Source organism: Coprococcus aceti, from assembly GCF_025567285.1.
Taxonomy (GTDB): Bacteria; Bacillota; Clostridia; order Lachnospirales; family Lachnospiraceae; genus Coprococcus; species Coprococcus aceti.
In genome coordinates, this window is record NZ_JAOQJT010000002.1 from 1 (window position 1) to 57,671 (window position 57,671).

The 57,671-nt window shown below is 42.4% G+C and carries 36 protein-coding genes, 2 tRNA genes and 1 riboswitch (1 of these 39 running past the window's edge); of the genes, 37 read left to right on the plus strand and 1 reads right to left on the minus strand.

Features of this window, described 5'->3' with window-relative positions:
- Nucleotides 1–249: 249 nt before the first annotated feature.
- From OCV54_RS02485 to OCV54_RS02495, 3 genes are all read left to right on the plus strand, one after another.
- Nucleotides 250–819: a hypothetical protein gene (locus OCV54_RS02485; RefSeq protein WP_055222490.1), complete on the plus strand. Its 570-nt coding sequence runs from the start codon at nucleotides 250–252 to the stop codon at nucleotides 817–819.
- A gap of 252 nt (nucleotides 820–1,071) precedes the next feature.
- Nucleotides 1,072–1,143, plus strand: a tRNA-Glu gene (locus OCV54_RS02490).
- Nucleotides 1,144–1,183: 40 nt separating this feature from the next.
- Nucleotides 1,184–1,255, plus strand: a tRNA-Glu gene (locus OCV54_RS02495).
- Nucleotides 1,256–1,368: 113 nt separating this feature from the next.
- Here the strand turns inward: OCV54_RS02495 and OCV54_RS02500 are convergent.
- Nucleotides 1,369–2,601, minus strand: coding sequence for a peptidoglycan-binding domain-containing protein (locus OCV54_RS02500; protein WP_055222491.1), 1,233 nt, complete (start codon nucleotides 2,599–2,601; stop codon nucleotides 1,369–1,371).
- A gap of 99 nt (nucleotides 2,602–2,700) precedes the next feature.
- On the opposite strand from OCV54_RS02500, the gene OCV54_RS02505 reads away from it, so the two are divergent.
- The 34 genes from OCV54_RS02505 to OCV54_RS02670 form a co-directional block, all read left to right on the plus strand.
- On the plus strand, nucleotides 2,701–3,339 hold the full coding sequence (locus OCV54_RS02505; protein WP_015534836.1) for a precorrin-2 dehydrogenase/sirohydrochlorin ferrochelatase family protein: 639 nt from the start codon (nucleotides 2,701–2,703) through the stop codon (nucleotides 3,337–3,339).
- 184 nt (nucleotides 3,340–3,523) lie between these two features.
- A complete protein-coding gene (locus OCV54_RS02510; protein WP_055144996.1) occupies nucleotides 3,524–3,946 on the plus strand; it encodes a ribosome maturation factor RimP in 423 nt (140 codons plus the stop codon).
- Nucleotides 3,947–3,958: 12 nt separating this feature from the next.
- Nucleotides 3,959–5,140, plus strand: coding sequence for a transcription termination factor NusA (gene nusA / locus OCV54_RS02515; RefSeq protein ID WP_055222492.1), 1,182 nt, complete (start codon nucleotides 3,959–3,961; stop codon nucleotides 5,138–5,140).
- Nucleotides 5,141–5,189: 49 nt separating this feature from the next.
- Nucleotides 5,190–5,459 (plus strand): RNase P modulator RnpM, encoded by a 270-nt coding sequence (gene rnpM, locus OCV54_RS02520; RefSeq protein WP_015534837.1) that lies wholly within the window; start codon nucleotides 5,190–5,192, stop codon nucleotides 5,457–5,459.
- Complete coding sequence (locus tag OCV54_RS02525) at nucleotides 5,443–5,772, plus strand: L7Ae/L30e/S12e/Gadd45 family ribosomal protein (protein ID WP_082418050.1); 330 nt, start codon at nucleotides 5,443–5,445, stop codon at nucleotides 5,770–5,772. Before rnpM ends, OCV54_RS02525 begins: the two co-directional genes overlap by 17 nt.
- A gap of 3 nt (nucleotides 5,773–5,775) precedes the next feature.
- The gene (infB, locus tag OCV54_RS02530) at nucleotides 5,776–8,661 is read left to right on the plus strand and encodes a translation initiation factor IF-2 (RefSeq protein WP_055222493.1); all 2,886 of its coding nucleotides are present in this window, start codon (nucleotides 5,776–5,778) and stop codon (nucleotides 8,659–8,661) included.
- 8 nt (nucleotides 8,662–8,669) lie between these two features.
- On the plus strand, nucleotides 8,670–9,083 hold the full coding sequence (gene rbfA, locus OCV54_RS02535) for a 30S ribosome-binding factor RbfA (protein WP_015534838.1): 414 nt from the start codon (nucleotides 8,670–8,672) through the stop codon (nucleotides 9,081–9,083).
- Between the two features lie 33 nt (nucleotides 9,084–9,116).
- Complete coding sequence (locus tag OCV54_RS02540) at nucleotides 9,117–10,064, plus strand: DHH family phosphoesterase (RefSeq protein ID WP_015534839.1); 948 nt, start codon at nucleotides 9,117–9,119, stop codon at nucleotides 10,062–10,064.
- A gap of 84 nt (nucleotides 10,065–10,148) precedes the next feature.
- Nucleotides 10,149–11,051 (plus strand): tRNA pseudouridine(55) synthase TruB, encoded by a 903-nt coding sequence (gene truB, locus OCV54_RS02545; protein ID WP_055222494.1) that lies wholly within the window; start codon nucleotides 10,149–10,151, stop codon nucleotides 11,049–11,051.
- Between the two features lie 12 nt (nucleotides 11,052–11,063).
- Nucleotides 11,064–12,035 carry a bifunctional riboflavin kinase/FAD synthetase gene (locus OCV54_RS02550; protein ID WP_055222495.1) on the plus strand — a complete coding sequence of 324 codons (972 nt, stop codon included), beginning with the start codon at nucleotides 11,064–11,066 and terminating at the stop codon, nucleotides 12,033–12,035.
- Between the two features lie 134 nt (nucleotides 12,036–12,169).
- The gene (locus OCV54_RS02555) at nucleotides 12,170–17,500 is read left to right on the plus strand and encodes a glycoside hydrolase family 9 protein (protein ID WP_055222496.1); all 5,331 of its coding nucleotides are present in this window, start codon (nucleotides 12,170–12,172) and stop codon (nucleotides 17,498–17,500) included.
- 173 nt (nucleotides 17,501–17,673) lie between these two features.
- A complete protein-coding gene (locus OCV54_RS02560) occupies nucleotides 17,674–18,135 on the plus strand; it encodes a MarR family winged helix-turn-helix transcriptional regulator (RefSeq protein ID WP_055222497.1) in 462 nt (153 codons plus the stop codon).
- A complete protein-coding gene (locus OCV54_RS02565) occupies nucleotides 18,132–18,827 on the plus strand; it encodes a YczE/YyaS/YitT family protein (protein WP_055222498.1) in 696 nt (231 codons plus the stop codon). The genes OCV54_RS02560 and OCV54_RS02565 overlap by 4 nt, the downstream gene beginning before the upstream one ends.
- Nucleotides 18,828–18,990: 163 nt before the next feature.
- Nucleotides 18,991–20,502, plus strand: a complete 1,512-nt coding sequence (locus OCV54_RS02570) for a class I SAM-dependent DNA methyltransferase (protein WP_055222499.1) — start codon at nucleotides 18,991–18,993, stop codon at nucleotides 20,500–20,502.
- A 362-nt stretch (nucleotides 20,503–20,864) separates the two neighbouring features.
- The gene (locus OCV54_RS02575; RefSeq protein WP_055222501.1) at nucleotides 20,865–21,977 is read left to right on the plus strand and encodes a restriction endonuclease subunit S; all 1,113 of its coding nucleotides are present in this window, start codon (nucleotides 20,865–20,867) and stop codon (nucleotides 21,975–21,977) included.
- Nucleotides 21,978–22,074: 97 nt separating this feature from the next.
- Entirely contained in the window at nucleotides 22,075–23,043 is a 969-nt protein-coding gene (xerA, locus tag OCV54_RS02580) for a site-specific tyrosine recombinase/integron integrase (protein ID WP_055222503.1), read from the plus strand.
- A gap of 67 nt (nucleotides 23,044–23,110) precedes the next feature.
- Nucleotides 23,111–24,265 carry a restriction endonuclease subunit S gene (locus OCV54_RS02585; RefSeq protein ID WP_070099074.1) on the plus strand — a complete coding sequence of 385 codons (1,155 nt, stop codon included), beginning with the start codon at nucleotides 23,111–23,113 and terminating at the stop codon, nucleotides 24,263–24,265.
- Complete coding sequence (locus OCV54_RS02590; protein ID WP_055222505.1) at nucleotides 24,258–27,638, plus strand: DEAD/DEAH box helicase family protein; 3,381 nt, start codon at nucleotides 24,258–24,260, stop codon at nucleotides 27,636–27,638. Before OCV54_RS02585 ends, OCV54_RS02590 begins: the two co-directional genes overlap by 8 nt.
- A 110-nt stretch (nucleotides 27,639–27,748) precedes the next feature.
- A complete protein-coding gene (locus OCV54_RS02595) occupies nucleotides 27,749–28,162 on the plus strand; it encodes a hypothetical protein (protein WP_055222506.1) in 414 nt (137 codons plus the stop codon).
- Nucleotides 28,163–28,219: 57 nt separating this feature from the next.
- Nucleotides 28,220–33,742 carry a DUF4132 domain-containing protein gene (locus OCV54_RS02600; RefSeq protein WP_055222508.1) on the plus strand — a complete coding sequence of 1,841 codons (5,523 nt, stop codon included), beginning with the start codon at nucleotides 28,220–28,222 and terminating at the stop codon, nucleotides 33,740–33,742.
- A gap of 78 nt (nucleotides 33,743–33,820) precedes the next feature.
- The gene (locus OCV54_RS02605) at nucleotides 33,821–34,066 is read left to right on the plus strand and encodes a hypothetical protein (protein ID WP_055222510.1); all 246 of its coding nucleotides are present in this window, start codon (nucleotides 33,821–33,823) and stop codon (nucleotides 34,064–34,066) included.
- 84 nt (nucleotides 34,067–34,150) lie between these two features.
- A riboswitch (cyclic di-GMP riboswitch) is annotated at nucleotides 34,151–34,252 on the plus strand.
- 157 nt (nucleotides 34,253–34,409) lie between these two features.
- The gene (locus OCV54_RS02610) at nucleotides 34,410–45,047 is read left to right on the plus strand and encodes a leucine-rich repeat protein (protein ID WP_055222512.1); all 10,638 of its coding nucleotides are present in this window, start codon (nucleotides 34,410–34,412) and stop codon (nucleotides 45,045–45,047) included.
- 232 nt (nucleotides 45,048–45,279) lie between these two features.
- Complete coding sequence (locus tag OCV54_RS02615; RefSeq protein WP_055222514.1) at nucleotides 45,280–46,533, plus strand: ATP-binding protein; 1,254 nt, start codon at nucleotides 45,280–45,282, stop codon at nucleotides 46,531–46,533.
- Nucleotides 46,534–46,639: 106 nt separating this feature from the next.
- A complete protein-coding gene (ylxM, locus tag OCV54_RS02620; RefSeq protein WP_022059475.1) occupies nucleotides 46,640–46,996 on the plus strand; it encodes a YlxM family DNA-binding protein in 357 nt (118 codons plus the stop codon).
- 30 nt (nucleotides 46,997–47,026) lie between these two features.
- The gene (gene ffh / locus OCV54_RS02625; protein ID WP_055222516.1) at nucleotides 47,027–48,373 is read left to right on the plus strand and encodes a signal recognition particle protein; all 1,347 of its coding nucleotides are present in this window, start codon (nucleotides 47,027–47,029) and stop codon (nucleotides 48,371–48,373) included.
- 25 nt (nucleotides 48,374–48,398) lie between these two features.
- A complete protein-coding gene (gene rpsP, locus OCV54_RS02630; protein ID WP_004851225.1) occupies nucleotides 48,399–48,644 on the plus strand; it encodes a 30S ribosomal protein S16 in 246 nt (81 codons plus the stop codon).
- A gap of 102 nt (nucleotides 48,645–48,746) precedes the next feature.
- Nucleotides 48,747–48,974 (plus strand): KH domain-containing protein, encoded by a 228-nt coding sequence (locus tag OCV54_RS02635; protein ID WP_004851223.1) that lies wholly within the window; start codon nucleotides 48,747–48,749, stop codon nucleotides 48,972–48,974.
- Between the two features lie 124 nt (nucleotides 48,975–49,098).
- The gene (gene rimM / locus OCV54_RS02640; protein WP_055222518.1) at nucleotides 49,099–49,641 is read left to right on the plus strand and encodes a ribosome maturation factor RimM; all 543 of its coding nucleotides are present in this window, start codon (nucleotides 49,099–49,101) and stop codon (nucleotides 49,639–49,641) included.
- Between the two features lie 49 nt (nucleotides 49,642–49,690).
- Nucleotides 49,691–50,416, plus strand: coding sequence for a tRNA (guanosine(37)-N1)-methyltransferase TrmD (gene trmD, locus OCV54_RS02645; RefSeq protein ID WP_015534852.1), 726 nt, complete (start codon nucleotides 49,691–49,693; stop codon nucleotides 50,414–50,416).
- A 138-nt stretch (nucleotides 50,417–50,554) separates the two neighbouring features.
- On the plus strand, nucleotides 50,555–51,199 hold the full coding sequence (locus tag OCV54_RS02650) for a hypothetical protein (protein ID WP_055144623.1): 645 nt from the start codon (nucleotides 50,555–50,557) through the stop codon (nucleotides 51,197–51,199).
- A gap of 165 nt (nucleotides 51,200–51,364) precedes the next feature.
- Nucleotides 51,365–52,042: a response regulator transcription factor gene (locus OCV54_RS02655; RefSeq protein WP_022216567.1), complete on the plus strand. Its 678-nt coding sequence runs from the start codon at nucleotides 51,365–51,367 to the stop codon at nucleotides 52,040–52,042.
- Nucleotides 52,042–53,652: a sensor histidine kinase gene (locus tag OCV54_RS02660; protein ID WP_055222520.1), complete on the plus strand. Its 1,611-nt coding sequence runs from the start codon at nucleotides 52,042–52,044 to the stop codon at nucleotides 53,650–53,652. The genes OCV54_RS02655 and OCV54_RS02660 overlap by 1 nt, the downstream gene beginning before the upstream one ends.
- Nucleotides 53,653–53,753: 101 nt before the next feature.
- Complete coding sequence (locus tag OCV54_RS02665; RefSeq protein ID WP_055222522.1) at nucleotides 53,754–55,655, plus strand: DNA gyrase/topoisomerase IV subunit B; 1,902 nt, start codon at nucleotides 53,754–53,756, stop codon at nucleotides 55,653–55,655.
- A gap of 63 nt (nucleotides 55,656–55,718) precedes the next feature.
- Nucleotides 55,719–57,671: the 5' portion of a DNA gyrase subunit A gene (locus OCV54_RS02670; protein WP_055222524.1), read on the plus strand. Its footprint extends 324 nt past the window's final position; the window shows 1,953 of its 2,277 coding nt (coding positions 1–1,953); it begins with the start codon at nucleotides 55,719–55,721; its stop codon lies beyond the right edge, outside the window.

Below are 57,671 nucleotides of genomic sequence, written 5' to 3' on the forward strand. Positions count from 1 at the left end.
TCAACACACATCATTTTAAACTCATAACTATAACGCATAAAAATACCCTCCTTACTGGTTGTCCAGTAAAGAGGGTACATATCAGAATTAAATAGACGTTTTACTTTTTTTGATTTTGAATCGGAAGATAAAATAAAATATGATAAAGAACTTTTTTATAATATTAAAGGTTATGTTGCTAGAGCTTATGATAATAATTTGAAATCGGAGATAAAAGCATTTTTATCGATGTTTAGGAGAGCAATTTGTTTGAATAAGCTAAGCTTTGATAAAGATGAAAAAATTGATTTAAAAAAGCATACTGTGGCATATATGTTGCAGTTGGCTTGTTTGGAACCTATATTTGCATCACGTTGCTATAGGGTTATCATTGCGATATTGGAATTGATAGAAGATGGTGATGAAAAAGAAGAAATAATAAATTTAATCAAAACAAAAAATGACTTTATTAATGCAACTTATCATGATTCAATTTTGCAGATATGGCATTATTATGTAATAAGTAACTATGATCCTATGGTAAATATTGATGAATTAATAACAACCTTTGGATATGATGAAATAAATCCGATTATTTTAGCTAGTTTTGTTAAGAAAAATAGTTCGGATAATAAAGCAATATTTGGCTATATTAAAAGAAAATATTCTGAAGTAGTAAATAAAGATGGAGAGGAGGCATATTGGATGAAAAGTATAATGTTTTCAAAGTGGTGGTTACCAGTGCTCGTCATACATTTAAAAGATGAAAAGGATTATTTTAAATTTTATCAGAGTAATAATTTTAATATAATTTATAAGGAAATGAAAATAGATAATTAAGAAGATATAAGGGTATATGTTGATAATATTGAGGGATTTGTTAAATTTCATTAGAAGAGGTTTGATTAATATGGTCTGAACTTAGAAGATTTTATATCTCCGATGATTGAGGGAAAGGCATCAAATCATAAGTCAAGAAATGTAATAATCTGAAAAAAGTTTGCAATTTTATAAAAAAAGTGCTTGCATTCTGCATTCGTTTCTGTTATATTAAACAGGTCGCAAGCGAAGCGGCAGGATACAAGCACTTATGGTTCGTTGGTCAAGCGGCTAAGACGTCGCCCTCTCACGGCGAAAACAGGGGTTCGATTCCCCTACGAACTGCTAGAATCGAAAGATTCAATAATTAAATAACAAGACTTATGGTTCGTTGGTCAAGCGGCTAAGACGTCGCCCTCTCACGGCGAAAACAGGGGTTCGATTCCCCTACGAACTGCTAAAAGCTGAAATCATTATGATTTCAGCTTTTTATGTTTTAAGTAATAGGTTGTTAAAATGCAGGAAGCTCTAGGCAATCTCCAGTTCAATGAATAGAAATTATATATAAATCTACACATTCTCCGCAATCTTCGTAACTCCCACATATATCTGTGAAATTTTATACCACGTTTTATAGTCGGTGACTCCGGTAACCGGAAGATTGAATATCTGCTGGAACTTTCTCACAGCATCAGCGGTGTTCTGACCATATACGCCGTCGACGGTTACGGTACCGATGGCAGGATAGTTGAGTGAGATCCTGGCGAGCTGTCTCTGGAGCTGTGAGACCTTGTCGCCGCTTGAACCGATGGTCAGCTCGTAGCCCGGATAAGAAGAAGGTATACCGGATATAGTCTCCGAGGTGTTGATGTATATTGTATCCCCGTAATAGTATCTGAGAATCTGGATGGCGGTAAGACCGTCGTCTGCCAGGGATTTTGACCCCCACTGTGTCATCCAGCCAGGACAGGATACACGTCTGCCGTCGCAGTATTGGGTGAACAGTGGCTGTGTAACGTTGGGCTTTGAGAGATAGTTGGCGAACATCTCATCGACGATCTGGGAGACATTTTCAAATATGGTTGCATTGTAGACCCACTTCTGGTCGAACGCGGTATTGCTCGTGATAGTAAAGTCGTATCCTTTTCCCCTGTACCACTCGGTATAGACCCTATTAAGGGTAAATGACTGTATCGCCAGTACATTTGCACGGATGGCTGCATCAGGCCAGGTGGAATATATCTCGTTGCAGGCAACATTCTTTATGTAATCCTTATATGGAACATAGTAGTCTCTGGCGGTGGAGTCCGCCGGGGCGCCGTCATGGACAACTATGGTCTCAGGTACAACGACGCGGCTCAACACTATGCCGCCTGATGGATTCACCGGCTTTATCATGTCCTCGGCGATCTTGGGTGGATACTGCTCCCAGAGGGTGTGGGCGTCGAGAACGGTAGGGTTCGTATCGCTTCCATCGGATGGTGTCAGCTCTATGTTCTGGATCCCGTTCTCACCGGAGAATATCTGAACCCCGGAGATGAAGCGCTCGTTGTATCCGGGAGCGTTCACAAGCACGTTGTATTCCGAGTATGGCTGGTTTTCGCCAGGCTCCAGACTGTAGGCGACATCGGGGGCGGGAAGCTCTTCGTCGATGACGATACCATTTTCATCGGTGACAAATTCCTCTGAGGTGGAATCGGGCATTCCCGTAGGGCTTATGTATACGGAAGCACCCTCGACGGGAAAGAAATTGTTGTTCGTTATCTGAATTTTTAGTGAGCCAACGTTATTTGTAATTGCCATTTCTTAATTCCTCATTTATAATTTGCTGTGAAAGTTTTTTAAGCAGCTTTCACAGTAAGTATATGACTAGATTTATAGAATATTCGGAGGAGATAAGATATGGCATACTTTCCAATGTACATCGATCTTGAGGGCAAGAAAGTAATAGTTGTAGGTGGAGGTAAGGCAGCACTTAGAAAGATCAATTCGCTGCTGTATTTCGGAGCGAAGATAGCGGTCATTGCGCCAAAGGTGTGCGATGATATAAAAGCGATAAAGGGAATAAATGTACATGAGAGCAACGTGGCACTTGACATACTGCAGAATGCAGACATTGTTGTGGCGGCAACCAGGCGCCCGGAGATCAATGCCAAGATAGGTACATATTGTAATGACAGGGGCATCATGGTAAATGTGGCTGATAACAAGGAGCTCAGCAGCTTCCTGTTTCCAGGCGTTATCGTCCGCGGAGATCTTGTGGTGGGAGTCACAACAGGCGGCAACAGCCAGGCGGTATCCAAGCAGATCAGGAATATGATAGACAGGATGCTTCCAGAGGAGTACGAGGCGCTCACAAGAAAGATGGGAGCGTACACAGAGCTTGCAAATGTCAACATCAAGAGCACGGCACTTAGGGAGGAAGCACTGGATGAACTCGTCAAGGTTGCACTGTCCAACAAATGCGTTCTTGACGACAAGAAGGCGAACAAGGTGCTTGACAAATATTACCGTGAGGACGCAGCCAGAAGAAACGCATAAATATTTGTTAATATTTGTACTTGAATTATTTGATAATTATGATACAATAAGTGAGATTGTTATAGATTACAGCATGAGAGTGGGCCTTGGCCCACTCTCAATTGTTGTGGGGATAATATTTTACAGAAAGGTGGTCGTATTTACGAAGAGAGCGGATATTGAAGCAAAGACGGAGGCACTTGTGATGCCGATCATTGAGGCGAACAATCTGGAGCTTGTTGATGTGGAGTACGTCAAGGAAGGCAGTGATTATTACCTCAGAGTGTATGCGGACAAGGAAGGTGGCATCACGATCGGTGATTGCGAGATAGTGAACAGAGCACTTGGAGACCTGCTTGACCAGGATGATTATATAGGAGATGCCTATATACTGGAGGTCAGCTCACCGGGGCTTACGAGACCACTGAAGAAAGAGAAGGATTTCAAGAGAAGCATAGGTAAGGTCGTGGAGATCAAGACATTTGCCAAGGTGAATGGTGCAAAGGAATTCGAGGGTGTGCTCAAGGCATATGATGAGAATACAGTTACCATTGAGCTTGAGGATGAGACAGAGATAACGATAACGAGAAAAGATATTTCCATGATACGATTAGCATTTATATATTAGGAGGATAAAAAGGTGTCAGAGATCATTGAAGCATTGAATCAGCTTGAGAAGGAGAGAAACATTAGCAAGGATGTTCTGCTTGAGGCTATAGAGAGATCACTCAAGACAGCCTGCAAGAAGGATTTCAATACAGACGAGAACATTACAGTTTCACTGGACAGAGAGACTGGTGAGTGCCATGTATATGCAGCCAAAGAGGTTGTTGAGGAAGTTGAGAATCCTGCATGCCAGATAACACTGGAGCAGGCCAAGATGATAAGCAGCAAGTACGAGATAGGTGATACAGTAAATATAGAGATCACAACCAAGAACTTTGGAAGAATCGCAGCACAGCGTGCGAGAAATGTCATCGTTCAGGCGATCAACGAGAACGAGAGAGCAGCTATATACGATCACTTCCATATGAAGGAGAAGGATATCGTAACAGGAATCGTTCAGAGACAGGTTGGAGACAGCGTGAATGTGAGCCTTGATGACAAGACAGAGGCACTCTTAAAGCCGTCAGAGATGATCGAGGGAGAGAGATACGAGAGAGGCGACAGAATAAAGCTTTATATCACAGAGGTCAAGAAGACAAACAGAGGACCAAGGATCACTGTATCAAGAACTCATCCAGAGCTCGTCAAGAGACTTTTTGAGAAGGAAGTAACAGAGATCGCAGACGGAACAGTTGAGATCAAGAGCTTCTGCAGAGAGGCAGGATCAAGATCTAAGATCGCAGTATGGTCAAACGATGAGAACGTCGATGCAGTTGGAGCATGCGTAGGAATCAATGGTGACAGAGTAAATGCTGTCGTTGCAGATCTGAACGGTGAAAAGATCGACATCATTCCTTGGAGTGAGAACCCTGCTGAGTTTATTTACAATGCGCTCAGTCCTTCAGATGTTGAGGACGTATCAGTTGATCTTGATGAGAAGACAGCATTTGTCGTAGTACCTGATACACAGCTTTCACTTGCAATCGGTAAGAAGGGTCAGAATGCCCGCCTTGCAGCCAAGCTGACAGGATACAAGATCGATATTAAGAGCCATTCAAAGGCCGAGGAGATGGGTTACTTTGATGAGCAGCCAGAGGATGAGAACTTTGATCCTTATAACGAAGATGAATATTATGATGAAGTAAGCGAAGATAAAGATGCCGATGCTGCTTCATTTGACATAGATGAAACAGTAGACACAAACGACGAAGAGTAATCATTTGCATTGATGTAGTGGCACATGATAGAGAATAGGGAGTGATGAGATGGCAAAGAAGGTACCTCTGAGGCAATGCCTTGGATGCCGTGAGATGATGCCGAAGAGTGAGCTGATAAGGATAGTCCGAAGCAATGACGGGCAGTTCGCAGTTGATGCAACCGGCAAGCTCAACGGAAGAGGCGCTTATATATGCAAGAGATCCGAGTGCCTTAAGAAGGCGGTTGGAAGCAAAGCACTTGAGAAGGCTTTCAAGGTCAGCATACCTGCTGAGGTGTATGAACAATTAGACAAGGAGCTGCGTGACATTGAAGAATAACAAGATCTACTCGTTAATTTCTCTGTGTGCCAGAGCCAGAAGGCTGTGCAGTGGCAATTTCTCAGTAGAGAAAGCAGTTAAGAATCAGAGCGCGTACGTGGTCATTGTGGCGAAGGACGCCTCTGACAATACGAAGAAACTTTTCGACCAGAAATGTAATTATTATGGGATTCCTTATTATGAGTACGGGACAAAGGATGAGCTTGGCAAGTACAGTGGCAATGAGATGAGAACATCCATTGCGATACTTGACGAGGGATTCGGGAATCAGATCATAAAGTACATGAATGTAAATGAAAACATGGAGGTGTAACATTTGGCTAAAATCAGAGTACACGAATTATCAAAACAGTTAAACATTTCAAATAAAGATATCATAGATACACTTGGCGCAAAGGGAATAGAGATCAAGAGTCATATGTCCAATCTGGACGATTCGATGGTTGGAATAATTAAAGCTAAGTTTGGAGCAAAGACTGCGCCAAAGGCCGAGGCTCCAAAGGCTGAGACCCCAAAGCCTGCAACACCAAAGCAGGAGGCTCCAAAGGCAGCGCCTAAGACAGAGCAGCCAAAGCCTGAGACAGCAAAGCCTGCTGCAGCGCCAAAGGCGGACGCGCAGAAGCAGAATCCTTCAAGGGATGACAATTCAGCAGCCAGACAGGGTTCTGGCAATCATGTAAGATTTGCCAGGGAGGACAGAAACGGCGGCAAGATGAATAACAACGGTAACAGAGTCAGATTTAACAACGACAGACAGGGCGGTTCAGACAGAGCCAGATTCAGCAACGACAGGAACCAGGGCGACAGAAATCAGGGTGACAGACCAAGATTCGGCAGAGATGGCCAGGGCGACAGAAATCAGAGTGACAGACCAAGAGTAGGCAGAGACGGTCAGGGCGACAGACCAAGGTTTAACAGAGATGGCGACAGAAACCAGGGTGACAGACCAAGATTTAACAGAGACGGCCAGAATGACAGACCAAGGTTTAACAGAGATGGTGATAGAAACCAGGGTGACAGACCAAGATTTAACAGGGACGGCCAGGGTGACAGACCAAGGTTTAACAGAGACGGAGACAGAAACCAGGGTGGCGGACGCTTCGGCAATGGCGATAGAAACCAGGGCGGAAGAGGCTTTAACAGAGATGGTGGCAACCGTTTCAGCAACCGTATCAATATGCCATTTGGCAAGGATGACGAGGATGACAGCCCAGCTCAGAAGAGAGCACCATTCAAGAGAGACCGCAAGGACTTCGATGCGAAGGAGATGCCGGGTAAGGATTTAAAGAGCCAGAACAGAGATAACTACAACAGAGATAAGAACAAGCCACGTAAGGGCAACAGAAGATCACCTGAGGAGGTCGAGGCTGATATCAGCAGACTTGCGAAGAATGTGAAGAACAAGCCACAGAAGAAGCAGCAGGCACCACAGGAGGATCCGGATGCAATCAGAACCATCACACTTCCTGAGGTTGTAACACTCAAGGAGCTGGCTGATGCGGTAAAGACTCCTGTAACAGCACTTATCAAGAAGTTGTTCCTCGCAGGTAAGATGGTCAATGTGAACTCAGAGCTTCCATTTGACGAGGCTTCAGAGATCGCACTTGAGTACAACTGTATAGCTGAGGAAGAGGAGAAGGTAGATGTGATCGAGGAACTCCTGAAGGAGGACGAAGAGGACGAGAAGGACATGGTTCCAAGACCTCCAGTAGTCTGCGTTATGGGACACGTTGATCACGGTAAGACATCACTCCTTGATGCGATCAGACAGACAAAGGTAACATCAGGTGAGGCTGGTGGAATCACACAGGCCATCGGTGCATCAGTTGTCGATGTAAATGGCCAGACTATAACATTCCTTGATACTCCTGGACATGAGGCGTTCACAGCAATGCGTATGCGTGGTGCACAGAGTACAGATATCGCTATCCTTGTTGTAGCTGCCGATGATGGAGTAATGCCACAGACTATCGAGGCTATCAACCATGCAAAGGCTGCCGGGATTGAGATCATAGTAGCGATCAACAAGATCGATAAGGAAAGTGCAAATATAGAGAGAGTTAAGCAGGAGCTTACAGAGTATGAGCTTATCCCAGAGGATTGGGGTGGTTCAACAATATTCTGTCCTGTATCTGCACATACTAAGGAAGGTATTGACAATCTCCTTGAGATGATCCTCCTCACAGCGGATGTGCTTGAACTTAAGGCAAATCCTAACAGAAAGGCAAGAGGTATCGTCATCGAGGCTGAGCTTGACAAGGGACGTGGACCTGTTGCAACAATGCTTGTACAGAAGGGAACACTCCATGTTGGAGATTACATCGCTGTCGGAGCGTCACATGGTAAGGTACGTGCCATGACCAACTCAAGAGGTGAGAGAGTTACAGAGGCTCTTCCATCAACACCTGTACAGATCCAGGGTCTCAACACAGTTCCTGATGCAGGCGAGATATTCATGGCAGTTGACAATGAGAAGGAAGCAAGAACCATATCAGAGACATATATCTCGCAGGGTAAGGAGAAGCTTCTTGCAGATACAAAGCAGAGAATGTCACTTGACGATCTGTACAGCCAGATCCAGGCCGGCAACCTCAAGGAGCTCAAGATCATCATCAAGGCAGATGTACAGGGTTCAGTTGAGGCCGTTAAGCAGAGTCTCTTAAAACTCTCAAATGACGAGGTCGTTATCAAGTGCATACATGCAGGTGTAGGTGCTATCAACGAGTCAGATATAATTCTTGCATCAGCATCAAATGCCATCGTAATCGGTTTCAATATCAGACCGGATGCGAGAGCAAAGGATATGGCTGACAGCGAGGGGGTAGATGTTCGTCTGTACAGAGTCATTTACAATGCAATAGAGGATATTGATTCAGCAATGAAGGGTATGCTTGATCCTATATATGAGGAGAAGGTCATCGGACACGCAGAGATCAGACAGACATACAAGGCTTCTGGTATCGGTGTCATTGCCGGTTCATATGTTCTCGACGGAACAATCAACAGAAACTGCAGCGTAAGGATTACCAGAGAGGGCAATCTTATATTTGAAGGAAAGCTTGCTTCACTCAAGAGATTCAAGGATGATGTCAAGGAAGTTAAGTCCGGCTTTGAGTGTGGTATGGTATTCGAGAACTTCCAGGACGTTGCAGAGGAAGATCAGATAGAGGCATACGAGATGGTAGAGGTGCCTAGAAAGTAGTAATAGATATGAGAAAAAACAGTGTAAAGAATAACAGGATCAACGGTGAGGTCCAGAGAGAACTCAGCAGGATCATCAGCCGTGAGATCAAGGATCCAAGAATATCACCTATGACTTCGGTCGTTGATGTGGTTGTCACACCTGATCTCAAGTTCTGCAAGGCATATATCAGTGTCCTGGGTGACCAGGATGCTGTTGATTCCACATTTGCAGGGTTGAACAGCGCAATGGGATATATCAGAAGAGAGCTTGCTCATTCTGTAAATCTGCGCAATACACCGGAGATAACATTTATCATGGACCAGTCCATAGAGTATGGTGTCAGTATGTCCCACAAGATAGATGAGGCTCTCGGAAAGCATGGCGATGCTGACGAGAGTACAGATGAAAACTCAGAGAGTGAAGATGAGTTTGAAGAGTAGGATATAATATGAGAATTTAAAAGGAGGTATATCATGAACGATCTTATAAGGGAGATAGAGAACGCAGACAGCATAGCCATAACAGGACATATTAATCCTGATGGTGACTGTATAGGTTCAACACTTGGAATGTATAACTATATTACAAGCAATTACCCTGACAAGAGGGTTCAGGTATATCTTCAGGAATTCCCAGATGTATTTATGTTCCTGAATGGTGCATCTACTGTAAAACATGAGGCAGATGACGAGACCTATGATCTGTTTATGTCGCTTGACTGCGGAGATATGGACAGATTCACACCATTTGTCAGATATTATGAGACTGCGAAGAGAACTCTTTGCATAGACCACCATGTGTCTAACAAAGGCTTTGGTGATGTGTGCTATGTGGAAAGTGATGCATGCTCCGCTGCGGAGGCTATATTCAAGCTCCTGGATGAGAAAAAGATCAACCAGCAGTGCGCAGAGTGTCTGTATACCGGTATAGTCCACGACACAGGAGTGTTTAAGCACAGCAATACCACCAGAGAGTCCATGACCATAGCGGGAATCCTGATAGAGAAGGGAGCGAGACCAAGCTTTGTCATAGATGAGACATTTTACAAGAAGACGCTCACACAGAATAAGCTTCTGGGCTATGCGCTTCTCAACATGAAGCAGTTTGCAGATGGAAAGATAACCCATACACTTCTGACAAAGGAGGACTTTGACAGATTTGGTGCCAGCAAGATGGATACGGATGGAATCGTGGATCAGCTCAGACTGACATCAGGTACTGAGGTTGCTTTCTTCATGTATCAGGCTGGTGAGGATAATTACAAGATATCCCTCAGGGCAAATGATATCGTGAACGTGAGTGAGATCGCGTGCAGCCACGGCGGTGGCGGCCATGTGAAGGCTGCGGGATGCAATATGTCAGGTGATCCGGAAAAGATAGTTGCGGAGATAGTTGCGGATATAGAGAAACAGCTTGGCTGATAAATTGCAGAAAAGATGTGATCTGGAACAGGTACTGATACAGCGGACTGATGTAAAAGACTTTGGATTGGATTTGAAATAGTTATGATAGATGGATTTATCAATATATATAAGGAGCAGGGGTTCACGTCATTTGATGTGGTGGCAAAGCTCCGTGGTATATTAAAACAGAAAAAGATAGGTCATACCGGAACTCTCGATCCCATGGCGGAGGGAGTTCTTCTTGTGTGTCTGGGAAGTGCTACGAAGATGTGCGATCTGCTCACTGAGAAGAACAAGACATACACATGTACCATGCTTCTCGGAAAGACCAGCGACACCGAAGATGTGACAGGAGTCATGACAGACGTGACAGATGTATATCCTGATGAGAAGACAGTCAGGGCTGCGGTGATGAGTTTTGTAGGCGATTACATGCAGATCCCGCCTATGTATTCAGCCATCAAGGTGAATGGTAAGAAGCTCTATGAACTGGCAAGAGCCGGACAGGTCATTGAGAGGGATCCGAGACCGGTCACGATACATGGGATTACTTTACAGTCAGTAGAACTCCCGAGAGTGACATTTGATGTGAGCTGTTCCAAGGGAACATACATCAGAAGCCTGTGCAGGGATATAGGAGAAAAGCTTGGCTGCGGTGCGGTGATGGAGAAGCTTGTCAGAACCGAGGTGAAGGGCTTTACTATAGAAGAAAGTCTGACGCTTGATGAGGTGGAGAAGGCAAGGGATGACGGGACACTCATGCAGCATGTGCTCACAACAGACAAGCTTATGCCGGATATTCCAGAACTCCATATATCAGCAAAGGGTGAGAAACTTCTTGCAAATGGAAATAAGCTCAGTGCGGATGCATTTGCCGAGAATAAGATACACAGGGATACCTATGTCAAGGTGTTCGATGAGAATGGAAGATTTGCGGCACTGTATGAATACAGCGATGAGAAGAGGCAGTATGTGCCGTTCAAGATGTTTCCGGTGAGCAATTAAGGACAGACAGTTATGATTCATATAAAGGACACGAAGAAGGTAAAACTGAATAGCACAGAGCGCACGGCGGTTGCCCTGGGCAAGTTTGATGGTATCCATCAGGGACACATGCTGTTGATAGAGCAGGTGTTGAAGCTTCAGAGACAGGGATATATGGGCGTTGTGTTCACATTTGACATGAGGGAGAATCATGTGTTTGATGTGAGCAATATGAAGACCATATACACATCTGACGAGAAGGCACAGGTGGTATCGGATACCGGAGTTGACGTCCTGGTTGAATATCCGTTTGACGATGCATTTGCGGCTACAGAGCCGAAGGCGTTCATCAGAGATGTTTTGGTGGACATGATGCGGGCCGGATATGTCGTGGTTGGAAGCGATTACAGATTCGGCAGAGACAGAAAGGGCGATGTGGATACCCTCAGAAGCTATGCGGACGAGTATGGATATAAGGTCATAGTCATAGACAAGCTGGAACAGGATGACGAGGTGGTCAGCTCAACTGTCATCAGGAAGAATATTTCTGAGGGAGATGTGAGGTCGGTCATTCCGATGCTCGGCAGACCGTACAGTATGACAGGTGAAGTGGTGTCCGGTAAACAGCTTGGAAGGACAATAGGAATACCGACTGCGAATATGCTGCCGGAGGAGCGCAAGCTGTACCCGCCGGCTGGTGTGTATGCTTCAAGGATCAGTATAATCCGGGGGAAGCATACGGGACATGAGGATCCTTTCAGAGTCTATATGGGAATCACCAACATAGGAGACAATCCTACAGTCAACGACAAGGGAAATATCACCATAGAGACGAATATCTTCGACTTTGACAGGAACATATATGGACAGGTCATCAAGGTGGAGCTTATCGAGCAGATCCGAGGTGAGAAGAAATTTGGAAGCCTGGATGAGCTCAAGGCCCAGATGGCAAATGACATAGAAACTTCAAAAAGAATACTTGCTAATAAAGTATTGGTAAAATAGCACAGAAAACATTGGTAATTATGCGCATAAATAATGACGGATTATTGGGTCGCATGAAGATGTTTTCTGTGCTATATTTTTAATAATAGGGTATTTTTTAGGAGGAAAAAGGAAGTACAAGGAGGAAAAGTAAAATGAGAAAGAAAGCAGCGAGCAGGATCCTGGCATATGTTCTCACCTTATGCATGATCATCGGCAGTATAACCTGGCCGGAGATCACAGCTAAGGCGGAGAGCATCACGCTGGATCTGAAACCGGACACCGGCTGGAAGACGGTGACTGCAAAGTCGGATACTTATAGTAAGAAGCCTAAGGCAGAGATGAGGTTTTCTCCACCGAGTGAACTCGGCTCTATGAAAGCGATTGCTGATGCCGGGTATAAGACACTCAAGATCACATATGCGGTGGAGGATTTCACTGAACTAAGTGGGGAAAGTTCAGGAGTTATGCCATTTGTATCATATGGGCCATCGTGGTCCAATAATGATGTATGGATTAATCTGGAAAAAGCCGGACAGTTTGAGGCTACACTTGATCTGGCATCGATCAATACTACCAGCACAGAGAGCGTGGCATTTGGTATACAGATTGCAAATCTCCAGGAGAACAGCACGATCAAATTCAGGATCGTGTCAGCGGTGCTCTCAGGAACAAAGAGCACCTCGGGCGGTTCGTCAGGGGAGTCAGGCGGTTCAGGCGACAGCGGATCAGGCAGTGCAGATCTTGATTCAATTGGAAACACAAGTTCAAGCGTAACTGCAAGCCTTGCCGATGGAGATGGAACAGCCAAGGGAGATGGCTACTACGAGACAGAGATAACGATAAATAACAAGAGCAATTCATACATAGCTGACTGGATAGCGGTAGCTGATGTGAATGGTTCGGTAACTGCAGTTAAGGATTACAGCAGCTGGTCAGCTATCAAGGGTGTATTCAGTGATGGAAAGCTGTACATATATCCAAACACATCCAAGAAGTCAGGTGCAGTAAATGCCGGTTCGAGCGTGAGATATTCAAAGCTTGGCTACACAGGTACGGCAAACGGTGTGTCTATAACAGGTGTCAAGGTGTACTACAGCTCACAGTCAGGTGCATTTGACTCATTTATCGGTTCGCTTTCATCATCATCTGGCGGAGCCGGGGACAACACAGGTGAGATCAATACGGATGTTGAGTACAATTATGCAAAGCTTCTTCAGGAGTCACTGTATCTTTATGATGCGAATATGTGCGGAAGTGATGTATCTGCAAAGAGTGAGTTCTCTTGGAGATCAAACTGTCATACTGAGGATGCAAAAACAACATATAATGGAAAGACTGTGGATGTCAGCGGTGGATACCATGATGCGGGAGATCATGCCAAGTTTGGTCTGCCACAGGCATATTCGGCTACAGTTCTAGGACTTGCGCACATGGAGTTTGCTGAGGCATTTGCGGATACTGCTACAGAGGCACACTACAAGAGGATCATGGACAGATTCGTTGATTATTTCAAGAGATGCACAGTCCTTGGAAGCGATGGTTCGGTTCAGGCTTTCTGTTATCAGGTCGGTGATGGAAATGTAGATCATGGATACTGGGGAGCTCCGGAAAAGCAGTCATCAAGAAGTGGACAGGCAACATTCACATCTGATTCGGATACGTGTACAGATATCGTTTCAGAGACAGCGGCGGCACTTGCGGCATATTATATAAATTACAAGGATAAGAAAGCGCTTTCCTATGCGGAGAAGCTTTTCACATATGCGGATACTAAGGCTAAGAAGAACAGCTCGGGTCCGGCATCAGGTTTCTATAACTCAGATTCATGGGAAGATGACTATGCCCTTGCGGCGGCTCTTCTGTACAAGGCTACAGGAAAATCAGCATATGCAACAAAATACAATAATGTATATGGTGGCAGAACAAATCCTAACTGGGCTCTTTGCTGGAATAACGTGGCTCAGGCGGCTCTGCTCTACAGTCCTAATTCATCCAAGAAGAGCGTGTTCGTGGAGAACCAGTCAGGACTTATAGCAAGCAAGACACAGTCAGGAGATAACAATTTCTGCCTGATAGACAGCTGGGGATCGGCGAGATATAACACTGCTCATCAGATGACAGGTCTTCTGTATGATACTATATATGGAAAGAATGATTATTCATCATGGGCAAATGGTCAGATGAAGTACATACTTGGCAACAATGCAGGTTCAAAGTGTTTTGTTGTCGGTTACAACAAGTATTCATCAAAGTACCCTCATCACAGAGCCTCAAGCGGATATCAGGGTTCTGTAACTGGAAATGCATATACAAAGCAGGCACATGTACTAGTCGGCGCTTTGGTTGGCGGTCCGGCGGGTTCGAGTACATCCTATGTAGATAGCTCAGAAGATTATAACCAGAACGAGGTTGCACTGGACTATAATGCAAGCCTTGTGGGTGCAGCAGCTGGACTTTATCTGTATGTAAAGAACAGCGGAACAGATGAGGAGAAGGCAGCACAGAAGGTAGTTCCAAAGAGCGAGGTGTCGTCAGAGCTTAGGACGATAAGCGGTGAATCTGGTGGAGGCATGACAACAGAGGACGATACGAAGGATCCTTCAACTGGCTCAACTGGCTCAACCGGATCAACCGGATCAACAACGGGTTCAACGTCTGAGAAAGACACAGAGGCTCCGTCAGAGACACCAGCCGTAAAGGTTACAGGAATCTCATTTGACAAGACATACATAACACTTAATGTGGGTGACAGTGATGAGATCAAGGCAACGATAACACCTGCTGATGCAAAAGATACATCCCTTGTGTGGTCAAGTTCAGATAAGGCTAAGGTATCCGTACAGAATGGCAAGATTACAGCCCTCGCAGCCGGAACGGCAACCATCACAGCTACGGCTAAGGATGGCTCGGAAATAAAATCGGAGTGTGTTGTCAAGGTACTCACTCCTGGAAAGCTGTCATGTAGCAGTGATGCCAAGGCATGGACAGATCTCGTATATGGCTATACAAATGCGAATCATGCAGCTATTGAACTGTCAAACTCCGGGGAGACAACCCTTACAGATGTAAAGGCTGAGCTTAAGGATGGAACGGCATTCCAGATCGTTTCATCACCAGCAGGGCAGATTTCTGCAGGAAATAAAACAACAGTGTCGGTGAAACCGGTAAATGGTCTTGGCGCCGGAATCTACAGTGATACACTGGTTATATCAACAGCAAATGGCTCAGCGAACGTAACACTCAAGGCGACAGTGGCAAAGGGAGAAAATACCGCTGTTGTTACTTTGACAAAGAATTCAGTAACATCTTATTCGGTGACCGTCAGCGGCAAGGTGTCAGGAGCAGTAGGTGAGATCGAGTATGCAATATCCAGTGAGAAGGATGTTGATGCATCAAAGCTTACGTGGCAGAATGGTGCTCAGTTTACCGGACTCAAGGAATTTACTACATATTATGTACATGGCAGGGTAAAAGAAACTGCAAATGTCAAGTCTGGTCAGATCAGCCAGGCACTTGAGGTGACTACACCTTTATCAGATCCTTTCGTAATTGACATCGGAAGACTGAATGACAGCAGATATGTTGGAGCATTCACAGACAGTGAGGAAAATCCAACTGTAAAGGTATCACAGTCTGGTGGAATCATATCAGTTTCATTTACCGAGAATAAGGATTACACGATCACAGGAAATGGTGAGGATGTAATTGTTGATACCGGAAATGCAAGTGGAATAACCGTGGACAATGCTACTGTAAAGAAGATCACGGTTCGTCCGGGCAATTCTGGAACATTTGTCATAAAGGTAAGCGTAGAAAATAAGATTGCTGATGGTATAACATGTGTAAGCGATAACAGTAACGCAGCGGATGTAAAGGTATCTGGAAAGGATACATCTTCCAAGATATCAACGGCGACACCGGGTGCGGCTGCGATCAAGGCAGATGGAAATATCGAGATAGACAATATACAGATAAAGTCCGACGGCAAGGGAATTGAATCTGCAGGAACGGTGAAGATAGCTGGAGGAAGCAACAGCATAGATTCCGTATCTTCTGCAATATCGGCATCGGATGTGGAGATCACCGGAGGCTCTGTTGATGCAAAGTCATCAGGACTTGGCGATGGGGAGTCGGTAATCTCAGCAGACAATTCTATCAAACTGGTTGGTGGAAGTGTTACGGCGGATGCATCCGGATCAGTCGGTGGAAATTCATTTGGCGTAAAGTCAGATGATGGAACGATCATTGTTGATGGCGATGTGTCAATAGGTGGAGCTCCAACTTATTCCAAGGATCCGGTAGACAGCAAGGGTGACAGTGTAACCATGGTAAAGGTTGTGTTCACAGATGAGAATGGCAACCAGTTGTATGCGTCATCTGTAAACAAGGGATCAACTCTTGATCTGTCGAAAATAAATATCACCATGTCTGATGGTACTGATTACAAGACATCGAGGGATGGATATGTGCTGGCATGGCAGGATGAAGCCGGAACAAGCTATAATGCTGATTCTGTGTACGGCGCTGTATCAGAGGATATAACATTTAAGGCTGTATGGATATGGATAGTTGTGGATATAAGCGTTGATGCAAATATTACATTTGCGGCAACTGGAAATGCTTCGTACAAGACTACATATACAGGTGCAGCGACAAGACCGGCCGTAAAGGTTGTATCACGTGGAAGAACACTTGATGCGGGAACTGACTATATAGTTTCATATAGCAGCAATACTAATGCTGGTACAGCAAAGGTAGTTGTCAAAGGTCAGGGCAGATATAAGGGCTCAAAGACTCTTACATTTGCAATAAACAAGCAGGCGATAAGTAAAGCCTCTGTGACAATCACAAAGTCGGCTGTATATACAGGCAAGGCTATAACACCAGCGGTGAAGGTTACCTGCGGTAAGCGGACACTCACAGCGGGCAAGGATTACAGAGTTGCATATTCGTCAAATAAAGACTTTGGCAAGGCAAAAGTTGTGATAATGGGAATCGGTAATTACAGTGGAACACAGACAAAGTATTTTGACATAACTGCGGCTGTGGGTAAGATCTATGCAAATGGAAATTACAAGTACAAGATCACAAATGCATCCCTGAATGGCAAGGGTACTGTAACTCTCGTGTCTGTTGTCAAGAAGACAAAGACAGTTGCTGTTCCTGATACGATAAAGCTTGGAGGTAGGACATTTAAGGTTACAGCCATAGGAAAAGCGGCGTTCAACAAGAATGTAAAGGTTACGAAGATTACTCTTGGCAGAAATGTTAAGACCATAGGCGCCAGGGCGTTCTATGGATGTAAGAAGCTCAGGACGGTTGTGATAAAGAATACACAGATGACAGGAAAAACTGTTGGAGCCAAGGCATTCAAGGGTACATATGCGAAGCTTACTGTAAAGGTGCCTGCAAAAAAGCTTAAGAGTTATAAAAAGATACTTTTGAACAGAGGAGTATCTAAGAAGGCAGTCATAAAGAAATAACAAAGGGCTTAATAAAATATATAATAATTGAAGATCCGGGAGTGGTGCAGATGCTCCCGGATCTTTTTTGTGCAGACTGAATGAGTGGCGATTTGACATATATAAAACTATGTGTATAATATCGTTAGTATTCTAATAATTAGAATTATAACTAAAATGAGAGGAGAATCCGAATGGATGAACATAAGAAATCCATACATTATCTGCTGATGGCAGATCATTTCATGGTACAGAAGGCATTGCTGAGCCAGATAAAGGATACAGAGCTCACCATGGGACAACCTAAGGTGCTGGATTATCTGAAGGATCATGATGGGGCGTGTCAGAAGGATATCGCGGCGGGATGTCATATAGAGCCGGCATCGATAACCGCTGTGTTGAGTGGCATGGAGAATAAAGGTTATATACAGAGAAGTACAAAGGCAGGGGACAGGAGATCCCTGTATGTGTATCTGACAGATAAGGGCAGAGAGTATGTGGAGATGCTCAATAAGAAGTTTGACTTAGTTGAATCTGTGGCACTGAGGGGATTTACCGCGGAAGAGACGGAAGAATTGCAGTCACTTCTTGTAAGGGTGTACGACAATATGAAGGGCAGCGAAAAAGACAACAGAAAAGAGGAACGTAAGAGATGAAGAACATGAAGGTAAGAATTCCAATGTATTTCGTTGGACTGTTTATTATGACTATAGGAATTGCACTGTCGGTAAAATCCAATCTCGGTGTGTCGCCGGTGAGTTCCATACCATATACCATGACCTGTGTATGGGGAATAGAGATGGGAAAAGCGACCATCATATTCCATGCGGTACTTGTGCTTATACAGATCCTGATACTCAGGAAGAGGTTTAAGCCGATCAATCTGCTTCAGGTTGTTGTGGGAATAGTGTTCGGATATTTTACAACATTCTGCAATTACCTGGCTTCATTTCTGCCGAGCACTGATAATATAGCGATGAGAATTGTGCTTATGCTTGTGAGTACTGTATTCATAGCGGTTGGAATCTTTTTCTATCTGCCGGCCAATCTTATTCCTCTTGCCGGAGAGGGTGTCATGCAGGCTGTATCAGAGGTCACACACATTGAATTTTCAAAGGTAAAGATCGGATTTGACTGTTCTATGGTGGCTGTGTCGGTCGTAACATGTCTGATCTGCATACATAGTCTTGGAAGTGTGGGAGCCGGTACGGTTATTGCCGCATTCCTTGTTGGATTCAATCTGGGTAAGTTAAATAAGGTATTTGGCGGAAAACGAGACAAACTTCTTGGAAAGCACACATACACTGAGAAGGAAGTTCTCAGGGAGAGAATTGACGGAACGAAGTAGCAAGAGATGTGTATGTTCCAGGGGACAAGGTGTTCCATATCTGATATTTTCCCTTCATAAATGGCTAGCCTGGTGAGTTTTATTTGTTTGCTTTTGATATTACGTGGTGTATAATTTATAGCATACAAATTTTGGTTTGTTGTACGTGTAAAGGAGAATGCAAATGATAACAGGGGATTTGAAGAATAAAATAGACAGTTTATGGGACATATTTGCCGCAGGCGGACTCGTCAATCCACTTGAGGTTATAGAGCAGATAACATATCTTATGTTTATCCATGATCTTGATGATGTGGACAACAAAAAGGCTAAGGAATGTGAGATGCTAGGGCTTCCATTTAGCAGTATATTTGCTGATGAGGTGAAGATAGGAGACAGAAACATTGATGGAAAGCAGCTCAAATGGTCTGCATTCAGGGATTTCCCTGCTGAGAAAATGTACAGTGTCATGCAGGAATGGGTATTCCCATTCATAAAAAATCTGCATAGTGACAAGAACAGCGCATATTCAAAATATATGGATGATGCCATATTCAAGCTTCCGACACCGATTCTTCTTTCAAAGGTTGTTGACTCGCTGGATGAGATATATAAATTGATGAATGAAATCCAGTCAGTTGACGTGAGAGGCGATGTATATGAATATTTGCTTTCAAAGATAGCACAGTCTGGAAGAAACGGTCAGTTCAGGACACCAAGACACATCATCCGTATGATGGTTGAGATGATGGATCCGGCAGCGGACGAGATGATATGTGATCCTGCGTGTGGAACATCCGGTTTCCTTGTTGCGTCAGGGGAGTACCTCAGAGAAAAGAAGAAAGAAGACATCTTTTATAACAAAGCAAATAGAGATCACTATATGAATCATATGTTCTATGGATATGATATGGATAGAACGATGCTTCGTATAGGTGCCATGAATATGATGACACATGGTATAGACAATCCATGTATTGAATATAGAGACAGTTTGTCAGATCAGAATAGTGATAAGAATAAATATACACTTGTTCTTGCAAATCCGCCATTCAAGGGAAGTCTCGATGCCGAATCGGTTTCAGCAGATCTTCTCAAGATGTGCAAGACAAGGAAGACAGAATTGCTGTTCCTGACATTGTTCATACGAATATTGCAGGTAGGCGGCAGATGTGCATGTATAGTTCCGGATGGAGTTTTATTTGGCTCGTCTGCAGCACATAAGGCAATCCGTAAAGAAATAGTGGAAAATCAGAAACTTCAGGCGGTCATATCCATGCCATCGGGAGTGTTTAAGCCATATGCGGGAGTGTCAACTGCGATACTGATATTCACAAAGACAGATCACGGCGGAACAGATAAAGTTTGGTTCTATGATATGACGGCAGACGGATACAGTCTGGATGATAAGAGAACACCGATAAATGATAACGATATACCTGACATAATAGAGAGATTTGCACATCTTGACAAAGAAAATGACAGAAAGCGAACGGACAAGTCATTCTTTGTGTCAAAGGAAGAGATAGTGGACAATGCTTACGACCTCAGCATCAATAAGTACAAGGAAGTGGAGTATACACCGGTAGAGTATCCACCTACATCTGAGATAATGGCAAATATAAGAGATCTGGAGAGACAGATAAGTCAGGAAATGGATGAACTTGAGAAATTACTGGCTGATGATAACCAGTAATTGATTGAAAATATTAGGAAAGGGGAAAACAAACTCGACTTTAGCAAATTCGTATTTGTATGAGTAAATGACAATCGAATATATGTTTGACATGAAAGCGGTTGGATGCTAATATAATATCAAAAGGTGCTACCGATAGACGGTTAGCCCTGATATGATGATTACAAAAAAGTAACCGCCAAGTTTTGTCAGGACCGGGCGGTTACTTTTTTGTCTTATTTCTTATCATTGCTCTTAGAGCCAACGGCATAACCAAGAGCAAAGCAAGTAATGCATAAGCTGATGATGGCTATAAAAAGTTCCGTTGTAAGCACAAGCACAAACTATATTTATTAAAGTGTCGAATTTGTAGAAATAAAGATATGGATATGATGTACATTGAAGATTGCTGTGAAATACTTGATTCAATGAGAGTGCCAATTACAGCATCTGACAGGGAAGAGGGAGATTATCCTTATTATGGGGCAAATGGTATTCAAGACCATGTCGCTGATTATATTTTTGATGATGAACTTGTATTACTTGCAGAAGATGGTGGTAACTTTGGCTCAAAAGAAAAACCTATTGCATATAGAGTTTCAGGAAAATGCTGGATCAATAACCATGCTCATGTTTTAAAGCCTAAGATCGGATTAGACGTGGATTATTTGTGTTATTCACTTATGTTTTATAATGTTGATGGAATGGTTAATGGAGCAACAAGGCAAAAATTAACACAGGCTGCTATGCGCAAGATGCAGATTCCCTCAAGGAGCATAGAAGATCAAAAGCATATTGTTGATGAGCTGAATAGAATTGTAAAGATAAAAGAACAAAGATTTTTAGAATTGCAGTTATTAGACAAGCTTATCAAAGCCCGATTTGTAGAGATGTTTGAAAACGAAATAGAATATAATAAAGTTAAATTGGAAGAAATTGCAGATATTGTTTCAGGAATAACTAAAGGAAGAAAAACAAAATGTGGGGAATTGCGAGAAGTGCCATATATGGCTGTTTCAAACGTAAAAGACGGATATATAGATTGGACAACTGTTAAAACAATATTAGCAACAGAAGATGAAATAATTCAGTATAAATTATTGCCAGATGATGTCTTAATGACTGAGGGGGGAGATCCAGATAAATTAGGAAGAGGAGCTATTATATCTTTGCCACCGAAAGATTGTATCCATCAGAATCATATATTTAGAGTACGATTAGATGAAACGCAAATATTGCCACGATATTTTGCTGCATATTTACAGAGTTCACAAGCAAAGACCTATTTTTTAAGAGCAGCAAAACAAACGACAGGTATAGCAAGTATAAATATGAGTCAATTAAGGGGATTGCCTACAATTGTACCACCTATAGAACTTCAATTAAAATACTCATTATTTAGTGAGCAAGTCGACAAATCAAAAGTTGTTGTGCAAAAGGCTCTTGATGAGGCACAGATATTGTTTGATAGTTTAATGCAGAAATATTTTGGATAATAATTTATAGCATATGTTTCTTAAAGTATAGAAATAAGAATTAAATAAGGTTTGACTGGTGAAGGATGTTGGTAGAATCTGGAAGGAGAATACGAACATGGAAGAAAAATTAGTCAAGATACTTAACGAGATGGCAGATTATCTGAATATATCTCAGATGAAGAAATTACAGGAGACGTTACTTAAACATTTGGCAGAAAACGAAGCAAAGACAGAAGAAATTCCTAATGTAGAATATTTGAAAATGTTTATTGACGCAAAGCAGATTGAGGGATGTTCTGAAAGAACTTTACAGTATTATCGTGTTACTATTGAACATATGCTTGGTAGTATTGAAACGCCTATCAGAAAGATAACAACTGACGAGATAAGAGGGTATCTTGTTGATTATCAGAAGGTTAATAATTGCAGCAAAGTAACTGTAGACAATGTCCGGAGAAATATGTCGAGCTTTTTTAGCTGGCTTGAAGAAGAGGACTACATATTGAAAAGTCCTATGAGACGAATACATAAAATTAAGACGAAACAGCCGGTTAAAGAAACTATAACTGATGAAATGATTGAAAAACTTCGTGATAATTGTACGTGCGTCAGGGATCTTGCCATGATTGACCTTTTGTATTCGACTGGTATACGAGTAGGCGAGCTGGTAGGTTTAAATATATCGGATATTGATTTTGAAGAACGGGAATGCATAGTATTCGGTAAAGGTGATAAAGAAAGAAGAGTTTATTTCGATGCAAAGGCAAAGCTGCATTTGCAAGAATATATAGAGAGCAGGACTGATGATAATCCGGCTTTATTTGTCACTCTTGATGCGCCACATGCAAGATTAAAGATAAGTGGAGTTGAGATAAGAGTTAGAGAACTGGGAAGAAAATTGAATATAGACAAGATACATCCACATAAATTTAGAAGGACAATGGCAACCAGAGCTATAGATAAAGGAATGCCGATAGAGCAGGTACAGAAGATATTGGGACACTCACAGATAGATACGACTATGCAGTATGCGATAGTTAATCAAAATAATGTAAAGGTATCGCATAGACGGTATATTGCGTGATGTATTTGTTGTGGATATATATTTATGATTCACAAACCTCAAATTCGTATTTGTAGATCAATGGAAGATGAAAGTTAGGATAGGTGATTTGACGAAAATACGAACGGGTAAGCTTGATGCCAATGCAGCTTCAATGGATGGTCAATATCCGTTTTTTACTTGTTCAAAAGAGCCTTTAAGAATATCAACATATTCATATGATTGTGAGTGTGTATTAGTTGCTGGAAATGGCGATTTAAATGTTAAGTATTACAACGGAAAATTTGATGCTTATCAGCGAACCTATATAATAGAGAATAACAATGTCGAAAAATTATATTTGCCATATTTGTATTATTTTTTAGAAACATATATTGAGGAATTAAGGAAACAAGCTATAGGAGGGGTTATAAAATATATAAAGATATGTAATCTTAGTGATGCAGTAATTGAGTTACCATCAATTGAGAAACAGAAAAAAATAGTTAAAATTTTAAAGTCTTCAAAAAAATGTTTAGATATGAGAAATACTCAAATGGCTTTTTTAGATGGACTTATCAAAGCCCGATTTGTAGAGATGTTTGGGGATGCTGTTGCTAATCCTAAAAAATGGCCCGTTAAGAAATTGAAGGATTTATCGGTTCAGATAAATAGTGGTAATACACCTAAAGGTGGATCTGAGAATTATGTCAAAGAAGGTATTGCATTTTTCAGAAGTCAGAATGTTTGGAAGAATCGCTTGGAAATGGAAGATATTGCTTATATTGATGCAAAAACTCATGCAAATATGAAGAGAAGTAGCTTAAAGCATGGTGATATCCTTATGACAAAGACTGGACGAATAAATACAGAGAATAGTTCTCTTGGGAGAGCGGCACTATATTTGGGTGAAGATGATATGGCTAATGTGAATGGACATGTATATTTCATTAGATTAAAGCCTGGGGTAAGCAATATGTTTGTGTTAAGGATACTTGTTTCACCAGAGTACGTTGATTTGATTAGAGGTGTTTGTGTAGGTGGAATTGATAAGAGACAATTGAATAAGGAACATATTGAAGATTTCCCGATAATTTGTCCACCAACTGATATGGTTAATGAGTATGTTAAATTTGTTTGTCAAGTCGACAAATCAAAATTGCTCTCTCTCATCAAACTACTGGAACAACTGATCACTTACCTATATAATGTGTTTATAATATACCGACAAGACAAAGGGAAGGAGGTAGAAAATCATGAATAATTTCGACTTCTTAAGGGATGAACCAAGATTTGCCGCATTTGCTTGGGTTGCAATATCGGCTGAGAGAATAATTCTTATAGATCCTGATATGTGTATACTCAATTGCCGCAGGGCTATGGAGTTTGCAATAAAATGGATTTATTCAGTTGAGACTTCACTTGAAACGCCGTATCAGGATAATCTTCACAGTTTATTGAATTCAGAGGACTTCAGAGAATATGTGGGAAATGATCTGTGGAGACGATTGGATTATATACGAAGAAAAGGTAACAGTGTGGCGCACAATAACAGGCGTCAGGGATTTGACGAGGCTATGCTTTGCCTGGAGAATCTGCATATATTTATGGACTTTATTTCATGTTGTTATGTACGGGGATATGAGCAGAGAGAATTTGATAGAAATGCCATATTGAACAGACGTGAAAATGCCAAGAAATCCAGGGAGAATGCTGAGAATGCAAAGAGCCAGCTCAAAGAACAGGAAGAGTTGATTCGCCAGAATCAGGAAGAGATTGAAAGACAGAAGATAGATCTAAAGACATTGGCTGAGGAGAATGCAGATCTCAAGGAGAAGTTATCTGCACGCAGTCAGGTACAGAGGCAGCGTTATAAGCAGCATCCGCTTGATATATCTGAGTTCGAGACAAGGAAACTCTATATAGATGCTATGCTTGAGGACGCAGGATGGGTACAGGGTTCAGACTGGATCGATGAAGTTGAAGTTGACGGTGTTCCTAGCAGGTCAGGAAATGGACGGGTGGACTATGTGCTCTATGATGATACACAGAGACCACTTGCTATTATAGAGGCAAAGAAGACATGTGTCGGAGTTGAGGCAGGCAGATATCAGGCGAAGGAGTATGCAGACAGCATTGAGAGAAAGTATGGCAGAAGACCTGTTATCTTCCTTACAAATGGGTTTGAGACACATATTATTGATGGACAATATCCAGAGAGAAAGTGTTCGTGCATTTACTCCAAGAGGGATCTGGAGAAGTGGTTTAATCTGAGGTCCATGAGGACAAGCCTCAGAAACGTAACTGTGGATAAGACAATTGCCGGACGCTATTATCAGGAGGCAGCGATAAAAGCAGTGTGCGATGCATTTGACCAGAAGAACAGAAGAAAAGCATTGCTTGTCATGGCTACAGGTTCTGGTAAGACACGAACGGTGATAGCACTTTGTAAGATACTGATAAATGCCGGATGGGTGAAGAATATTCTGTTTCTTGCAGATAGAAATTCTCTTGTCACTCAGGCAAAGCGTAGTTTTGTGAATATGCTGAAAGACTTGTCCTGCACGAATCTGGTGGAGGAGAAGGGCAATTATAATGCAAGATGTGTGTTCTCCACATACCAGACCATGATCGGATGCGTTGACAGTGCAAGTGACAAGGATGGAAGAATATTTACCTGTGGACATTTTGATCTGATCATATGTGATGAGGCGCACAGGTCAATATATAACAAGTATAAAGATATATTCACTTATTTTGATGCACCGCTTGTGGGACTTACGGCGACACCGAAGGATGAAGTGGACAAGAATACTTATGATATATTTGAACTTGCAAATGGAGTTCCTACATATGGCTATGATCTTGCACAGGCTGTTGAGGATGAATATCTTGTTGATTATATGACAATTGAGAGCAAGGTAAAGTTCCTTGATGAGGGAATTGTATATGAAGAACTTTCGGACGCAGATAAGGAAGAGTATGAGAAAACATTTGTGACAGAGTCTGGGGATGTACCGGATAAGATAGAGTCCGCTGCGCTTAATTCCTGGTTATTCAACAAGGATACAATAAGAAAAGTCTTACGTGTATTTATGGATAAGGGAATCAAGATAGATTATGGGCAGAAAATAGGAAAAACAATAATATTTGCGAAGAATCATACTCACGCGGAGAAGATATTTGAGGTATTCAATGAGGAATATCCACATCTTGTTGGATACGCGGAAGTTATAGATAATCAGACAAAATTTGCGCAGAAAGCAATAGATGACTTTTCTGATCCTAAGAAACTGCCACAGATAGCCATATCAGTTGATATGCTTGATACGGGAATAGATGTTCCAGAGATACTCAATCTGGTATTTTTCAAGAAGGTAATGAGTAAGGCAAAATTCTGGCAGATGATAGGAAGGGGAACCAGACTTTGCGAAGGACTGCTGGACGGCAAAGATAAAGAGTTGTTCTATATATTTGATTTCTGTAGTAACTTTGAGTTCTTCAGGGTGAAGAAAAAGGGCAAAGAGGCTGTAAATGTGATGCCTATACAGGGCGCTATATACCAGAGAAGATTTGAGATAGCGTATAAGCTGCAGTCACTTACTGATAGGGATGACAGGGTGAATTTCTTCTTGGAAAAACTGATATCTGACATGAGCAGTGAAGTGCAGAGATTGTCGAGGGATAACAGGGATAATTTTATAGTAAAGCAGCATCTGAGATATCTGGACAAATACTCGGATGAAGTTAACTACCAGAATATAACGTTCCCTGATATCAATATCGTAAAGGAAGAGGTATCGCCTTATATCATGGCAGATGGGGATGAGCCGAGTGCTCTGAGATTTGATGCGCTAATATACGGCTTGGAGCTTGCACATGTGGCGGGAAAGAATGACGAGAGAGCAAAAAGAGATCTTATAAAAAGGGCTAATGCACTTTCAAGACTTACAGGAAAACATATTGATGAGATTGACAGCAGGAAAGGAATCATAAATAAAGTATTGTCGGATAGTTATGTAGATGGTGCTGGAATTATAGAGTTCGAAGAGATAAGGACGGGACTTAGGGATATTATGAGCTTTATAAAAAGCACAGTACAACCATACGACACTAACTTTGATGATGATATCCTATCTACAGACTGGCATGAATCAGAACTTGAGAACGATGACCTGAAGAATTATAAGGCAAAGGCTGAATTCTATATAAAACAGCATCAGGATAATATTGTAATAGCAAAACTCAAGACAAATAAGCCACTTACGACTGGGGATGTGAAGGCACTTGAGGATATCCTTTGGAATGAGATTGGAACGAGAAAGGATTATGAGGGCGAAATCGGTGACAAGCCTCTTGGCGAATTTGTCCGTGAGATAGTAGGGCTTGATATGAACGCTGCAAAGGAGGCGTTCAGTGAATATCTGAATGAAACAAATTATGACAGTAGACAAATATACTTTGTTAATCAGATAGTTGAATATGTGGTGCACAATGGAATGATAAAGGATATGTCAGTGTTGATGGAGTCGCCATTTACAGACAGGGGAAGTATAACGGATATATTTAACGCGTCTGTATGGATGGGCATAAAGAAGGTAATAGATCAGATAAATGCAAATGCTAATGTGGCTTAACACACAATTATTTTAACATGTGCAATTTTTGCACATGTTAAACATCAATCCAGTATGTGCAATTTCTGCACAATGTGAATATACATATAACAAGATTTCGGGGGAATCACATGATTTTATACATGAACATAAAGCAGCTCGGCAAGCGGAAGGACACAGTGCACAAGGTTCCGTTTGAATATGACACAGCACCGAGTACATTGCGAGAACTCATAATAGAGACAGTAAGGATCTGCGTGGCACAGTACATATCCCGCATGGATCGTGGGGATGCAGTGCTGACAGATGAGCAGATTGATGATATGGGAAGAATAGGAAAGATAGCATTTGGGATCGTCTATGGGGAGAAGAAACCGGATGTTGATGAGGCAGTGAAGACAGCCATTCAGGGATTTGAGGATGGACTGTTCAGAGTGTTCCGCGGCATGGATGAACTAACAGAGCTTGACAGGGAAGAACAGTTTAACGAGGGTGATGAGATTACATTTATCCGCCTCACAATGCTGGCGGGCAGAATGTGGTAGAACACGCACGGGGTTAGAAGTATCTGTAACATACAGGATATAAAGAAAGGGGTTACAATGGCAGAAGACAAGAAGACAAGACTTGAGCTTGAGGAGCAGAAGAAGATTGCAAATGAAGTGAGAGAGGCATTTGATGCGAAATCCAGCAAACTCAGAAAGAGTTACAGTGCGGATGCGCAGAAGCTTCTTAATGAGATTGAGAAATACAATGGGAATGTAACAGAGTCGATGATCGGCAAGAGGCTTGAGACATTTCTGGAGAATGAAAAGAACATTCCTTCTGAGTTTTTCAAGAAGGAGCTGAAGCATTTGCCGGGGTGGGTGCCGGATCATCTGATGGAGGATTTCTACACTTCTATAGACAGCATAATCAAGTGGCAGACAAGCCAGTATTATTACAGAAGAACCATGCGTACGAAGAGATATGGGGCATTTCTTGACAGATATTTCAGTATCATGAATGAATATCACTCTATGGGGATATACGGATGCGACATAGTATCTCTCTACAAGGAGAAATTGCCGCAGGATATATTGTGCTATTACAGGGATGGCAACAGCAATGGGTATAGAATAGTATCTGAATATTGGATACAGGCGGAGCTCGACAGGGGGAATGCAGAGCTTGAGGAAGTGCTCATGGACATCATGTTCGGTGAGAGTGCGCAGACAAGGCTCACGACCAATATCCTCAGGGGAATATATATGAGCTCCAACACAAGACTCCATGAGGCTGTAGGCAAGCTGCTCGTTGCGGCAAAGCTTCAGGAGGGACTCAGACAGGCGATCTGTGAGAACATGGATTATGGAACGGCAGGTGCATTTATGACCCTGTTCCATGTGATAAAGGAGAATGATCTTCTGAGATTCTCATCTGTCATGAGGGCTGTAGCCACCTGGACAGGACTTGTGACTGACGAGGAGAGCAAGCTTGACCGTATACAGAAGAAACAGCTGCTTCTTATAGATACATATCTGAATGATGAAAATGCAAGGCGTGAAGCTTTATCCGGCGAGGATGCCATGCAGATCTATCTTGCGCTGTGGAGCTATGGTTTCTTTGATGTGGACGAGGCATGCCATGTGATGAACAAGCTGGCGCTTGATGGCAGCAGACACCAAAGACTGGTATTTGGCACGTATATCAGGGCAATGAGTCTGGGAAAGGTGTACACACACAGCGTTGCAAAGGAATTTATCAAGAGATTCCCAGACGAGATGGACACCATGGCGGTCATCATGCCAAGCTTTATGTCGGATTACCAGCCTTATATGAATAGTCTCATATATAAAGACGGCAGATCGTACAACAATGAACTTAAGAAAATGACATTTGCCGAGGTGGACAAATATTTTGACAGCAGGAAAGAATGTCATGAGATGTACGATATCCTCATGGGCATACTTGAGCGCATGCCGAAGAAAAGGCTTGAGTTTGATCCGTGTGTATTTCCATGGAATGCCGAATATCTGGACAGATCCGCAATCATCATGAGACTTGCGGTCTGCGCAAGCGCTCTCAGGGATGAGGACAAGATCACTTACATAGCGGAGATGGTTCCTGAGATAGATTCCGCAAGGTATAGCAGAGATGCGCTTTTGCTTCTGCTTGTAAGGCAGCCGGCAAATGACAGACAGCGTGCCATACTGGTGGATGCGGTTGCCGACAAGGAGACATATACCAGAAACAAGGCGGCGATGATCGTTAAGGATATGAAGCTTTCGCCGGAGAATTATGTACAGCTTGAGAATATGCTCAAGTACAAGAAGTCAGACATAAGGGAGACTGTACTGTCTATATTATATAAGCTTGATGGTGATGACATGGATGATCTCATCGGAAGACTTCTCGCAGATTCCAAGGAGGAGAAGAGAACAGCGGGACTTGACCTGCTGCTCCAGCTCAAAAATGATGAGAACAGGCAGAAACTTTTTGCAGATTGTGTTGGTCATATAGACGCTATGCAGAGGGAGTCTGCGAATGGAAGATCCAGTGTTACAACTAAGGAGCAGATTCTTATACGTGAGATTAAAAATGTTGGCACAGACCGGGCTGGTGCAGATGAGGGGTATGGACTTTATGATGTAAATGCGGACTATGAGCCGGTATTTGACAAGAGTTATCTGGCTGAGTGCCTTGAGCTGTACAAAAAGTATTTCCCTGAAAGCGGGATTGCAAATGATAATGTGTGCAGGACTGCCAAGAGCGAGGGTGCATTTGCAAAACTCAAATCAAAGATTGTGCCTAAAAAGAAAGACACGACATCTGATTCAGAAGTTATAAATATATTAAGAAAATTTGATGCATTTGTGGATGAGCACAAAAATGATGAGTATGAGATGGCTGACGGAGAGATCGGCCTGCTTGGTGAGGCAGGTGGGAACATATATGTGAGCTGTGACAAGGTGGCATGTGAGGAATTGTGGGTAGATTTCTACGAGAAAAATATTCAGACTCCGTATATGTGCATGCAGCTATACGTGTATCTGAATGGCTACAACAGTGACAAACAGGATTTCAAGAAGTACTGCGAGAGTTTTATGGCGGATATGTTTGGAAATATATATATAGAAGAATGTCCGGCATTCGGATATCTTGCCATTGTCAGAGCTGTAATAGGATTCCTGTATAGAAGATATGTGATGGATAGTGACAAGATGAGACTTGCCGTTGTGGCAGCAGACTATCTGCTTGGAAGAAACGATGAGCTCATATATACATTTGGCGGGAATAAAGGTGGCAGCAGTATATCTGGTGATGATTCAAAGGTATATCACAGAAGTGTGCTCACAAATGAGCAGATCATGATAATAACAAGGTGGCTTGCAATCGATGGTGACAGCGATATATTGGACGTAAAAGAGGATTCTGACGAGGCAAGGCAGAATGAAGAGAATTTCAGGCATTTGTTCCCATACAACTATGCCCTTGCAAAGTGTCATAACTTTAATATACCTTCAGACGTTGTAAATGATAGAAATTCATATTACTGGGTACACACAGGAAGCGTCATGCCGGTTCCTGGTCTCCTGAACTATATTGCCGCATACAGCCGTGGTATTATATCCAGGGATTATATGTACAAGATGGCATTTGAGGGGAATTCCTTGGATAGGAGCCTCAAATGTGTATCTGACGTGATGCGTTTTATAACGGAGCGCAACAGGAAGGTGCAGACCAGAGGCTATGAGTGGGGATATACGGAGCGTGAAAGGCTGAGGAGTGTGAGGCAGATACTTCTTCACAGTCCGGAAGGAGAGTTCTCGGAGACGGACGAGAAAAGGCTGGATATAGCTAAGAAGCTGTACACTGATATGTCCGAGCTTGTGCTTTCTGCAGAGCTCACAAGGGGAGATACAGAGACAGAATTCTCTCCATATATATACGGGCTTACAAGAATATTCGGTGCGGAGTATTTTGTCAGGATACTGTCAGCCCTCGGCAAGGAGACCCTGGAGAGATCAACGTATTTCAATACCGGTTATTACTATAACCGTCAGAAGGTCAGCAAGAAGAATAGTATGTCGCATCTTCTTCAGGTGTGTGTGCCTGATGCAAATGACAGTGCGGAGACTTTGAAGGCCTATCTTACAGGTACGGATATAAGTGATGCCAGGCTTATAGAGGCGGCTATGTATTCTCCAGAGTGGATAGATATAGTTGGAGAGTATCTTGGATGGGATGGATTTACTGCGGGATGCTATTACTTCATGGCGCACATGAACGAGTCATTTGATGACAAGAGAAAGGCTATGATAGCGAGATTTACACCGCTTGAGGTGGATGAGCTGAACGACGGGGCATTTGACAGGACGTGGTTTACCGAAGTCTATGACAGATTGGGTGACAAGCGATTCCAGCTTATATACAAGGCGGCGAAATACATTTCGGATGGTGCAAAGCACACCAGAGCGAGAAAATATGCGGATGCGGCGCTTGGCAAATACGATGAGTCCAAGCTGATAGCCGAGATCGAGGCAAAGAGAAACAAAGACCTGCTCATGGCGGTGGGAATCCTGCCGATAGAGAATGAGGAGCAGATAAAGGACAGATACATGTTCCTTCAGAAGTTCAAAAAGGAGAGCAAGCAGTTCGGAGCACAGAGGAGAGCCAGCGAGGCGGCAGCAGTTTCTACAGCTATGCGCAATATGGCGATCAATGCCGGATATCAGGACGTGACGAGACTTACCCTACGTATGGAAAGCCTTGTAGTTCAGGGTATGACAGAATATTTTCGACCGCATGAGGTCGGAGAAGTGACCGTATGGCTTGAGATGGAGGACGGCGGCAAATGCGCTGTCATCTGTGAGAAGAACGGCAAACAGTTAAAGTCCGTTCCGGCAAAGATCAAGAAGGATGAGTATGTATTGGCTCTGATGGATGCCAAGAAGCAGATGGCGGAGCAGTCAAGGCGTACAAAGGCGATGCTTGAGGATGCGATGGAGAGTCAGGAGGAATACACCTGGGCTGAGATCAGGGGCATGCTGGAGAATCCTGTTATACATGACATGGTGGCTGCGCTGGTGTTCAAGGTGGCGGAGCCGGATGGCGTGAAGACAGAGCTGGATAGTACGGCTGACAGTATTATGTCAGGGATAAATGAACTTGATGATAGCAAGAACGTAGTGCTGGGATTTGCGACTGAGGATGGATTCAATACATTTGTGGCAACGTCCATCGGTGATGCAGATATTGCGGATACGGTATCAAAATCAACGGAAAATAATAGCTCCAAAAAAACAGGCTTGAACCTTATGAATCTATCAGATGACACAAAGCTCACAGTAGCACATCCGTTCCACATGTATATGGCTGGCAAATGGCATGATATACAGAAATATGTATTTGACAACAAGATCGTACAGCCGTTCAAGCAGGTGTTCAGAGAGCTCTATGTGAAAACCGAAGAGGAAATGAACATGGAACATTCCCTCAGATACGCGGGCAATCAGATCCAGCCGAAGAAAACTCTGGGCTGTCTGAGGTCAAGACACTGGGTGGCAGACATAGAGGATGGACTTCAAAAGGTTTATTACAAGGAGAACATAGTAGCACAGATATACGCGCTTGCAGACTGGTTCTCACCTGCGGATATAGAGTCACCGACCCTCGAATGGGTGGTGTTCTCAGATAGAAAGACAGGAAAGAATATGAGGATCAAGGATATCCCAGACATCATATTCTCTGAGGTCATGAGGGATGTGGACATGGCTGTTTCCGTGGCACATGCCGGAGGCGTGGATCCAGAGACCTCACACTCAACTGTTGAGATGCGAAAGGCGATAGCAGAATTCACCATGCCGCTTTTCAGGCTGACAAATGTCACATTTACAAAGAACCATGCGGTGATAGAGGGCAAGCGCGCCAATTATACAGTCCACCTTGGAAGCGGAGTGGTGCACCAGGAGGCAGGCCCTATGATAAATGTACTTCCTGTGCATTCGCAGAGGCGAGGCAGAATATTCCTGCCATTTGTGGATGACGATCCAAAGACATCGGAAGTACTCACGAAGATACTGTTCTTTGCAGAGGATAATAAGATCAAGGATCCTTATATACTGGGACAGATCGAGGCGTAAAGTCAGTACAATGATAAGATGATGGTTTGGAATGTATCTTGTCGGTTGTTTGCAAGGTATGTATAGAGGTGGAATATAGTGACTGGAAAAAGTTTTATTTCTAAATTAAAGTTAAAACACAAGGGAAACGCAGAACTGTTTCCCTATGATGAGGCAAAGCATGATGCTGTCATCAGATGCTCCATATGCACCGGAGAACAGGTCGCCGGATTCAGGAGCAGAGAGGACGGTAGCTTTGTGGGTGTGATGGTGATACAGTCGGAGAAGGATCTGGAGAATTTTAAGAGACTTTACCGGGTGGATGACGTGAAGAAGATATATTGACTGACATATTGTTATTGTATAGCTGCCAGCCATATGATAAAATAAACATATCTGAGGGGAATTTGCGTGACTTATCACGTAAAATTGAATACTCGGCAAAACAAGAGAAATTTTGTGACGCAAAGCTATAGGGCCTAAGAGATTTTGACATCAGGGGAGACGATCAGATGGCAGCCAGTTGCATCTACACATGACATATGTAAGATTATTACTATATGGGATAAATTATACGTAGGTATAAGTGTATAGATTTTTATGAAAAGCGTCACGATAAGTGGCGCTTTTCGTGCGTTATGGATGTGAGAGAAAAGAGGATATTATTTGAATACGAGGGAGGGACAGTATGAGGAAGAATAATAGAAAACGAATCATCAGCACTGTTATAGTAGGTGCAATGCTCTGTGCAGGAGCAGCATTTGGAACTGTAAAATATATGAACCGCGATACAGGCAGCAGCGAAAGTGCCAGTACATCTGAGACAGCGGTAAGTGATAATTCAGGTGATATAGCGGATGCGGAGCAGACAGTCTATATGACGGACTTCCAGAAGGAGAATGCCCGGAAGGAAAAGGAGATAGTTGCAGATAAGGTAGAGGACAAAAAGGATACACTTGACCTTGATCAGGGACTTTATGCTCCTGATTCCATAGTCCTTTCAGATACGACAAAGGAAGAGGCTGAGAGAATTGCAGAAAAGCTTGGAGCCGATGTAAGACTCACTGATGATGGCAGCTTTGCCGTTCTGTATCTGCCAGAGGGTATGACTATAGATGATGTCTACAATAACGACGAGTACAGTCAGGAGATCACAGAGATGACACCTGATTATTACGTGAGCGTGAGTGAGCTCAATGAGGAGCTTGGCGGTGTCACGAACAATATTTCAGATAATTTACAGTTGAGTGATGAAACTTTGACAGCTGAAACCGCAGAAAATGAAGATGCGTCAGTTGGAGATTCCACACAAAGTATTTCTAAGGTTATCAGTGCAAGACCGGACTACACAGCAAACGATCCTGACTTTAGAAATCAGCAGTATCTTGATTATATAAATCTCAAGAATACATGGAACACCACCAAAGGAAGTGGCGTTACGGTAGCGGTTATCGATTCCGGTATCGACACGGATCATCCTGAGTTCACAGGAAGAATCAGTGAAAAATCATACAATGCATCAGAGGACAAGATAGTAAAAGACTACGATATGTCGGTAATAGAGGATGAACAGGGACACGGTACAAAGGTAGCGGGTGTTCTTGCTGCGTCCATGGATAATAATGAGGGAATAGCAGGAGTTGCACCTGAGGTGGAACTGCTGGTCATAAAATGTAATGTGGGTGAAAATGGCGAATTTGCAAGGGGATCTGATATTGTATTTGGACTTGCATATGCCATAGAGTCTGACGTAGATGTAATCAATATGTCGCTTAGTTCTGAGGAAGATATATACAGCAAGTATACTCAGCTTGCCGTTGACAGTGACATCATATGTGTTGCATCAGCGGGAAACGATGGCAGCAACATGCCAGTATATCCGGCATCTCTGGACAGTGTTATTGCAGTGGGGGCATATGATACAGAAAGCGGAACTATAACAGATTATTCTAACTATGGTGAGAATGTAGACATACTGGCACCAGGCACAACCTATACAACAGACATAGGCGGATATACTATGGCTACGGGTACATCCATGTCTGCACCGATTGCAGCAGGAGCTGTTGCACTTTACAAGTCAGCATGTGGTAAGACGGAATTCAATGATATGAGACAGCTTTTTGAGGCGTCATCAGTAGATCTGGGAATAGCAGGTGAGGATTACTATAACGGATTCGGTGAAGTAGATGTATACGCACTTGTGTGTGAAGAAAAAGGTAAGATCACATACAATATGCTGACTGACGAGGTGAAGAATCAGACGCAGATATTCGTCAAGGGGCATACAGTTCAGACAATGCCTGAGCCGGAAAGAGAATATCTCGTATTTGACGGCTGGTATTTTGATCCAAACTGTGAGGATGTGTGTGAATTATATACCAATGTATTCAGTCAGGATGTAACCTTGTATGCAAGCTGGGTAAATGAGGACGAAGGAACAGCATTCACCTATGTGAAAAACTCCGATGGTACTATAAGAATTACATCATATACAGGAAAGAGAAGGTATGTGACAGTGCCATCTGAGATAGAAGGGGAAGCGGTTACAGAGATAGGTGAGAATGCATTTGAGAATAATAGAAGGGCAAGGTCTATCACTCTTCCAGATACATTAAAGAATATAAGAACAAGGGCATTTTATAACTGTACATATATCAGGAGCGTAGATATACCGGATTCTGTATCAGAGATTGGAGACGAGGCATTTTCGGGTTGTGTAAGACTTGGTGCTGTAGACGTATCTGACAGCAGTGGTCTGATGACAGTTGGTGCAAAGGCATTCTCTTTTGCAGGAATATCTGAATTTAATATACCATCAAGTCTTATATCTCTAGGGGACAGAGTATTCTATGGAAGTACAGGTCTCAGAAAGATCAAGGTTGCAGACGGTAATCCATCTTACTTAGTGAAGAATTCGGCTCTCTACAGTGCAGATGGAACAACACTGCTGTACTATCCGGCAGGACTTGCAGGAACATACACCGTGGATGCATCGACTAAGACTATTGGAACTGCGGCTTTTGCATATTCTAGAAGTGGCGAGGTTGTGCTTAATGAGGGACTTGCGAATGTTGGAGAGGAAGGCTTTGCATATAGCAGGGTAGACAGAGTGAATTTCCCTGAGAGCCTGACATCACTTGGCGAAAGTGCATATTCAAACTGTAGCAGACTTAGTGAAATAGTATTCCCAGAGAACGGAAAATTAAAAGCCATACCAGGTGATGGTTTCAGTAGTACATATGCATTAAGAGAAATAACTATGCCGAAGTATATAACCGGGCTTAATGGCTTTGCTTTTTATTACTCAGGACTGACAAAGATTGAGTTTGCGGACGATAGTCTGCTTTCTGATATAGGTGCATATGCATTTGCAGGTTCGAATATCAAAGATATATCAATTCCAGATTCTGTTAAGAGCATAGGTGGATACGCATTTTATGGTATTGGCAATCTTGCCAGTGTGAAGTTTGGAGAAAAGAGCAAATGCACGAATATAGATGCGTGGGCATTCGCCTATACATATAGTTTAAGGAAGTTTCTGATTCCTGACGGTGTAACAACAATAGGTGATACAGCTCTGTACAACAGTGGTATAACGAAAATCGGTATAGGTGCAAAGCTTACTAATATAGGTAGTGGCGTATTTGCAAGCTGTCACAATCTGTCAGATATCACAGTGGATGAGAAGAATGAGAAGTATTCGTCGTATGAGGGGATACTGTACAACAAGGATAAGTCTGTTCTCATGCTTTATCCGGCTGCAAGAACTGGCTCTTACACGATGGCAGACACAACTGTGAAGATTGACCGGTATGCTTTCTCTGGAGCGCTAGGGCTTACAGAGGTAATAATGAATGAAGGTCTTACTGATATAGGTGAAAATGCATTCGAATATTGCGAAAAGCTCCAGACACCGGTACTTCCTTCTACGCTTACAGAGATAGATGGCTATGCGTTTATGTCTTGCAGCGGAATGTCTGAAAAGCTTACGATACCTAAGAATGTTAAGAGTATAAGCTGGTACGCATTTGGCTGGGATTATGCACTTACAGATATAGAGTTTGAACCGGAAAGTGCACTTGACAGAATAGGATATGGAACATTTGCTTATTGTGGTATAGAGGATTTCACTATTCCGGGAAATGTGTCTACGATAGCACAGGATGCATTTACAGGATGTGACAAGCTACTTACAGTTACCTTCGAAGCTGACAGCAGACTTGAGAATCTTCCGGCATGGTGTTTCTCCGGTGCAGATAACCTTAGAAGGATAACCTTTGAGGAAGAAAGTGCGTTACAGACTATAGAGGCGAGAGCATGTGAGGGACTTCTGCATCTGGAAGGTGTGGACTTTAGTGGCTGTAAAAAGCTTGCTACAATAGATAACTATGCTTTTAAGTCATGTATATCACTTGGCAATCTTTCAATTCCGGAGACAGTGAATGACATAGGAAGATATGCATTCTATGGATGCTCACAGATGGACAAGATGATCTTGCCGGAAACACTGAATCATATAGGAAGATATGCATTTTCAAAGACGAAATCCATAAAGATTTACTTTATGGCAGCGGTTCTTCCATCAGATCTTGAGGATAAATGGGATGATGGTATAGGTGCATATTATGTTGGACTAAATAAGATACATGAGAATGATGAATGGGTATATGCTGTCACGAATGATGGAACAGCATCAGTTATAAAATATAAGGGAAATGCTGAAAATATCGTGCTTGACAATATAGACGGCTATGCGGTTTCCTCTATAGGAAGTGAGACATTCAAGGACAATACTTCGCTTACAGAAATTACATTGCCAGATACACTTACGGGTATATATAAGTCTGCATTTGCCGGAACAACGGCACTTGGGTCTGTGACAATACCAGATGGCGTGGCTGTTATTGACAGCGGTGCATTTGATGGCAGTGGAATCACAGAGATTACATTTGGAGAAAACAGTAAGCTTAAGACTATTGGAAGTAACGCTTTCGCCAATACATCAAGACTTGAGAAGGTAAGTATACCATCAGGAGTAACGGAGATAAGGGAGAAGACCTTCTATAATTCTGGCGTCAAGACAGTAGCGGTTTCTGATTCTGTAAATTATATAGGAAGATTGGCATTTGCCGGATCAAAGATAGGAGCTATAGACATTCCGTTAAATGTAACAGAGATAGGCTATAGTGCATTCAAAGATGCAGAAAGCCTTGCGAAGATTACATTTGCTGATAATGGCAAGTCTATGCTTGTGCGGGATGAGGCTTTCTATAATACAGCAATAGATCAGATAGACATTCCGGCAAATATAAACTATGTAGGCAGCCTCTGCTTTGCAAAATGTAAGAATCTTACAGCGATAACTGTTGCAGAGAAAAATCAGAATTATGCATCTGTGGATGGTGTATTCTACAATAAAGCCTGTACAAAGCTTATATCATGTCCTGCAGGCAAGACAGGCAGCTACACAGTATCTGACGCTGTGATTTCATTTGCATCCGGTGCATTTGAAGGCTCTCAGTTGTCGGAGATAATCATTCCGAATGAGAGCAAGCTGATGACGATAGGTCTCAGGACCTTCTATAAGTGTGATAATCTGACACATATCACGATACCTGACAATGTGCAGAGCATTGAATATTATGCCTTTGCATACTGCGAGAATCTTGAGCAGGTGGATGTGAATGCCAGCAGTCAGCTTGGCGGTATATACAGTGGAGCATTCTATAACTGTGCAAAGCTGACCGGAATTACTATTCCTGACAGTGTAAAGGAAATATCAGATTATGCATTCTATGGCTGTAGTGCGCTTACGAATATAATCCTGTCGGAAAACAGCAAGCTGCAGGGTGTGTATGACCATGCGTTTGAGTATGCTGGAATAGAGAACTTCGATATGCCAGCAGAGATGACGGTGCTTGGCGCTTATGCATTCCGAGGCGCAAAGCTTAAGACCTTTACCTTCAATGAAAAGTTGGAGGAGATAGGGGAGTATGCACTGGCTGAGTCTGGGCTGACGGAAACAACAGAATTGGTTGTGCCAAGTAGTGTTGAGTATATCGGACGAAGTGCATTAAAGGATATTTTGAGTTTAGAAAAATTGTCTATACCATTTTTGGGAATGGCTGAAATAAATACAAATTCAGAAAACACTATAAAATATCTATTTTCTGATATTAGTAAGTTAGATGGGTTGAAAAAGATATCAGTACTAGGCGGAACTAGATTGGATTATGATGCATTTAGTTATTTAAAATGTGAAGAAATATATTTATCAGAATCTATAGTTGATTTAGGATATAATTCTTTTTACAGATGTGAAGAATTGAGGATAGTGAATATTCCAGAAGGAGTAAAACGCATCAGAATGTCAACATTCGAATCATGTATAAAACTTCAGGATATTAATATTCCGGTAAATTGTTGCAGTATAGAGGATACTGCGTTTAAAGACTGTTTGTCATTGAAAAAAATATATATAAATAAAAATGTGTCATATATCGCAAATGGTTCTTTTAGTGGTTGTAATGGCTTAGAAAGTGTAAGTGTAGATGCTGATAATAAGTTTTTTAGAGTAATAGATAGTATTTTATATGATTACAATTTATCAAGAATTATGATTGTTCCTAAAAATATAAGTGGCAAAGTTGAAATACCAGAAGGAATAAAAAATATAGATAATGGAGCATTTTATAATTGTAAGTATATTGAGAAGGTTATTTTTTCAGATACTGTAGAAAGTATAGGAGATGATGCGTTTAGAGATTGCATTTTATTGAACGAAGTATCTTTTTCAAATAAATTACAGACAATAGGAATAATGGCATTTCAAAATACAAATATAGAAAATATAGAGTTGCCAGATACGGTAAGTAGTTTAGGTGTTTATGCTTTTGCAGATTGCCGAAATTTGAGTAGAGTCAAACTGTCAGATAACATGAAAGTGCTTACTGAGAGTCTGTTCGCATATGATGAAAAATTGAGTATTGTAGAGTTTGGGCAAAATATAGAGGTAATCGGTCATGCTGCATTTTTTCATTGTATAGGATTGGTAAATTGCAATCTGCCAGAATCTGTAAAAGAGATAAAAGAAAGTGCATTTGACTCATGTACTAATTTGCAGAATATATATATAGGAAAAAATGTTAATACGATTGGAAAAGGAGCTTTTGCTGTTTGTGATAGCCTGAAAAAAGTTATTGTTGATGAAAATAATAAGTTTTTTATTACCAAAGATGGAATACTTTATGATAAAGATGTTACAAGAATACTTTTTATACCTAACAATATATCTGGTAAAATCGAAATCATTTCGGGAATTAAAAAAATAGATGACTATGTATTTAAGGGTCATAAAAAAATAACAGAGATATTGTTACCAGATAGCGTTGAATCAATAGGGACAGGGGCTTTTATATCCTGTACAAGTTTGGTAAACATCAATGTTGGCTATAATATAAAAAGTATTGGTTCAAATATATTGTACGATACACCATATTACAATAATAAGTCAAACTATATAGATGGAGTTTTATATTTGGGACAATATGCGATAAGTTGTGACAGCGAGGAAGTAAATAAGTCAAGGTGTCTCAGGATCAAAGATGGAACAAAAGTTATTGCAGAATATGCAATTGCATCGCAGAGAATAAAGTATGTTTATTTACCGGATTCACTACGATTTATTGGAGATTCCGCATTTGCATTTTGTGATTCCTTAAAGAATGTAAGGTGGGGAAATTGTATTGAATTTATAGATGACGGTGCATTTTCCTTTGATACTAATCTTGAAAATGTTCATTTAACAAATAAGAATTTGGAACTTGGCGTAAACTGTTTTTATGAATGCCAGATAAAGTATGCAAGAATAGATAGTTTAAAAAATGTAAATATGGGAATGGGGTCAACTACAGATTATTTAGATGTATTTATTGGTCAAATTGATTCAAGGATAATGAGTTATAATCCCAAAAGCTTGGTATTGATGAATGAGACGTATGATATAAACTCGTATTATGAAAATGTTAATACTCAAATATATACAAAAGTCGATAAAGAAGTAGAGGATGATAAAAAAAATAATCTTAGAGGCAGCTCGATATATTATTCAGATGAATGGAATCTTGTAACATTTTTTGTGGATGGCATGGTTGTTAAAATATCACCACTAAAGAATACAGAATTGGTTCAATCACCATCACAAAATGAGATTTCAGATATTCTCCCAGAAGGTGCAACCTTCCTCGGCTGGGATATCAATGGTGATGGTAAAGCAGACGAACTTCCGGCAACTCTTACAAGTGACATTGAGGCTCATGCAGTATATAGTGCTCCAATTACATCGATTGAGATGAAAGCAGAGCTTTCGCTTGAGGTTGACGAGGCTCAGAAACTTGATGTTACGATAAATCCATTTGGATATAACCAGAGCGATAAGCTCACTTGGGAGAGCGCAGATAAGAGTATAGCAACAGTTGTAGATGGAAAAGTCACCGGAGTTTCAGAAGGACAGACAACGATCAAAGCTGTTCTTGATGCAAATAAGCAGGTTTACGCTGAATGCACTGTTACGGTAACTCCAAAGACGTATGGTATTAAGCTTTCTGAAACGGAGACAACTATAAATGTTGGAGATACATACTCTATTACTCCTGATGTTATAGTGCCGGATGGCGACACGGAAAAAACAGTATTTGTAAGTGATGATACGGATGTAGCAACGGTTGACGAGAAGGGCGTGATAACAGGTGTTGCTCCGGGAAATGCAGCTATTACAGTAAGCCATGGAATGTACAGCGCAGAATTTGCAGTTACAGTAAAGCAGCCTATGACGTCTGTGGTTATAAATCAGACAGAGAAAGAACTGAATGTTGGTGATACATTTACATTAGCTGCTGCATTTGAACCTGTGAATACTACAGATGATAAATCAGTGTTCTGGTACAGCAAAGATACATCAGTTGCAAAGGTTGATTCAGATGGATTGGTTACAGCTATTGCACCGGGAACTGTGGATGTATGCGGAGCTGTAGGTAACTTTAGAATCAGTTGTAGTGTGACTGTGAAAGCGCCTATTGAGAAGATAGTGCTCAATACAACAAAGGGAACACTCAGACTTGACAAGACAAAACAGCTTGATGTGATCTATATACCATCAAATACGACAGATGAAAGGAATGTCGCTTGGAGTTCGGCAGATCCGGAGATTGCATCGGTTGATGAGAACGGACTTGTAACAGGTCTTAAGACAGGTAAAACTACCATTACAGGAACGGTTGGAACGCATACAGCTACATACACAGTAAGTGTAATAGGTATAAGGGATGCCAAGACAGGAATTACAGTAACCAATTCTGATGATACAGAGATGTCTGACGATACATCACTTGTTGTGGAGAAAATGGCAAGCGAGAATGTAGCAGAGACGTATGGTGATTCGATAAAGAATATTTCTGTTGATGAGAATGGACGTATATATAGTCTTTCTGTATATGACATAACATTAAAAAATGGTGAAGATGTTGTACAGCCGGAAAAGACAGTCGATGTAGATATACCGATGGCAGAAGATTCACATTCAAGTGGAGTAGGTATATACAGGCTTGAAACTGATGGTTCAATGACAGATATGAAACCGATAAGTGCTGATGGAAAGTATAGTTTCCAGACGGAGCATTTCAGTGTATATTGTGTTGCGGTTCCTACAGACGAATATCAGGCAGCGAAAGTTGAGATTGACACAGACTCTATAGATATGTGCGTAGGAAAAACAGCAACGATTACAGCCACGGTATTACCAGAGAATGCGGAGAATAAACAGCTCACATATGTATCCGGGGATGAGAGTGTTGCGACGGTAGATGAAAATGGAAATGTGTCTGCTGTATCGGTCGGAGAAACCATAGTAACAGTTAAGTCGGTTGTTGATGGCGTACAGGCTGTAGTAAATGTAAATGTAAGGGAACATACATGGAATGATGGCGAAGTAACAACAGCTCCAACCTGTACCAAGGCAGGCGTAAAGACATTCACTTGTGCTACCTGTGGGGAGACAAGAACTGAAGATATAAAAGCAACAGGACATGCACTTGTAGTAGATGAGGCAGTAGCTCCGACATGTACAGAGACAGGACTTACAGAAGGCAGTCACTGCAGCGTATGTAACGAAGTGATCAAGGCACAGGAAGAAGTACTAGCCCTTGGACATACATGGGATGATGGAGTGATAACGACCGCTCCAACCTGCACCAAGACAGGTATAAAGACCTTCACATGTACGACCTGTGGAGAGATAAGAACTGAGGATATCAAAGCCACAGGACATACAGTTGTAGTTGATGAGGCAGTAGCTCCAACCTGCACCGAGTCAGGACTTACAGAAGGCAGTCACTGCAGCGTATGTAACGAAGTGATCAAGGCACAGGAAGAGGTTGCAGCACTTGGACATAAGTGGGATTCTGGAAAGGTGACAAAGAAACCTACATACACAGCAAAGGGCACAAAGACATACACCTGTACAGTATGCTCTGACACAAAGACAGAAGATATTCCAGTGTTGAAACGTGTAGATATAACCAAGGCTGCAAGTAGGATCAGTGTCGCAGGAATCGAGAACAAGATTTACAACGGCAAGGCTCAGACTCAGGCAAAGCTTGTGGTAAAGGCAAATGGCAGAATGCTGACCAAGGGCACCAATTACACAGTCACATATAAGAACAACAAGAACATCGGAACTGCCACACTTACCATAACCGGAAAGAATGGCTACACAGGTACTATCAAGAAGACATTTGCCATCAAGACACAGGCTGGCAAGGTGTACGGCAGCACATTAAAGTACAAGATTACAAGTGCAAAGACAAACGGAACAGGTACGGTGTCTCTGATTGGTTCTGGATACAGCAAGACCAACAAGAAGTTCACCACACTCAAGGTAGCAGATACAGTAATTATAGGAGGAGTGAAGTTCAAGATTACAAAGATCGAGAACAAAGCGTTCATGAAATATCATTATCTGACAAACGTCGTTGTTGGTTCGAATGTGACAGGTATAGGCGATTACGCATTCTATGGATGTCCGAGACTTGCTACAGTTACGGTAGGTAAGAACATCAGAACTATAGGCACTAAGGCGTTCTATGGATGTAAGAGCCTTAAGTCTGTGAAAATCTTATCACCAAAGCTTGTAAAGGCTGGAACATCTGCTTTTGCTGGTATTAAGGCAAATGCAGCATTTGCACTGCCAAAGAAGTATTATAACAGTTATGGCAGGCTGATAAAGAAAGCCGGTGCGCCGAAGAAGGCAGTATACAAAAAGTTTTAGATATAGGGTAAAAAAAGAAACAAAAAGAAATAAACTAAATGGATGGCTATGGGAAATAATATGCATAGCCATCCATATTTTGCTGTTGTTAATTTATTTTTTTATTGTTGAGTGCTACATAAAAACGTGAAAACACACATAAAATAGTAGTTGGTATTGATTAATTAGACACGGGATAGTAAAATGGAATTACTAAAAAATGTGTCCACACACAAAAACAAGGAGTATAACAGTGGAAATCAAGAGAGATGCTTACCTTGAACAGTTGAAGATAAGAAAAGATAATGGAATGATAAAGATTATCACAGGAATCAGGAGATGTGGAAAGTCATTCCTATTATTTGTATTATTTAAGAACTATTTATTAGAGAATGGTGTAGATAATGAACACATTATTGAGATTGCATTAGATGGCATCGAAAACGAAGAACTGAGGGATCCGAAAAAGTGTTATCAATACATTAAGGATGCAATGAAAGATGAGCAGAGGTATTATTTGATTTTGGATGAAGTACAGTTTATGCCGCGATTTGAGGAAGTACTGAATAGTTTACTCAGAATTAGCAATATTGATGTATATGTGACCGGTAGTAATTCGAGATTTTTATCCAGTGATATTGTAACTGAATTTAGAGGCAGAGGTGATGAGATAAGAATTTATCCATTATCTTTCGCTGAGTTCTATAGTGCGTATGATGGAGATTATGACGAAGCCTGGGAAGAGTATATGACATATGGTGGTTTGCCACAGGTAGCACAATTTTCTGTGGAACGCCAAAAGGCAGAATATCTAAAAAATATTTTTACCAATGTCTATATCAGGGATGTTGTAGAGAGGAATAACATTAAAAATGTTGATGAAATTGGAACTTTAGTCGATATTCTTGCTTCTGCCATAGGCGCACCAACCAATCCAACTAAAATATCAAATACTTTTAAAAGTGAACGGGGTATCAATTATAGCAATAAGACTATATCTAATCATATTGATTATTTGGCGGAGGCCTTTTTGATTTCTAAAGCGGAACGGTATGATATTAAGGGAAGAAAATATGTGGGTGCTAACTTAAAATATTATTTTTCAGATGTGGGACTTAGAAATGCTAGGTTAAATTTCAGACAGCAGGAACCTACTCATATTATGGAGAACATAGTTTATAACGAACTGCTTATTAGAGGCTACAATGTGGATGTTGGTATCGTAGATGTGTATGCAAAGAATGATTATGGAAAAACTACTCGCAAGCAGTTTGAGGTTGATTTTGTAGTGAATCAGGGTAGTCAGAGATATTATATTCAAGTAGCCTATGATATGGTTTCTGAAGAAAAACAGACACAGGAATTTAATTCATTTAGGAATATTCCAGATTCATTTAAGAAGATTGTTATAGTAAATGGAACGAAAAAGCCGTATAGAAATGATGAAGGATTTGTGATTATGGGAATGAAATATTTTTTACTTAATGCAGATAGTTTAGAATTTTAGTGAGGTTGTCAAGAAAAAGCACTTGACAACCCATCCCGCCTGTATTAGAATAGCCCATGGTAAAGCAAAAACACTTTACATGCAAGTGCGTTACGGAGAGTTTGTTATGGAGAAGATAGTCAGACAGTCTATGTTATATGATTTTTATGGTGAGCTGCTCACAGAGCATCAGAAGAGCGTGTACGAGGATGTTGTGAACAATGACATGTCTTACTCAGAGATAGCGAGACTCAACAACATAAGCAGACAGGGCGTATATGATATGGTAAGGCGCTGTGACAAGATTCTCGAGGAGTATGAGGAGAAGCTTATGCTGGTACATAAGTTCATGAAGGCACAGGAACAGGTTCAGAAGATCAAGGAATGTGCGGATGAGCTCAAGGCGATGAACTCGGATGAACGGCTTGCGGGCAGAATTGAAGATATAGTGAATTATTCAGATAAGATACTCGAAGATTTCTGATGATAGATAATATCAGAAGGGAGAATGTCTATGGCATTTGACAGTTTATCAGATAAACTGCAGAACGTTTTTAAGAAGCTGAGAAGCAAGGGCGTACTTACTGAGGATGATGTCAAGGAGGCTATGAAAGAAGTCAAGAGAGCACTTCTCGAGGCGGATGTCAACTTCAAGGTCGTAAAGTCATTTGTCAAGTCAGTGAGTGACAGAGCTGTAGGAGAGGAAGTCCTCAAGGGTCTGAATCCTGGACACATGGTCATCAAGATCGTCAAGGAAGAGATGGATAAGCTCATGGGCTCTGAGATGACAGAGATCAAGCTCAGACCATCCAATGAGATCACGATCATCATGATGTGTGGACTTCAGGGTGCAGGTAAGACAACTACAGTTGCAAAGCTTGCATATCAGTTCAAGAACAAAGGTAAGAAACCGCTCCTTGTAGCGTGTGATGTATACAGACCGGCGGCTATCAAGCAGCTGCAGGTCAATGGCGAGAAAGTTGGAGTTCCCGTATTTGCGATGGGAGACAACAACAAGCCACTGGATATTGCGAAGGCGGCTATACAGCATGCAGCCAAGAACAATATCAACCTGGTGTTCCTTGACACCGCAGGACGTCTTCATGTTGATGAGGACATGATGAACGAGCTTGCAGAGATAAAGGATAATCTGGACATTGCTTACACCATACTGACTGTGGATTCCATGACAGGTCAGGATGCGGTAAATGTAGCGACAACGTTCAATGATAAGATAGGTATAGATGGTGTCATCCTCACAAAGCTGGATGGTGATACCAGAGGCGGTGCCGCACTGTCGATCAAGGCAGTAACGGGCAAGCCAATCCTGTACTCAGGTATGGGAGAGAAGCTTACCGATCTGGAGCCATTTTACCCGGATCGTATGGCGAGCCGAATCCTCGGAATGGGTGATGTAGAGTCACTTATTGAGAAAGCCCAGTCGGCCATTGACGAGGAGAAGGCCAAAGAGATGGAACAGAAGTTCCGCAAAGCAAGTTTTGATTTCAACGATTTTCTTGATCAGATGGCTCAGCTTGAGCAGATGGGCGGCATGCAGGAGATCCTTTCGATGATGCCAGGCATGGCAAGTCAGATGAAGAATGTTGAGATAGATGAGAACGCTGCTAAAACACCAAAAGCAATCATTCAGTCCATGACACCGAGAGAGCGTTCACTCCAGGATCCGATATCGCCGTCAAGAAAGAAGCGTATCGCAGATGGAGCAGGTGTCCAGATAGCAGATGTGAATCGTTTCCTTAAACAGTTTGAACAGTCTAAGAAGATGATGAAGCAGATGTCAGGCATGATGGGCGGAAAGAGAAGACGCGGTGGTTTTAAAATGCCTTTTGGCTTAAGATAATTATTATTTAGGAGGAACAAGAACAATGGCAGTAAAGATTAGATTAAGAAGAATGGGTTATAAGAAGCATCCTTTCTACAGAGTGATCGTAGCAGATTCAAGATCACCAAGAGATGGTAGATTCATCGAGGAAATCGGAACATATGATCCTAACCAGGAGCCATCTGTAGTAAAGATCGACGAGGAGGCTGCTAAGAAGTGGTTAGCTACAGGAGCACAGCCAACTGAGTCAGTTGCAAAGTTATTAAAGCAGGCAGGTATCGAGAAGTAATTTTACGGATGTATCAGCTTTTCTATGAAAAGCTGATATGCAGCGCCAGCCATCGACGAAGTCGATTTTGCATGGCTGGTGTTCCATTTGGGAGGTATAGAGATGAAAGATTTAGTAGAAATCATTGCAAAGTCCCTAGTAGATCATCCTGAGCAGATAGCTGTAACCGAGACTGAAGAAGACGGCATAATAAAGATAGACCTTACAGTCGCACCAGAAGACATGGGTAAGGTAATCGGCAAGCAGGGCAGAATAGCCAAATCCATCCGTACAGTTGTCAAGGCAGCTGCTTCAAAGGGTGATAAGAAGGTTGTCGTTGATATTAAGTAGAACTGCATAGGCAGGATAAGTGGTATTTCTTAATCTTCATATGACAGAGGATTTTATTACCGAGTTAAGAGGGGGAGTTTATACTCCCCCTTATATTATATATGAGTTATATATAGGAGATAGAATGGAACACAACACAGAAGACAGACTCAGAGTAGGAGTGATAACCTCAAGCCATGGTATAAAGGGCGAGGTTAAGGTATATCCGACAACGGATGACAATGATCGTTTCAAGACCTTGAAGAAGTGCTATCTGTCAAATGGCAGAGAGACTTTGGAGGTTAATTGTACATCTTGCAAATTTTTGAAAAATATGGTTATTCTTAAGTTCAAAGAATACGATAACATAAATGATATAGAGCGTTTTAAGAACTATGACATACTTGTTGACAGGGAGGATGCAGTTCCTCTCATGGATGGAGAGTTCTTCATCTGTGATGTCCTTGACGCTGATGTATATGATCAGAATGACGAGCACATAGGAATCCTTGACGACGTGCTGGAGACTCCGGCAAATGATGTATTTGTCGTTAAGAAGGATGATGGCAGCGAGATCCTTATACCTGTAGTACCGGATTTCGTGTTCGATGTTGACACAGAGAATAAGAAGGTCAAGGTCAGAACATTTGAGATGGTAGAAGCAGATGATTCAGGTGACGAGGATTGATCGCATACAGATGTTTGGTGAGATGATGAACATATACTAGGAGCGGACTATGAATTTTTATATTTTGACACTTTTCCCCGAGATGGTTATGAATGGACTTTCAACGAGTATCACGGGAAGGGCCATAGAGTCGGGAAAACTTCATATAGAAGCTATAAATATAAGAGATTACACCCAGGATAAACACAATCATGTGGATGATTACCCATATGGGGGAGGCGCAGGCATGGTCATGCAGGCGCAGCCTGTGTATGATGCATACACGGCACTGGTGGAGAAGCTTGGCAGAAAACCATGGGTCATATATATGACTCCGCAGGGAAGAACCTTCAATCAGGGTATTGCACAGGAGCTCTCGGAGAAGGAGGACATAGTTCTTCTGTGTGGCCATTACGAGGGAATAGATGAGAGGGTCCTTGAGATGATAGTCGATGACTATATGTCCATAGGCGATTTTGTGCTGACTGGCGGAGAACTTCCAGCCATGGCTATCGTGGATGCTGTGTCTCGTCTTGTTCCAGGGGTTCTGAATAACGAGGACAGTGCTGAGATAGAGACTTTTTATAACAATCTGCTTGAGTATCCGCAGTATACCAGACCTCCTGAATTCATGGGGAAGAAGGTTCCGGATGTACTGCTTTCGGGCAACCATAAGCTCATAAATGAGTGGCGACTTGAACAGTCTATCACCAGGACGAAGGAGCACAGGCCGGACATGTACGAGAAGTATATGATCGAGAATCCTCCTAAGGAGAAAAAGAAACGAAGAAAATAGCAGGTTGCCACCTGTGGTCTTAAGGTGGTATACTAAGAGATGGCAGAATTCGAGGTTATTCGAATTCTGCCATAACCTTGTGGAGACGCGACTGCAGGGCATACACAAATACAAGGAAGAACAAGGAGACAAAAGATTATGAAACGCAGATTACTTATGACTATGATGGCTATGGTTCTTGCATTCTCATTTACAGGATGTGGAAACAAGAAGGCAGACGAGACGACGGCAACCACAGAGGCTGCATCAGAGGTGAAGGATGAGTTCATCAAGTTTGTTGGAACGGATATCCCTAAGATGGATACAGAGGAAGCGGAGATCATGAAGAAGTTCAACTCATATTTTGCTGAGGGAACTGCTGTTGATACAGATGCTCTGCTCAAGGATTTGACAGACAATCTGCTTCCAAATTATAAGACATTTCTTGACGACATACAGGCTATAGAAGTCAAGACCGACGAGGTGAAGGCGCTCAAGGATCAGTATTATGATGCCATGAATGCACAGTATGAGGCTATGCAGAAGGTTGAGGCTGCTGTTAAGGATAAGAACAAGGACATCCAGACAGAGGCACAGAAGCTTCTCTCAGACGCCCAGAGCAAGTATACAGCATACAATGACGCGGTATATGCACTTGCCCAGAAGGAGAATGTAACGTTGAACGGCGAGATAGCAACAACTGCAACCAGTGAGGCAGGAAGCACAACAGAGGCCAACACAGAGGCTATAGATCCAAGCGAGGCCATGACAGATGAGGTTGAGACAACAGAGGCAGCGCAGTAGTATTTAAGATATAGAAGAATATTTTGAAAAGCAGTGGATACATGAGTGTGTTCACTGCTTTTTTGCTGTGGTATACTGTAAAAAATATGCTCAGTTCACATTTTTTACAAATATCAATGTTATATTGAGATAAATTGGATATTATTCTATATGTGGAGGTACGATATGGATTCAATAAAGGTTCTTATGGTTGATGATGAGAGCAGAATGAGGAAGCTTGTCAAGGACTTCCTCACAAGAGAGGGGTATATGGTTCTTGAGGCCGGAGATGGTGAACAGGCCCTGGATATATTCATGAATGACAAGAATATATCTCTTGTAATACTTGATGTCATGATGCCTAAGATGGACGGATGGGAGACTCTTAAGGAGATAAGAAAGTTCTCACAGGTTCCGGTTATCATGCTTACCGCGAAGGCAGATGAGCGCGATGAGCTCCAGGGCTTTGATCTGGGAGTAGATGAGTACATAACGAAGCCGTTCAGTCCCAAGATACTTGTTGCCAGAGTTGCAGCGATACTCAGAAGAACAACGGATGCCGCTTCAGATGAGAAGCTTGTAGCCGGAGGTATTGAGATGAATCTGTCGGCTCATGTGGTGACGATAGATGGCAAGCCGGTTGAGCTCAGCTTCAAGGAGTTCGAGTTGCTTCAGTATTTTATCACGAACAAGGGCGTGGCATTGTCGAGAGAGAAGATACTCAACAATGTATGGAACTATGATTACTTTGGCGATGCCAGAACCATAGACACGCATGTCAAGAAGCTCAGAAGCAAGATGGGAGATAAGGGCGAATATATCAAGACTATATGGGGAATGGGCTATAAATTCGAGGTAGAGTGATGAAGAAATCAAAAAGGACATCGATCAGGACTAAGATAACGTTGTCTCTGGCTGCGACCATACTTATCATGGTGGTTATGTCGTGTGCTATAACCATGATCTTTATCAAGAAGTATTTCTATCACAGCATGGAACAGATGCTGCTGGATACATACAATTCTTGCAATGAACTGTTCGGACGGGATGAGGATATAGACAGTAAAGAGCTGGCGAATGATGTGATCAATCAGTCTGGTGCGATGATATTTATCTTTGACAGTGTGAATATGCATGTGTACACGACGGTGAACGAGGAAGCTGCGGTATATAACAATCTGTCATTTATAGCAGACTACTTCAATTACAGCGGTGGAAAGAATCCGGACAATCCGAAGATAAAGAGAAAGCAGATTGAGAAGACAGATAAATATGATATACAGATCACAAATGACAGGAATACAGGCAACAGCTATTATGACGTTGTCGGATTCCTTGACAATGGTTTTGTTGTCATCATCAGAAAACCTATTTCCAGTGTGGACTCAACGATAGTTACATCTTTGAAGTTCTTTTTATTGGTGTTCTCAGTGGTGGCACTGCTTGGATTTGTGATGGTTTATTTTATAAGCAATGCGGTTGCAAAGCCGATAAAGAATCTTGCGTCGGTTGCCAATCGTATGGCACAGCTTGATCTCGATGTGAAGGTGGATCACGCATCCAACGATGAGATTGGTGAGCTGGCGGACAGTATGAACGAGATGTCATATCAGCTAAGGAACACGCTGACAGAGCTTCAACAGGCAAATGCTAAGCTGCAGACGGATATTGATGAGAAGGTACAGATAGATGAGATGAGGAAGGAGTTCCTGTCCCATGTGTCCCATGAACTCAAGACTCCTATAGCTCTCATACAGGGATACGCCGAGGGCCTTAAGGACAATGTTACAGAGGATGATGAGAGCAAGGAGTTTTACTGTGATGTCATTCTGGACGAAGCTGGCAAGATGAATAAGCTTGTCAGACAGTTACTTGATCTGAATGAGCTTGAATTTGGAGTGGACAGGGTTCATCCTGTGGTATTTGACATAGACGCACTCATAAAGAATGTAGTGGATTCATCATCCATTCTGGTGGAGCAGAACCATGCGGAAGTTGAGCTGGCGGATGAGCTGAATGATGTGTGCAACGTATATGCAGATGAGTTCATGATAGAGCAGGTATTCACCAATTATTTTACAAATGCACTTCATTACTGCAACGATGGAGGCAAGGTCAGAGTGTGGACGGCGAATAAGGACTATGATCAGCCGAGAAGGACTGAGGATGGACTCGTCACAGGCAACTTGAGAGTATTTGTATATGATGAGGGACCGAACATTCCTGACGATGAGCTTGATAAGGTATTCATTAAGTTCTACAAGGTGGACAAGGCGAGGACGAGAGAGTATGGTGGAAGCGGTATTGGACTTTCTATAGTTGCGGCGTCCATGGCGGCTCACAACAAGAACTATGGTGTTTACAATGTGGAGAATGGAGTGGTATTCTACTTCGACCTTGATATCATACAGCAGGATGATGGCGAACCGGAAATGATACCGGAGAATAACGCAGATAACACGTCAGAACAATAAATACTTTGCAAGGAGGAAACTTTTAGGCTATAATTCTAAGGGTTTCCTTTTTCTGTTGGATTCTGGCATCTGCAAATATATTTATAAAATGGGAGAAGATTATGTCATATAGTGCAAAAAACATTGAGGTGTTAAAGGGCCTTGAGCCGGTAAGATTGAGACCGGGAATGTACATCGGCAACACAGGGCGAAGCGGACTGAACCACCTCATACAGGAGCTTATAGACAACTCGGTGGATGAGCATCTGGCTGGGTATTGCAACAATATATGGGTGAGCATCAACGAGGATGGCTCGGCAACCGTGTCTGACGATGGACGAGGCGTTCCTGTCGATATACATGAGCAGGAGGGAATTCCTGCGGAGCGTGTTGTATACACAGTGTTGCATGCAGGTGGCAAGTTTAACAGCTCCACCTACAAGATAAGCGGCGGACTTCACGGAGTAGGTTCTGCAGTTGTAAATGCACTGTCTAACAAGCTTATAGTAGATGTTGCCAGGGATGGCTACCTCTATCACGATACATACGAGAAGGGAATACCGACAACTGAACTTGTTGACGGTATGCTTCCAAAGACAAAACTCAAGGAAAAGAGAACAGGTACGACGGTAACACTCTATCCTGATGATACAATATTTGAGACAGTAAAGTTCAAGGCGGACGCCATCAAGCAGAGGATTAAAGAGACAGCATATCTGAATCCGAATCTTACGATCACATTCCAGAACAAGAGGGATGGCGAGGAGCCTATAGTGTTCCATCAGCCAGGGGGACTTGCAGCATTTGTTGAGGATATATCCCAGGGACTCACACATACATCACCGGTTGTCGCCATATCGGGTGAGAAGGACGGAATCGCCGCTGATATCGTATTTCTGATGACGGAGGACGGCGAGGAGAATATCATAGGATTTACCAACAATATCACGAATCCTGAAGGTGGAACCCATGTGACAGGATTCAAGTCAGCATTTGCCAAGCTTATCAATAATTATGCGAGAAATGAGCTTGGAACTCTGAAAGAGAAGGATTCCAATCTGACAGGTGCAGATATAAGATCTGGCATGCAGGCTATCATATCCGTGAAGCATCCGGATCCTCAGTTCGAGGGACAGACTAAGACAAAGCTTTCCAACACGGACGTGTCAAAGGCCATCGACGATATCGTGAAGGAACAGCTCACAGTTTATTTTGACAGAAATTATGATGTGCTGAAGGATATAGTGGACAGGGCGGTGGCTCTCTCCAAGAGAAAGGCGCTTGAGAAGTCCAAGATCAATATAAACAAGTTTTCATTTGAGGGAAATGGCAAGCTTGCAAAGCAGGAGTCCTCAGATTCGTCTAAATGCGAGATATTCATAGTCGAGGGAGATTCGGCGGGAGGCTCAGCCAAGACCGCGAGAAACAGAAAGTATCAGGCAATACTTCCACTTAGAGGTAAGATACTCAACGTGGAGAAGAAGCCTGTTGCAAAGGTGCTTGAGAATGCCGAGATCAAAGCACTCATCAATGCATTTGGCTGTGGCTTCATGCAGGGCTACGGCAATGATTTCGATATAAGCAAGCTGAATTACGACAAGATAATCATCATGACTGATGCCGATGTGGATGGTGCCCACATAGCGACACTTCTGCTTACATTCTTCTATAGATTTTATCCTGACCTTATCAGCGAGGGACATATATACATAGCTATTCCGCCTCTCTACAGAGTTGGCGAGGGCAAGAACATCAAATATCTGTACTCAGATGATGAGCTTGCAAAGTACAGAAAGGCACACATGAACAAGTTCACGATCCAGAGATACAAGGGACTCGGTGAGATGGATGCAGACCAGCTCTATGAGACGACCATGAACCCTGAGACAAGACTTTTAAAGCAGGTATCAGTGAACAGCCGTGTTGAGGCAAATCAGCTCACACAGACGCTCATGGGAACTGAGGTTGCGCCTAGAAGAGAGTACATAGAGACACACAGTGCGGATGCGGTGCTAGATATATAAAAGTGATATTTGGGAATGCTTAGCAGCGCGTTTTCACAGTTTGTATGATGAAAGGGATAGATCATGTCGGAAAAGATATTAAATGTAGATTATGAGAGCGAGATGGGACAGTCCTATGTGGATTATTCCATGTCGGTTATAACAGAGAGAGCGCTCCCGGATGTAAGGGATGGATTAAAGCCTGTCCAGAGAAGGATACTTTACTCACTGGATGGTCTTGCAGGCTCCGACAAGCCACACAGAAAATGTGCGAGAATAGTCGGAGATACAATGGGTAAATATCATCCACACGGAGATAGTTCCATATATGAAGGACTTGTAAATATGGCACAGAACTGGAAACTGCCGATACCACTTGTTGACCCACACGGCAACTTTGGCGCGGTGGACGGTTCCGGTGCGGCTGCCATGCGATACACTGAGGCGCGTATATCTAAGTACACAGAGGATGTGTGCATGAAGGATCTTCCGTTCTTCAAGGATCAGTTCATACCAAACTTTGACGGAACGGAGACAGAGCCGACTTTCCTGCCTTTCCAGGTGCCAAATATCCTGGTGAGCGGTTCAACCGGTATAGCAGTAGGTATGGCGACAAATATTCCTACACACAATCTCGGTGAGGTCATAGATGCCACAGTTGCATATCTGAATGATCCTGAGATACAGCTTGAGGATCTGCTTGCGCTCATGCCGGGACCGGATTTTGCCACAGGTGGAATCATTAATGCAACACCTGAGGAGTTGTATAATGTGTATGCCACAGGACTTGGCAAGATCAAGGTGCGCGGTAAGGTAGAGGTCAGGGATATCGGATACGGAAGAAAGAGTATATGTGTCACAGAGCTTCCATATACAATGATCGGAGGTACTGCCAAGTTCCTTGATACTGTCGCAGAGCTTGTCAGAAACAGAGAGCTTCCAGCGGTCGTGGATATCGCGGACAGAGGAGACAAGAACGGTGAATGCCTGTGTATAGATGTGAAGAAGGGAACTTCTGACGAGGAGATACAGAACATCATCAATATATTATATAAGAAGGCAGCCCTTGAGGATACATTTGGCGTGAATATCAACTGCATCAACAACGGCAAGCCGGAGGTCATGGGACTCAAAAAGATACTGAAGGTATACACAGATTTCAAGTACGGTCTGTATGACACGAAGTATAGAAAGCTTCTGGCACAGCAGGAGGAGATTAGGGAGATCAAGATGGGACTGCTCACAGCGGTTGACTGCATAGACCTGATCATAGAGATACTCCGCGGAAGTACAAAGGTTGCTGATGCCAAGGCGTGCCTCATGCACGGCGATACATCGAATATCAAGTTCAGATTCAAGGGCTCAGAGGCGGACGCAAAGTTCCTGTGCTTCACAGAGAAGCAGGCGGATGCAATACTTGCCATGAGACTTCAGAAGCTCATTGGACTGGAGATCAATGCCTTAAAGAAAGAGCTGGCTGACGCTGAGAAGCTCATTAAGAAGTACACAAGGCTTATGGAGTCCAGGGATGCCATGAAGCAGCAGATGATAGATGACATGCTTGAGATCAAGGCAAAGTATGCCATACCTAGAAGGACTCAGATCCATAACTATGGAACTGTTGTTGTGAAGAAGGCTGAGGTCGTGGCTACAGATGTGGCTGTACTTCTCGACAGATTCTATTACATCAAAGTTGTAGATGCAAATGTATACGAGAAGAACATCGACCAGATCACTAAGGATTACAGATTTGCGGTTAAGTGTCAGAATCTTGACAGGATAGCGGTATTTGCCGACAATAATCAGGTGTATACGATCAAGGTTGCAGACATCATTAAGCTTCAGGCGAAGAAGAACACCAGTAAGAAGGGCGGAGGAAGCCTCATAGGACGTCTTGCCGACAAGGGAATCCAGGTGTTCGAGTTCTGCAACATGAATGGTGACGAGAATATCCTGTTCATGGACTGCATAGAGCATTTTGTGACTGACAAGCTGCTGTTCGTCAGTAAGCAGGGTCTTGCCAAGGTTGTTGACGGC

What these genes read in the sequence shown, in the direction of transcription:
- rimM (WP_055222518.1), top strand. Translation starts at nt 49,099, where the DNA reads ATGGAACACAACACAGAAGACAGACTCAGAGTAGGAGTGATAACCTCA.
- rnpM (WP_015534837.1), top strand. Translation starts at nt 5,190, where the DNA reads ATGGCAAAGAAGGTACCTCTGAGGCAATGCCTTGGATGCCGTGAGATG.
- OCV54_RS02575 (WP_055222501.1), top strand. Translation starts at nt 20,865, where the DNA reads ATGGATATGATGTACATTGAAGATTGCTGTGAAATACTTGATTCAATG.
- OCV54_RS02540 (WP_015534839.1), top strand. Translation starts at nt 9,117, where the DNA reads ATGAACGATCTTATAAGGGAGATAGAGAACGCAGACAGCATAGCCATA.
- OCV54_RS02595 (WP_055222506.1), top strand. Translation starts at nt 27,749, where the DNA reads ATGATTTTATACATGAACATAAAGCAGCTCGGCAAGCGGAAGGACACA.
- OCV54_RS02635 (WP_004851223.1), top strand. Translation starts at nt 48,747, where the DNA reads ATGAAAGATTTAGTAGAAATCATTGCAAAGTCCCTAGTAGATCATCCT.
- OCV54_RS02510 (WP_055144996.1), top strand. Translation starts at nt 3,524, where the DNA reads ATGCCGATCATTGAGGCGAACAATCTGGAGCTTGTTGATGTGGAGTAC.
- OCV54_RS02560 (WP_055222497.1), top strand. Translation starts at nt 17,674, where the DNA reads ATGGATGAACATAAGAAATCCATACATTATCTGCTGATGGCAGATCAT.
- OCV54_RS02550 (WP_055222495.1), top strand. Translation starts at nt 11,064, where the DNA reads ATGATTCATATAAAGGACACGAAGAAGGTAAAACTGAATAGCACAGAG.
- OCV54_RS02505 (WP_015534836.1), top strand. Translation starts at nt 2,701, where the DNA reads ATGGCATACTTTCCAATGTACATCGATCTTGAGGGCAAGAAAGTAATA.
- truB (WP_055222494.1), top strand. Translation starts at nt 10,149, where the DNA reads ATGATAGATGGATTTATCAATATATATAAGGAGCAGGGGTTCACGTCA.
- ffh (WP_055222516.1), top strand. Translation starts at nt 47,027, where the DNA reads ATGGCATTTGACAGTTTATCAGATAAACTGCAGAACGTTTTTAAGAAG.
- OCV54_RS02585 (WP_070099074.1), top strand. Translation starts at nt 23,111, where the DNA reads ATGAAAGTTAGGATAGGTGATTTGACGAAAATACGAACGGGTAAGCTT.
- OCV54_RS02590 (WP_055222505.1), top strand. Translation starts at nt 24,258, where the DNA reads ATGAATAATTTCGACTTCTTAAGGGATGAACCAAGATTTGCCGCATTT.
- OCV54_RS02655 (WP_022216567.1), top strand. Translation starts at nt 51,365, where the DNA reads ATGGATTCAATAAAGGTTCTTATGGTTGATGATGAGAGCAGAATGAGG.
- xerA (WP_055222503.1), top strand. Translation starts at nt 22,075, where the DNA reads ATGGAAGAAAAATTAGTCAAGATACTTAACGAGATGGCAGATTATCTG.
- OCV54_RS02570 (WP_055222499.1), top strand. Translation starts at nt 18,991, where the DNA reads ATGATAACAGGGGATTTGAAGAATAAAATAGACAGTTTATGGGACATA.
- rpsP (WP_004851225.1), top strand. Translation starts at nt 48,399, where the DNA reads ATGGCAGTAAAGATTAGATTAAGAAGAATGGGTTATAAGAAGCATCCT.
- OCV54_RS02500 (WP_055222491.1), bottom strand. Translation starts at nt 2,601, where the DNA reads ATGGCAATTACAAATAACGTTGGCTCACTAAAAATTCAGATAACGAAC.
- OCV54_RS02600 (WP_055222508.1), top strand. Translation starts at nt 28,220, where the DNA reads ATGGCAGAAGACAAGAAGACAAGACTTGAGCTTGAGGAGCAGAAGAAG.
- OCV54_RS02565 (WP_055222498.1), top strand. Translation starts at nt 18,132, where the DNA reads ATGAAGAACATGAAGGTAAGAATTCCAATGTATTTCGTTGGACTGTTT.
- OCV54_RS02665 (WP_055222522.1), top strand. Translation starts at nt 53,754, where the DNA reads ATGTCATATAGTGCAAAAAACATTGAGGTGTTAAAGGGCCTTGAGCCG.
- OCV54_RS02555 (WP_055222496.1), top strand. Translation starts at nt 12,170, where the DNA reads ATGAGAAAGAAAGCAGCGAGCAGGATCCTGGCATATGTTCTCACCTTA.
- trmD (WP_015534852.1), top strand. Translation starts at nt 49,691, where the DNA reads ATGAATTTTTATATTTTGACACTTTTCCCCGAGATGGTTATGAATGGA.
- rbfA (WP_015534838.1), top strand. Translation starts at nt 8,670, where the DNA reads ATGAGAAAAAACAGTGTAAAGAATAACAGGATCAACGGTGAGGTCCAG.
- OCV54_RS02610 (WP_055222512.1), top strand. Translation starts at nt 34,410, where the DNA reads ATGAGGAAGAATAATAGAAAACGAATCATCAGCACTGTTATAGTAGGT.
- OCV54_RS02650 (WP_055144623.1), top strand. Translation starts at nt 50,555, where the DNA reads ATGAAACGCAGATTACTTATGACTATGATGGCTATGGTTCTTGCATTC.
- ylxM (WP_022059475.1), top strand. Translation starts at nt 46,640, where the DNA reads ATGGAGAAGATAGTCAGACAGTCTATGTTATATGATTTTTATGGTGAG.
- OCV54_RS02660 (WP_055222520.1), top strand. Translation starts at nt 52,042, where the DNA reads ATGAAGAAATCAAAAAGGACATCGATCAGGACTAAGATAACGTTGTCT.